Origin of the sequence: Microbacterium caowuchunii, assembly GCF_008727755.1 — a bacterium.
Classification (GTDB): Bacteria; Actinomycetota; Actinomycetes; order Actinomycetales; family Microbacteriaceae; genus Microbacterium; species Microbacterium caowuchunii.
In genome coordinates this window covers 1,471,975-1,528,221 of the sequence record NZ_CP044231.1, presented here as the reverse complement: position 1 = coordinate 1,528,221, position 56,247 = coordinate 1,471,975, and the positions used below count along the sequence as shown (strand labels likewise).

The window sequence follows — 56,247 nt, the reverse complement described above, 5'->3', positions numbered from 1 at the left end:
GGCCGAGGACATCGGCGTCGGCGGTCGTGCCGGCTACTACGACGGCATCGGCGCAGCCCGCGACGTGATCCAGAACCACCTGCTCCAGCTCCTGGCACTGACCGCGATGGAGGAGCCCATCAGCTTCGACGCGACGCAGCTGCGCGCGGAGAAGGAGAAGGTGCTGGCGGCGGTCACCCTGCCGGAGGACCTGGCCCTCGCCACGGCCCGTGGGCAGTACGGCGGCGGCTGGCAGGGCGGTGAGCAGGTGCGCGGCTTCCTCGAGGAGGACGGCATGGCTCCGGCGTCCACCACCGAGACGTACGCGGCGGTCAAACTCGAGATCAACACGCGCCGCTGGGCGGACGTGCCGTTCTACCTGCGCACCGGCAAGCGATTGGGACGCCGCGTCACCGAGATCGCGGTCGTCTTCAAGCGCTCCCCCGACCACCTGTTCGGTCGCACCCAGACCTCGGGCCTCGGGCAGAACGCCCTCGTCATCCGGGTCCAGCCCGACGAGGGGGTCACCATCCGGTTCGGTTCGAAGGTCCCCGGCATCGACACCCAGGTGCGCGACGTCACGATGGACTTCGGGTACGGCCACGCCTTCACCGAGGCGAGCCCCGAAGCGTACGAGCGCCTCATCCTGGACGTGCTGCTGGGCGACCCGCCGCTTTTCCCGCGGCACGAGGAGGTCGAGCTCAGCTGGAAGATCCTCGACCCGATCGAGAAGTTCTGGGAGGCGCAGGGCGGTCCGCTCGAGCAGTACTCCCCCGGTTCATGGGGACCGCGCTCCGCTGACGAGCTGCTGGCCCGTGATGGACGCACCTGGAGGCGCCCGTGATCGTCGATCTGCCCGACACCACTGTCAGCAAGATCTCCAAAGCACTCGTCAACGTCCGCGAGGAGGGTGGAGCGGTCGCCCTCGGGCGCGTGCTGACCCTCGTGATCGCGACGCGGCGAGGGATCGAGGAGGAGGCCATCGAGGCGGCCAATGACGCCTCGCGCGAGCACCCCATGCGGGTCATCGTGCTCATGGCCGGCCCGCTCGACGACCCGCCCAGGCTGGACGCGCAGATCCGCGTCGGCGGGGACGCGGGCGCCAGCGAGGTCGTGCTGCTGCAGGCCCACGGCGCCGCGGGCTCCAATGCGGAGAGCCTCGTGACCGGACTGCTCCTGCCGGACGCACCCGTGGTGGTCTGGTGGCCGGAGGACACCCCCGATGTGCCGTCCCGTTCCGCCCTCGGCCGGATCGCCCAGCGGCGGATCACGGATGCGGCGACGCAGGACGACCCGCACCAGTGGGTCCGGGACCTCGGGGGCCACTACGCCCCCGGTGACACCGATCTGGCCTGGACGCGTCTGACCCGCTGGCGGGAGCAGCTCGCGGCGGTGCTCGACCAGCCGCCGTACGAGCCGGTCACCGCTGCGGAGGTCTTCGGCGGCGAGGACTCCCCCTCGACCCCGCTCCTGGCGGCCTGGCTCGCACTGCAGCTCGGGATCGACGTCACCTGGCGTTACCTCGACGCGGACGAGTGGGAGCACGGGATCAAGTCCGTGCGTCTCACCCGCGCGGGCGGCGACATCCTGCTCGAGCGGCCCAGCCCGGCGACCGCCATCCTGACCCAGCCGGGTCAGCCGAGCCACGAGCTCGCCTTCCCGCGACGGTCGCTGCGGGAGTGCCTCGCGGAGGAACTCCGGCGGCTGGACCCCGATCTGCTGTACGGTCGGGTGGTTACCGACGGGTGCGCACTCGTCGAGTCCCCCTCGCCGAAGGACGCACCATGACCGACAGCACCGTCGAGAAGCAGGTCGTCGTCCGTCCGGACCCCGACCGCCTCTCCGCCGCCGTCGCGCGGCGGCTGCTCAGCCGGATCGCCAAGCGGGTCGCAGAGGGCAAGAACGCCCACGTCTCGCTCACCGGAGGATCCATGGGCGGCCGGGTGCTCAGCGCCGTGGCAGCGGATCCGCGCACAGCGGAGATCGACTGGTCGCTCGTGCACTTCTGGTGGAGCGACGAGCGGTTCGTGCCGCGCGGTTCCGCCGAGCGCAACGACACGGATGCGTACGCGGCCCTGCTCGACCACATCGACATCCCGGCCGGGAACATCCACACGATGGCCGGCAGCACGGATGGCCTGGACCTGGATGCGGCGGCAGCGGCATACGCGGATGAGCTCGCCCGCTTCGCCGATCCCGCCGTCGGGGCCTGGCCGTCGTTCGACGTCTGCTTCCTGGGCGTGGGACCGGATGCGCACATCGCGTCGCTGTTCCCCGACCGCCAGGAGATCACGGTGACCGACCGTGCGACCCTGCCGGTGCGCGAGTCGCCGAAGCCCCCGCCGGAGCGCATCACCATGACGCGCCCGGTCATCAACTCCTCCAAGCGGGTGTGGCTCGTCCTCGCCGGCGCGGACAAGGCGTCTGCGCTCGGCCTCGCCCTCGCGGGAGCCAGCTATCAGAGCGTGCCCGCGGCCGGCGCGAAGGGCCGCAAGCGCACGGTCTTCTTCGTCGACGAGGCCGCGGCGGGCAAAGTCCCGCCCGAGCTCATCGACAGCACCTACTGACGCCGCGCACGCCGCGGCCCGCCCGACACCGAGCGGCGCACACGAGTAAGGGGCGGATGCATCAGCATCCGCCCCTTACTCGTGTCATGTCGTCAGACGCCGCCGCGACGCTCCCGGAGCTTCTCGAGAGCCTCGTCCAGGAGCTGGACGGCCTCCTCGTCGGTGCGCCGCTCCTTGACGTACGCGAGGTGCGTCTTGTAGGGCTCGCTCTTGGCCAAAGCCGGAGGGTTCTCCTTGTCGCGTCCGGCCGGCAGGCCCGAGTGCGGGGAGTCGATCGTCTCCGGGATCTCCTCCTCGGCGATGCCTGCGGCGAAGTACCGCACAGTCTCGTTGCCCATCGCGTCCCAGTAGGACACGGCGACGCGGTCGGCGTGATAGCCGTGATCCTGCTCGCCCATGGGTCCCGCACCGACGCGGGTGCCACGAATCGCGTTGCCACCAGTAGCCATGAGGTCACACCAATCCGGAGAACTTGGTCACGAGGCCGAGGGCCACGATCGAGATGAACCAGATCAGCGCGAGAACCACGGTGAACCGGTTGAGATTGCGCTCCGCGAGGCCCGAGGAACCGAGGGAGGAGCTCATGCCGCCGCCGAACATGTCGGACAGGCCCCCGCCGCGACCTTTGTGCAGCAGGATGAGCAGGGTCAGCAGGAGGCTCGTGATGCCGAGGAGCACCTGGAGCACGAACTCGAGGATCTGCACTGTGGTCGTACCTTTCCCGGCGACCCGTCGGATCGCACAAGGATCAAGTATAGCCAGCCGGACGAAACGCTCCGGGAGGCCGAGCGGAACCCGGCCTCCCGGCGCGTCACACGCCGACGTGCTTCTGGAATCGGATGATGGCCGCGAACTCGTCCGCGACCAGGCTCGCCCCACCCACGAGCGCTCCGTCGACGTCGGGCTCGCGGAGGAAGGAGGCGATGTTGCCGGACTTGACCGACCCGCCGTAGAGCACGCGCGTGCGGGCCGCGGCATCCGCGCCCAGCTTGTCCGCGACGACCTCGCGGAGCTTCGCGCAGACCTCCTGCGCCTGCTCGGGCGTCGCCGCCTTGCCGGAGCCGATGGCCCAGACGGGCTCGTACGCCACGACGATCTCGGCGTCCGAGGAGACGCCCTCGAGTGCGACCCGCAGCTGGCCCACCGGGACGGCGCTCGCACCGAACTCCTCGAGGTCGGCGGCGGTCTCCCCGACGCAGATCACCGGACGCAGGCCGTGCTTCAGTGCGGCGGCGACCTTCGCCGCCACCACCTCGTCGGACTCCGCGTGGTACTCGCGACGCTCCGAGTGGCCGATGATCACATAGGCGCAGTCGAGCTTGGCAAGGAACGCGCCCGAGATCTCACCCGTGTAGGCGCCCGAGTCATGCATCGACAGGTCCTGGCCGCCGAGAGCGAACGGGATCTTGTCGGCGTCGATCAGCGTCTGCACCGTGCGCAGGTCGGTGAAGGGCGGGAAGAGAGCCACCTCCACCGTGTCCGACTCGTGCTTGGCGTCCTTGAGGGTCCAGTGCAGCTTCTGCACCAGGGCGACCGCCTGCAGGTGGTCGAGGTTCATCTTCCAGTTGCCTGCGATGAGGGGGGTTCTGGTCACACCGACCATCCGAGGACCTCCAGTCCGGGGAGCTTCTTGCCTTCGAGGAACTCCAGGCTCGCGCCGCCACCCGTGGAGATGTGGCCGAACTGGTCGTCCCGGAAGCCGAGTTGACGCACGGCAGCAGCCGAGTCGCCGCCACCGACCACCGAGAGGCCGTCGACCTCGGTGAGCGCCTGGGCGACGGTCTTGGTGCCGGCGGCGAACGCCGGCATCTCGAACACGCCCATCGGACCGTTCCAGAAGACCGTCTTGCTGCCGCGGATGATCTCGGCGAACATCTCGGCGGAGCGCGGACCGATGTCCAGGCCCATGCCGGATGCCCCGAACGCGGTGTCCTCGAGGGAATCCGCGTCGGCCACGACGTGATCGGCGTCCGCGGAGAAGGATGCGGCCATGACCGCGTCGACCGGCAGCACGAGCTTCACGCCGCGCTCCTCGGCCTCGCGCATGTACCCGGAGACCGTCTCGATCTGGTCCTTCTCGAGAAGGCTCGCGCCCACCCGGTAGCCCTTCGCGGCGAGGAACGTGTACAGCATCCCGCCGCCGACGAGGATGGTGTCCACACGCGGGAGCAGGTGCGCGATGACGCCCAGCTTGTCGCTGACCTTCGAGCCGCCGAGGATGACCGTGTAGGGGCGCTCGGGGTTCTCCGTCAGCCGGTCGAGGACGTCGAGTTCGGCCTCGATGAGCAGGCCTGCCGCCGACGGCAGGATCTCGGCGAGTTCGTAGACGCTGGCCTGCTTGCGGTGCACGACACCGAAGCCGTCCGAGACGAGTGCGTCGCCGAGACCGGCGAGCTGCTCGGCGAAGGTGCGGCGCTCGACCGCATCCTTCGACGTCTCGCCCGGATTGAACCGCAGGTTCTCGATGACCGTCACGTCGCCGTCCTCGAGGGAGGCGACCGCCTCGTGGGCGGACTCCCCCACCGTGTCACGGGCGAAGGCGACCGGCTTGCCGAGGAGCTCGGACAGCCGCTGCGCGACCGGTGCGAGCGAGTAGGCCGGGTTGGGCTCGCCGTCGGGGCGCCCGAGGTGGGAGCAGACGACGAGTCGGGCGCCCTGATTGATCAGGGCGTTGAGGGTCGGAAGCGTCGCCCGCACGCGACCATCGTCCGTGATGACCCCGTCCCGCAAGGGGACGTTGAGGTCAGCACGGACGATGACGCGCTTGCCGGCGAGCGACCCCAGCGAAGCGAGGGTGCGCAGAGGCATGATGATCGCTTAGAGGCGCTCGGCGACGTACTCGGTCAGGTCGACGAGACGGTTCGAGTAGCCCCACTCGTTGTCGTACCAGGCGGACAGCTTGACCTGGTTGCCGATCACACGGAGCAGGCCCGCGTCGAAGATCGACGAGTGCGGGTCGGTGACGATATCGCTGGAGACGATCTCGTCCTCGGTGTACTTCAGGATGCCCTTGAGGGGGCCTTCCTCGGCGGCAGCCTTGTAGGCGGCCTTGATCTCCTCGACGGTCACGTCGCGGCCCGCCTCGACGGTCAGGTCGGTGATCGAGCCGGTGGGGATCGGGACACGCAGCGCGAAGCCGTCGAGCTTGCCCTTCAGCTCCGGCAGCACCAGGCCGATGGCCTTGGCGGCGCCGGTGGAGGTCGGGACGATGTTGATCGCGGCGGCACGGGCGCGGCGCAGGTCCTTGTGCGGGCCGTCCTGCAGGTTCTGGTCGGCCGTGTAGGCGTGGACCGTCGTCATGAGGCCCTTGACGATGCCGAAGTTGTCGTTGAACACCTTCGCCAGCGGCGCGAGGCAGTTCGTGGTGCACGACGCGTTCGAGATGATGACGTCGGTCTCCGGGTTGTAGTCGCCCTCGTTGACACCCATCACGATCGTGACGTCGTCACCCGAGGCGGGAGCCGAGATCAGGACCTTCTTGGCGCCGGCGGCGATGTGCTTCTTGGCGTCCTCCGCCTTGGTGAAGTGGCCGGTCGACTCGATGACGATGTCGACGCCCAGTTCGCCCCAGGGGAGGTTGGCGGGGTCGCGCTCGGCGAGCACCTTGATGCTCCTGCCCCCGACGGTGATGGAGTCGGCGTCGTAGGTGACGTCCTCCGCCAGGCGGCCGGTGACCGAGTCGTACTTGAGCAGATGGGCGAGGGTCTTGTTGTCGGTGAGGTCGTTCACCGCCACGATTTCGAGGTCCGCACCCTGCGCGAGAGCCGCGCGAAGGTAGTTACGTCCGATGCGGCCGAAGCCGTTGATGCCGATCTTGACAGACACGGTGTCTCCCGTTTTCTCGTCGCGCCTTAGCGCATTTTCCGACCCGAGATGTACCCCCGGGAAGAGCCGGACATGTGAGTGAGCCGGCTCGGAGGAAGAGGATCCCGGAGCCCCCGCGGAACGAGGGCTCCGAGGCATCCTCACCTGGTCATGACACTACCAGCAGGCCTGCCGTCTTCTCCCGGGCCGTGGCGAACCGCGACTGGACGTTCTCCCAGTTCGCGATGTTCCAGAACGCCTTGACGTAGTCCGCGCGGACGTTCTTGTAGTCGAGGTAGTAGGCGTGCTCCCAGACGTCCAGGAGCAGCAGCGGCACGGTGGCCGCAGCGATCTGCGACTGCTGGTCGAACATCTGCTGGATGATCAGGTTCTGCCCGATCGAGTCCCAGAACAGACCCGCCCAGCCGGAGCCCTGCACGCCGAGTGCCGCGGCCGTGAACTGCGCCTGGAACTTGTCGAACGAACCGAACTGGTCGGTGATCGCGGCCTCGAGGTCACCGGTTGGCTTGTCGCCGCCGTTCGGGGACAGGTTCGTCCAGAAGATGGAGTGGTTGGTGTGGCCGCCCAGATTGAAGGACAGGTCCTTCTCGAGGCGGTTCAGGTTCGCGAAGTTACCGGAATCGCGGGCCTCGGCCAGCTGCTCCAGCGCGGCATTCGCGCCATTCACGTAGGTCTGGTGGTGCTTGCTGTGGTGCAGCTCCATGATCGTCGCGCTGATGCTCGGCTCGAGCGCAGCGTAATCGTAGGGGAGCTCGGGCAACGTGTACTTCGCCATGTTCTCTTCTTCCTGTCGGCGCCGCGCCGAAGTCCTCGGCACGGCGAGGGGACATCCTCATCCTAGTGAGGCCGAACCCCGCGGCCGGGGGCTTGATTCCCGGTGCTCGATTGTGCCGCCCGATGAAAGACCGCGAGACTGCAGGCTTTTCACGAGACCGCGCGTGGCACGGTCTGTTTCGTGGGGAGCCTGCAGTCTCGCGGGAAGGAGATGCGGAGGCGGGGAGGTCAGTCCTCGGCGCCGACCGGCACGGCGGACTCGGTGCCGGGGATGCCCTCGGCCTCGGCCTTCTTGTCGGCCATGGCGAGCAGGCGACGGATGCGGCCGGCGACCGCGTCCTTGGTCAGCGGCGGGTCGGCGTGGTGGCCCAGCTCGTCGAGGCTCGCGTCACGGTGCGCCAGACGGAGGTCTCCGGCGGCGCGCAGGTGGTCGGGCACGGTGTCGCCGAGGATCTCCAGCGCGCGCTCGACCCGCGCACAGGCTGCGACGGCCGCCTGCGCGGAGCGGCGCAGGTTGGCGTCGTCGAAGTTCACGAGCCGGTTGACGCCGGCGCGCACCTCGCGGCGCTGGCGCAGCTGCTCCCAGTCCTGGGCGGCCTTGCGCGCGCCCATCTCGTGCAGGGCCGAGCGGATGGCTTCGCCCTCGCGGACGACGACGCGCGGGACGCCGCGCACCTCACGGGCCTTGGCCGGGATGCCGAGCCGGTGTGCGGCGCCGACGAGCGCCATCGCGGCCTCGCCGGACGGGCAGGAGATCTCGAGCGCTGCGGAGCGACCGGGGTCGCTCAGGGTGCCGGCGGCGAGGAAGGCACCGCGCCAGATGGCGGCGAGATCGTGCCGGGCTCCGGTCGTGAGCTTGTTGGGCAGACCGCGCACCTGGCGGCGGCGCTGGTCGAGCAGGCCGGTCTGGCGCGCCAGGGTCTCTCCCCCGTCGATCACGCGGACGGCGTACGAGCCGCCGGCGCGACCGGAGGTCCCCTGCACGTGTGCGAGCTCGGGACGCACGCCGTAGAGCTCGACGAGTTCACGGGCGACGCGGCGCGCGAGCGCCTCGGAGTCGACCTCCGCCTCGACCGCCACGCGGCCCGCGATCGAGTGCAGCCCCCCGGCGAATCGGAGGATCGCCGTCAGTTCGGCCACCCTCGCAGTAGGACGCGGATCACGGCCGGCAATCAGCTCGGCCTTGACGTCGGCGGTCAGGGGCACGGCACTCCTCAGGGGGTTTCAGGGCGGGGGAACGACGTTCCAGCCTACTCTCGCCCGAGGTCCCGATGTGTGACGCCCACGGCGACGCCGGGCATCTGACCGAGTCTGGCGGCGATCTCGCGCGCCATCACGACCGAGCGGTGCTTGCCGCCCGTGCACCCCACAGCGACGATCGAGTGACGCTTGTTCTCCCGCTGATAACCCGCCAGGACCGGCTCCAGGGCAGCCGTGTACGCGTCCAGGAACTCCCGCGCGCCCGTCTGCCCGAGGACGAATTCGCGCACCTCATCGTCCTCACCGGTGAGTCCGCGCAACTCGTCCGTCCAGTACGGATTCGGCAGGAACCGCATGTCCGCCACGAGATCGGCGTCCGGCGGAAGGCCGTACTTGAACCCGAAGCTCATGACCGTCACGGTGTGCGGCGAGGCGTCCGCCGACGCGAAGAGCTCCGCGACCCGGCTGGTGAGCTGGTGGATGTTGTACGACGAGGTGTCGATGATCATGTCGGCGCTCTCGCGCACCGGTGCGAGCCGTGCGCGTTCACGCCGGATGCCGTCGACGATCGTTCCCGCGGCCTGCAGCGGATGCGGGCGCCGTACCGCCTCGAACCGGCGCACCAGCACGTCGTCGCTCGCGTCGAGGAACACGATCCGGAGGTGCCGGCCGTCGCGGAGCGAACGGGTCACCTCCGGCAGGCTCTCGAAGAGCTCCCGCCCGCGGACGTCCACGACCACCGCGACCCGCGGCACGGCGCCTCCGGCCATCTCCGACAGCTCGAGCAGGGGCCGCAGCATCTTCGGCGGCAGGTTGTCCACGACGTACCAGTCGAGGTCCTCCAGCGCGTTCGCCACCGTCGAGCGTCCGGCTCCCGACATCCCCGTGACGATGAGCACCTCACCGACGCTCGTCTGCCCTGGTTCCGGCATCTCCCACCCCCGTCGTCGTCCGGCCAGCCTATCGACTCGCCAGATGCTCGTGCACGGAGGCGGCCAGCTTCGGCCCGATGCCGGGCAGCTCCTCGATCTCCTCGGGTGTCGCCTGCCGCAGCGCGGTCACGGATCCGAAGTGCCTCAGCAGCGCCTTGATCCGGGCCTCGCCGAGTCCCGGCACCTCGGACAGCACGCTCGTGATGTCACGCTTGCGGCGCTTGCGCTGATGGGTGATGGCGAACCGGTGCGCCTCGTCACGCAGGCGCTGCAGGAGGTACAGCGCCTCCGAGGTACGCGGCAGGATGACCGGGTACTCCTCCCCCGGCAGCCACACCTCCTCGAGCCGCTTGGCGATGCCGCACAGCGCGATCTCGGTGTGCCCGGCGTCCTCGAGCGCACGGGCGGCCGCCGCGACCTGCGGCTGACCGCCGTCCACCACCAGCAGCTGCGGCGGATAGGCGAAGCGCGGGCGCCGTCGTGTCGTGACGACATCCCCGTCCTCGAGCGCCGCCGAGGGGTCGGATGCGGTGGCCACCGGGACCGCCTCCGGCTGTTCCTCGGGTCGGTCCAGGTAGGCCAGGCGGCGTAACAGCACCTGGTGGATCGAGTCGGTGTCGTCGGTCGTCTCCGCGATCCCGAAGGTGCGGTACTGGTCCTTGCGCGGGAGCCCGTCCTCGAAGACCACCATGGAGGCGACGACGTTGGTTCCGGACAGGTGCGAGACGTCGTAGCACTCGATCCGCAAGGGCGCCTCGGTGAGTCCGAGCGCCTCCTGCAGATCGGTGAGCGCCTGCGTCCGGGCCACGTAGTCGCTCGTGCGCCTCGTCTTGTGCAGGATCAGCGCCTGCTGGGCGTTCATGGTGGCCGTGCGCATCAGATCGGCCTTGCCGCCGCGCTGGGCGACCTGGATGGACACGTTCCTGCCCCGCTTCGCGCGCAGCCACTGTTCCAGCTCGTCGGCGTCGTCGGGCAGGGACGGCACCAGGACCTGCTTCGGGATGTCGGCGGGCGCGGCGTCGCCGTAGGTGCGCTGGATCACCTGGTCGACGAGTTCGGCGCCGGTGATGTCGATCTCCTTCTCGATGGTCGTCGCCCGCACCCCGCGCACCCGGCCGCCGCGCACGATGAAGTGCTGCACCGCGGCGGCGAGTTCGTCCTCCGCGATACCGAACAGGTCCGCGTCGGTGTCGTCGGGGAGCACCAGCGCGCTCTTGCCGAGGACCGCCTCGATCGCCTGCAGCTTGTCCCGGTAGCCCGCGGCGGACTCGTAGTCCATCGCGGCCGCGGCCTCCTTCATGCGCGCGGTGAGTGCCCGGGTGAAGCGCTGGTCGCTCCCGGACATGAAGGCGATGAAGTCGTCCACCATGGCCCGGTGCTCCTCGACCGTGACCTTCATCGAGCACGGCCCGCCGCAGCGTCCGATCTGCCCCGGGAAGCACGGGCGTCCGGTCGCCATCGCCTTCTTGTAGGACGAGTCGGAGCAGGTGCGGATCGGGAACACCTTGATCATCAGGTCGATGACGTCGTGGACGGCCCAGATCTTGGGATACGGACCGAAGTACTTCGCCCCCTTGATCCGTCGATTGCGGGTCACGATGACCCGCGGCGCCTCGTCGGCCAGGGTGATCGCCATGTACGGGTAGGACTTGTCGTCCTTGTAGCGCACGTTGAACGGAGGGGTGAACTCCTGGATCCACATGTACTCCAGCTGGAGCGCCTCGACGTCGCTGCCGACCACCGTCCACTCCACCGACGAGGCGGTCGTGACCATGCGGCGCGTGCGTTCGTGCAGCGTGTGCAGCGGCGCGAAGTAGTTCGACAGCCGGGCGCGGAGGTTCTTCGCCTTCCCGACGTACAGGATGCGGCCCTCCGCGTCGCGGAAGCGGTAGACGCCGGGGCTGGTGGGGATCTCGCCCTGCTTCGGCCGGTACGGCAGAACGGACGCCACGATCAGCCGGCCTTGCGCCGCTCGCCGAGGTCGAGCACCTCCGCGAGGAACGTCCCCGTGTGGCTCCCCTCGGTCGCCGCCACCTTCTCCGGCGTACCGGTCGCGATGATCGTGCCGCCGCCGGACCCGCCCTCGGGACCGAGGTCGATGACCCAGTCGGCCGACTTGATCACGTCGAGGTTGTGCTCGATGACGATCACGGTGTTGCCTTTGTCCACCAGGCCGTTGAGCACCTCGAGGAGGCGACTGACGTCCTCGAAGTGCAGGCCGGTGGTCGGCTCGTCGAGCACGTAGACGCTGCGGCCGTTGGACCGGCGCTGCAGTTCGGTCGCGAGCTTCACCCGCTGGGCCTCACCGCCGGAGAGCGTCGTGGCGGACTGGCCCAGACGCACGTAGCCGAGCCCCACGTCGACGAGGGTGCGCAGGTACCGGTGGATGGCCTGGATGGGCTCGAAGAACTCCGCAGCCTCGGAGATCGGCATCTCCAGGACCTCGGCGATGTTCTTGCCCTTGTAGTGCACGGCGAGGGTGTCCCGGTTGTACCGCTTGCCGTGGCACACCTCGCAGTCCACGTAGACGTCGGGGAGGAAGTTCATCTCGATCTTGATCGTGCCGTCGCCGGAGCACGCCTCGCAGCGCCCGCCCTTGACGTTGAAGCTGAACCGCCCGGCCTGGTAGCCGCGGGCCTTCGCCTCGGGCGTCTCCGCGAAGAGGTTGCGGATGCGGTCGAACACCCCGGTGTAGGTCGCCGGGTTCGAGCGCGGGGTGCGGCCGATGGGCGCCTGGTCGACGTGCACGACCTTGTCCAGGTCCTCGAGCCCGGTCACCCGCGTGTGCTTGCCGGGCACCCGGCGCGCACCGTTCAGACGGGAGGCGAGCACCTCGTAGAGGATGCCGTTGACGAGGGTGGACTTGCCCGAGCCGCTCACGCCGGTCACCGCCGTCAGCACACCCAGCGGGAAGCTCGCCGTGACGTTCTTGAGGTTGTTCTCGCGCGCTCCGACGACCGTGATCTGGCGCTTCTTGTCGATCCGGCGACGCTTGGCGGGCAGTTCGATCCGGCGCCGACCGGACAGGTAGGCGGCGGTCAGCGAATCGGTTTCCTGGAGCAACTGCGCGTACGGACCGGAATGCACCACGTGTCCGCCGTCGACGCCCGCGCGCGGTCCGATGTCGACGATCCAATCGGCCGCCTGGATCGTCTCCTCGTCGTGCTCCACCACGATCAGGGTGTTACCGAGCTTCTTCAGGGCGAGCAGCGTCTCGATCAGCCGACGGTTGTCCCTCTGGTGGAGCCCGATCGAGGGCTCGTCGAGCACGTAGAGCACGCCGGTGAGCCCCGAGCCGATCTGGGTGGCGAGCCGGATGCGCTGCGCTTCACCGCCGGAGAGCGAACCCGCGGAGCGGGAGAGGCTGAGGTAAGTCAGTCCGACCTGGATCAGGAAGTCGAGGCGGACACGGATCTCCCGCAGCACGGCTGCGGCGATCTTGGCCTCGCGCGGCGTGAGCTCGAGCTCTGCGAAGTACTGCTGCGCCTCGGCGAGGCTCAGCCGCGAGGCGTCGGCGATCGAGTGGCCGTGCACGAGCACCGCGAGCACCTCGGGCTTGAGGCGGTCACCGTTGCAGACCGGGCAGGGGACCTCCCGCAGGTACTCGCCCCAGCGCTGGCGGGCGCTGTCGGACTCGGCCTGCTGGTACTGGCGCTCGATGTAGGGCACCACGCCCTCGAAGCCCGAGGTGTACCGCATCTCGCGGCCGTAGCGGTTCTTCCACTTCACGGAGACCTTGAAGTTGTCCCCGTGCAGCACGGCGTCCTTCACGTCCTGCGGCAGCATCCGCCACGGCTTGTCCAGGGAGAAGCCCAGATCGTCGGAGAGACCCTCGAGGAGGCGCTCGTAGTACTGGAACAGTCCCTTGCCCTGCGTCGTCCACGGGATGATGACGCCCTCGCGGATCGAGAGGTCCTCGTCGCCGAGCATGAGGTCGACGTCCACCGACATCCGGGTGCCGAGTCCGGAGCACGTGGGACACGCGCCGAACGGGGCGTTGAACGAGAAGGTGCGCGGCTCGATCTCGGTCAGCTGCAGCGGGTGCCCGTTGGGGCAGGCCAGCTTCTCGCTGAAGTTCTGCCAGGCGTCGTCGCCTTCCTCGTCCACGAAGTTGACCTGCATGATGCCGCCGGCGAGCCCGAGCGCCGTCTCGACCGAGTCCGTGACGCGGGAGAGGATGTCGGGACCGGCGACCAGACGGTCGACGACCACCGCGATGTCGTGCTTGTAGCTCTTCTTGAGGGTCGGCGGCTCGGCGAGCTGCACCATCTCCCCGTCGACGACCGCGCGGGCGTAGCCCTTCGCGCTCAGCTCCTTGAAGAGGTCGACGAACTCGCCCTTCTTCTGCGATACGACCGGTGCGACGATCTGGTAGCGCGTGCGCTCGGGAAGCTCCATGAGCTGATCCGCGATCTGCTGCACGGTCTGGCGCTGGATCACCTCACCGCACTCGGGGCAGTGCGGGACGCCGATCCGCGCCCAGAGCAGACGCATGTAGTCGTGGATCTCCGTGATCGTGCCCACGGTCGAGCGGGGGTTCCGGTTCGTCGACTTCTGGTCGATCGACACCGCCGGACTCAGCCCCTCGATGAAGTCGACGTCGGGACGGTCCACCTGGCCCAGGAACTGACGTGCGTACGAGCTCAACGACTCCACATAGCGCCGCTGCCCCTCGGCGAAGATGGTGTCGAAGGCGAGGCTGGACTTGCCGGAGCCGGACAGGCCCGTGAACACCACCATCGAGTCGCGCGGGATGTCGAGATCCACATTCTTCAGATTGTGGACGCGGGCACCGCGGACACTCAGCGTTCCGGCGTTATGGGCGAGTTCCGACACGGGGAGAATGGGCACCAGACAAGTCTAGGCAGCACCGCTGACACCGGGCTGTGGCTTCGCTGGCGGCGGACGGGGGCGGATAGACTGGGCCCCGAATCCCATATTCAGGCACGCTCACACAGTGCCGCACATATCGCGCGAGGAGATCCCATGACCGCCATTCCCGACAAGCCCGCCCTCGAGGGCCTGGAAGCCAAGTGGGACGGAGCGTGGGCCGACCGCGGGACGTACCTCTTCGATCGCGATGCCGCCCGCGCCTCCGGCCGCGCCGGGGTGTTCTCCGTCGACACTCCCCCGCCGACCGCGTCCGGTTCGCTGCACATCGGTCACGTGTTCTCGTTCACGCACACCGACCTCAAGGCCCGGTTCGAGCGGATGCGGGGCAAGACCGTCTTCTACCCGATGGGGTGGGACGACAACGGCCTGCCGACCGAGCGCCGCGTGCAGAACTACTACGGCGTGCGGTGCGACCCCTCCCTCCCCTACGACCCGCAGTTCACTCCCCCGTTCGAGGGGGGCGACAACAAGTCCAGCCGTGCGGCCGACCAGCAGCCGATCAGCCGCCGCAACTTCATCGAGCTGTGCGAGCGCCTCACCGTCGAGGACGAGAAGCAATTCGAGGAGCTGTTCCGCAAGCTCGGCCTGAGCGTCGACTGGACCCAGACGTACCGCACGATCTCCGACGACACCATCCGGGTCAGCCAGCTGGCCTTCCTGCGGAACCTGGACCGCGGTGAGGCGTACCAGGCGATGGCCCCCACCCTGTGGGACATCGACTTCCGTTCCGCGATCGCGCAGGCCGAGCTCGAGGACCGCGACCAGCCCAGCGCCTACCACCGCCTCGCCTTCCACAAGACCGACGGCAGCGGCGACGTGCTGATCGAGACCACCCGACCGGAACTGCTCGCGGCCTGCGTGGCCCTCGTCGCGCACCCGGACGACGAGCGCTACCAGCCGCTGTTCGGCACCACCGTGTCCACGCCGTTGTTCGGTGTCGAGGTACCCGTGCTCGCGCACCCCCTCGCACAGCCGGACAAGGGCTCCGGCATCGCCATGATCTGCACCTTCGGTGACGTCACCGACATCATCTGGTGGCGCGAGCTCGATCTGCCCAACCGCACCATCATCGGACAGGACGGCCGTATCGTCGCCGATGCGCCCGACGTGATCGAGACGGATGCGGCGCGCGCCGCCTACGCGGAACTGGCGGGCAAGACCGTGTTCAGCGCCAAGAAGCGCGTCGTGGAACTCCTCCAGGAGTCCGGCGAACTGCTGGAGGTCTCCAAGCCCTTCACCCACGCGGTGAAGTTCTTCGAGAAGGGCGACCGCCCGCTGGAGATCGTCTCCACCCGGCAGTGGTACCTGCGCAACGGCGCCCGTGACGCCGCGCTCCGCGAGAAGCTGATCGCCCTCGGCCAGGAGATCGACTGGCACCCCGACTTCATGCGCGTGCGCTTCGAGAACTGGACCAACGGCCTCACCGGCGACTGGCTCGTCTCTCGCCAGCGCTTCTTCGGCGTGCCGATCCCCGTCTGGTACGCGCTCGATGAGAACGGCGAGCGGGACTACGACCGCGTGCTCGTCCCGGAGCCCGGACAGCTCCCGGTGGACCCCACTTCGGACGTGCCCCCCGGGTACTCCGAGGACCAGCGCGGGGTGCCCGGCGGCTTCGACGCCGAACGCGACATCTTCGACACCTGGGCGACCTCGTCCCTCACGCCGCAGCTGGCCGGTGGCTGGCAGCGCGACGACGAGCTGTGGGACCTCGTCGCCCCGTTCGACCTGCGCCCGCAGGGCCAGGACATCATCCGCACATGGCTCTTCTCCACGCTCCTGCGCAGCGCGCTCGAGGACGACCGGGCGCCGTGGACGGATGCCGCCATCTCCGGCTTCATCGTCGACCCCGACCGCAAGAAGATGTCGAAGTCCAAGGGCAACGTCGTCACGCCGGCCGCGATCCTGGACCAGCACGGCTCGGACGCGGTGCGCTACTGGGCGGCCTCCAGCCGCCTGGGGACGGACGCCGCGTTCGACCCGCAGAACCCGACCCAGATCAAGATCGGCCGCCGTCTCGCCATCAAGGTGCTGAACGCCGCGAAGTTCGTGCTGTCGTTCCCGGTCCCGGAGGGCGCCCGCATCACGCACGCACTCGATGCCTCGATGCTGACCACGCTCGACGGCGTGGTGCGCGACGCGACCCGCGCGTTCGAGCAGTACGACCACGCCCGGGCGCTGGAGATCACCGAGTCCTTCTTCTGGACGTTCTGCGACGACTACCTCGAACTCGTCAAGGAGCGGGCGTACGACCAGACCGACAGCGGGCAGGCCTCCGCCGCGCTCGCTCTGCGCATCGCGCTCGAGACGCTCCTGCGGCTGTTCGCCCCGGTCCTCGCCTTCGCCGCGGAAGAGGCCTGGTCGTGGTTCCACGAGGAGTCGGTCCACGTCTCGTCCTGGCCCGAGCCTCTCGGGATCGAGGGCGACCCCGCCGTCCTGAGTGCGGTCAGCGAGGCTCTCATCGGCATCCGCCGCGCCAAGACGGAGGCCAAGGCCTCGCAGAAGACGCCCGTGTCGTCCCTGGTGCTCGGCGCCCCCGCCGCGATGACCCCTGCGCTGGAGTCCGCGGAAGGCGACCTCAAGGCCGTCGGCCGGATCGCGGAGCTCACCTTCGCGGTCGCGGACGGCATCGCCGTGCAGAGCGTCGAGTTCGCCGAGCAGGAGGCCTGAGATGCGCCTGGGCACACGGTGGGCCGCCTTCACCACCCCGCCGGCGGCCGTCCCCGACGCACTGCGGTCGCAGATCGCCGCAGTGGAGAAACTCCTTCCGGAAGGTCAACTCACCCATCAGCCGACGCCGAGCTGGACCCTCACCTGGCTGGAGGGGCGGCCGGTCGCCGAGCTCGACACCGGCGTGATCGTCGCTCTCGACGCAGAGGGGAACGCCGTCGTCCGCCACGACCCGGACGACGAGTTCGCCTGACCGGCTGCCCTCGGCGAGGCCAGGGGGACGCCGCTACTGTGGCCGTATGGCGACGGATGCGGCGAACCCCCTGCTGAGCGCGAGCACCGGCGGGTCCGGGCTCCCGCCCTACGCGAAGATCCGGCCGGAGCACTATCTGCCCGCCTTCGATGCCGCCTTCGCCGCGCACCGCGCCGAGATCGAGGCGATCGCCACCGATCCCGACGCGCCCACCTTCGAGAACACCCTCGTCGCGCTCGAGCGCAGCGGTGAGCTGCTGGACAGGGTGTCTCGGACGTTCTACACGGTGTCCTCCGCGGATGCGACCGCGCCCATCCAGGAGATCGAGGAAACGCTCGCGCCCCTGATGTCGGCGCATCAGGACGCGGTGCAGCTCGACGCTCGGGTCTTCGCCCGCGTGGCCGCCGTCCACGAGGACCTGGACGACCTGGAGCTCACCCCCGAGCAGCGTTATCTCGTGCAGCGCCGCTTCCGGGAGATGACGCACGCCGGCGCGGGGCTCGCCGACGAGGAGAAGGCGCGGTTGACGGACCTGAACCGGCGACTGTCCACGCTGACGACCACGTTCGAGAAGAATCTGCTGGCCGACACCAACGACCTGGCCGTCGTGTTCGAGGATGCGGCGGACCTCGACGGGCTCACCCCCGGCGAGCTCTCCGCCACCGCGCAGGCCGCCCGGGACCGTGGCCTGGACGGACGCCACCTCGTCACCCTCACCCTCTTCACCGGGCACCCCTACCTCTCCTCCCTCACCGACCGGCGCAGCCGCGAACGGATCATGACGGCGTCCCGCTCGCGCGGGTCACGGGGCAACGAGAACGACAACCGTGCGGTGCTGCTTGAGATCGTCCGCCTCCGCGCCGAGCGTGCCCGGCTCCTGGGCTACGCCTCGCACGCCGCGTACGTGACCGCCGACGAGACAGCCGGGGACCCGGCGGCCGTGCGCGACCTGCTCCACCGCCTGGCGGCCCCGGCGGCGCACAACGCGAGGCGGGAGCAGGAGGCGCTGCAGGCGATCGTCGACGCCGAGCCGGTGCCGTTCCCCCTGGCGGCGCACGACTGGGCGTACTACACGGAACGCGTGCGCGCGGCGGAGTACGACCTGGACCGCGCGGCGCTCCGTCCCTGGTTCGAGGCGGAACGCGTGCTGCAGGACGGCGTCTTCCGCGCCGCGACCGAGCTGTACGGCATCACCTTCACGGAACGCGAGGATCTGCACGCCTACCATCCGGGTGCCCGGGTGTTCGACGTGTCCGAGCCCGATGGATCCCACCTCGGCCTGTACGTGCTCGACCTGTACACCCGGGACACGAAGCGGGGTGGTGCATGGATGAACTCGATCGTCTCGCAGTCCGCCCTCCGCGGCACGACTCCGATCGTCGTGAACAACCTGAACGTGTCGCAGCCCGGTGAGGGAATGCCCACCCTGCTCACCCTCGACGAGGTGACGACGCTGTTCCACGAGTTCGGACACGCGCTGCACGGGCTGTTCGCGACCGTCACCTATCCGCACTTCGCCGGCACCGCCGTCTTCCGGGACTTCGTGGAGTTCCCCAGCCAGGTCAACGAGATGTGGATCTATTGGCCCGAGATCCTGACCTCCTACGCTCGCCATGTCGAGACCGGCGAGCCGCTCCCGGAGGGCGTGGTGGAGAGATTGCACGCCTCGGAGGCCTTCAACCAGGGATTCTCGACGAGTGAGTACCTGGCCGCGGCCTGGCTCGACCAGGCCTGGCACTCACTGGAGCCGGACGGGATCGATGCCGTCGACGTCGGCGACTTCGAGGCGGCGGCCCTCGCCGAGATCGGCCTCGACAACCCCGCCGTGCCCACGCGGTACTCCTCGACCTATTTCGCGCACGTGTTCTCCGGCGGATACAGCGCCGGCTACTACTCGTACATCTGGAGCGAGGTCCTCGACGCGGACACCGTCGAGTGGTTCGCCGAGCACGGCGGACTCACCCGCGCCAACGGCGAGCGGTTCCGGCGGCGCCTGCTCGGCGTCGGCGGCGCCAAGGACCCCCTCGAGGCGTACCGCGACTTCCGCGGCAGGGACGCACGCATCGAACCGCTCCTGCGCCGGCGAGGGCTCGAGGACTAGGCCGTCACTCTCGGGCCCTCAGGCGCGCGGGCGCTCAGGCGCTCTTGCGCTTCTGGCGCAGCACGAGCGTGGGCGCCGCACCCTCTTCGACCGCGGCGCGGGTCACGACGACCTTGGCCACATCCTCGCTCGAAGGGATCTCGAACATGATCGGCCCCAGGACGTCCTCCAGGATCGCGCGGAGACCGCGGGCGCCGGTCTTGCGCGCCACCGCGAGGTCGGCGATGGCCTCGAGCGCATCGTGTTCGAAGTCGAGCTCCACGTCGTCGAGCTGGAACATACGCTGATACTGCTTGACCAGGGCGTTCTTCGGCTCCGTGAGGATCTCCATCAGCGCCGTGCGGTCCAGCGGCGAGACCGCGGCGATCACGGGCAGACGACCGATGAACTCGGGGATCAGGCCGAACTTGTGCAGATCCTCCGGAAGGACCTCGGAGAACAGGTCCGGCCCCTCGTCCTTGCGCTGGAGCGGTGCGCCGAACCCGACGCCGTGCTTGCCGACGCGCGAGGAGATGATCTCCTCCAGGCCGGCGAAGGCCCCCGCGACGATGAACAGCACGTTCGTGGTGTCGATCTGGATGAATTCCTGATGCGGGTGCTTGCGGCCGCCCTGCGGCGGCACCGACGCGACGGTCCCCTCGAGGATCTTCAGCAGCGCCTGCTGCACTCCCTCGCCGGAGACATCCCTCGTGATGGAGGGGTTCTCGGCCTTGCGCGCGATCTTGTCGACCTCATCGATGTAGATGATGCCGGTCTCGGCGCGCTTGGTGTCGAAGTCCGCCGCCTGGAGGAGCTTCAAGAGGATGTTCTCCACGTCCTCGCCCACGTAGCCGGCCTCGGTCAACGCGGTCGCATCGGCCACCGCGAAGGGCACATTGAGCCGCTTCGCGAGCGTCTGCGCGAGGTAGGTCTTGCCGCACCCGGTCGGGCCGAGCATCAGGATGTTGCTCTTGGCCAGCTCGATCTCGTCGGCGCGCTGCTCGGCCGAGATGATCGTGCCCTGCGAGCGGACGCGCTTGTAGTGGTTGTAGACCGCGACCGAGAGCGCGCGCTTGGCCTGCTCCTGGCCGACGACGTAGTCCTCCAGGAACGCGAAGATCTCACGCGGCTTCGGCAGATCGAACTCGGCGACGTCGCCGGAGGTCTGCTCGGCCATGCGCTCTTCGATGATCTCGTTGCACAGCTCGACGCATTCGTCGCAGATGTACACGCCGGGACCGGCGATGAGCTGCTGGACCTGCTTCTGGCTCTTGCCGCAGAACGAACATTTGAAGAGGTCGGCGCTCTCACCGATGCGTGCCATGTTGCCTCTCTTCCCCCGGGGTACGTCTGCTGTCCCCCGAGCCTAACCCGACCCTCGGACAACTGCGCCAATTGTGCGGCACGTCGTCTTATGCGCTGGAACGACGATGCCCCGGCCACAGGGGTCGGGGCATCGTCGTCAAGGGTGTCTCAGGACCCGAGGGCAGCGGGCGTGCGCTTGCGCGTCGTCAGCACCTGGTCGACCAGACCGTAGGCGACCGCATCCTCGGCGGACAGGATCTTGTCGCGGTCGATGTCCTTGTTGATCTTGGCGACATCCTGACCCGTGTGGCGGGCCATGGTCTCCTCGAGCCACACGCGCATCCGCTGGATCTCGGCCGCCTGGATCTCGATGTCCGACGCCTGCCCGTGACCGGACTCGCCGATCGACGGCTGGTGGATGAGGATCCGGGCGTTCGGCAGCGCGAGACGCTTACCGGGCGCACCGGCGGCCAGCAGGACCGACGCCGCCGAGGCGGCCTGGCCGAGCACGACCGTCTGGATCTGCGGCGACACGTACTGCATGGTGTCGTAGATCGCGGTCATGGCCGTGAACGACCCGCCCGGCGAATTGATGTACATGATGATGTCGCGGTCGGGGTCCTGCGACTCGAGCACGAGCAGCTGGGCCATGACGTCGTCCGCGGATGCGTCGTCGACCTGCACGCCGAGGAAGATCACGCGATCCTCGAACAGCTTGTTGTACGGGTCCTGGCGCTTGTAGCCGTAGGCCGTGCGCTCTTCGAACTGCGGAAGGACGTACCGGCTCGAGGGCATCTGCAGCCCCTGCGGGACTCCGAAGGTGGGGGTGTTCATGCGGTTCTCTCTTTCGCCTTCGAATGCCTAGTTCGCGGTTCCGCCGCCGCCGGTGACGTCTGCGGCGTGTTCGCGGATGTGGTCGACGAAGCCGTACTCGAGCGCCTCGTCGGCGGTGAACCAGCGGTCACGGTCGCCGTCCGCGTTGATCTGCTCGACCGACTTGCCGGTCTGCTCCGCGGTGATCTCGGCCAGGCGACGCTTCATCGAGAGGATGAGCTGCGCCTGCGTCTGGATGTCGCTCGCCGTTCCGCCGAAGCCGCCGTGCGGCTGGTGGAGCAGCACGCGGGCGTTGGGTGTGATGTACCGCTTGCCCTTCGTCCCGCTGGTGAGCAGCAGCTGCCCCATGGAGGCCGCCATGCCGATTCCGACGGTGACGATGTCGTTCGGCACGAACTGCATCGTGTCGTAGATCGCCATGCCGGCCGTGATCGACCCGCCCGGGGAGTTGATGTAGAGGTAGATGTCCTTCTTCGAGTCCTCGGCCGCGAGGAGCAGGATCTTCGCGCAGATCTCGTTCGCGTTCTCGTCGCGCACCTCGGATCCGAGCCAGATGATGCGGTCCTTCAGCAGCCTGTCGAAAACACTCGTCGCGACAAGGGGTTCGGCCATGTTCACTCCTGTTTCGGTGGTCTTGGTTTCGAATCTACCGGCGGGTCCCCGGGGCCTCGCCCGTGTTCGCCCTGGGCATACCCGGCGCAGCATGCACCTGCTCCGCCGGGAACGACGAAGGGGCGGATGCCGCAGCATCCGCCCCTTCGTGCGTGGTTGCTTACTCCGCGTCCGCGGCCTTCTTCGCGGCCTTGCGCGTCGTCGGCTTCTTGGCGGGGGCCTCGTCGGCCGGCGTCTCCTCGGCGGGAGCGGCGTCCTTCTTCGGGGCCGCCTTCTTGGCCGGAGCCTTCTTGGCGGGGGCCTTCTTGGCCGGAGCCTCCTCCGCCTCGGCGTCGGCCGCGGCGTCCGCGATCTCCTGGGCCTCGGCGACGACCTCCTCCTCGGCGGCGGGCTCGTCCTCGACCGCGACGAAGCCGGCGAGGTCGACGGGCTTGCCGTTGGTGTCGACGACGCTCACGCGACCGAGCGCGATCGCGAGGGCCTTGTTGCGGGCGACCTCACCGATCAGTGCGGGCAGCTGGTTGCCCTGCTGCAGCGCGTTCACGAAGTCCTGGGGCGCCATGCCGTACTGCGCGGCGGACTGGATGAGGTACTGGGTCAGCTCCTCCTGAGAGACCTGGACGTCGCCGTCCTCGGCGATCTTGTCGAGCAGCACCTGGGTACGGAACTGCTTCTCGCTGGCCTCGGTGACCTCGGCGCGGTGCACGTCGTCCTCGAGACGACCCTCACCCTCGAGGTGGCTGTTCACCTCGTCCTCGATGAGCTTCGGCGGCACCGGGATGTCGGACTTCTCCAGCAGCAGCTCGACGAGCTTGTCGCGCGCGGCGGCGCCCTGCGTGAAGGTGGACTGCTGGGCGACGCGGGCCGCGAGGCTGTCGCGCAGCTCTGCGATCGTGTCGAACTCGCTCGCCATCTGCGCGAAGTCGTCGTCGGCGTCGGGGAGCTCGCGCTCCTTGACGGCCTTGACGGTCACGGCCACCTCGGCCTCGGAGCCGGCGTGGTCGCCGCCCACGAGCTTCGAGCGGAACGTGGTCTCCTCGCCGGCGGTGAGGGACTCGATCGCCTCATCGGTGCCCTCGAGCAGCTCGCCCGAGCCGACCTCGTAGGAGACGCCCTCCGCACGGTCGATCTCGACGCCGTCGATCGTGGCGACGAGGTCCAGCTCGACGAAGTCACCCTTCGCGGCGGGACGGTCGACGGTCACCAGGGTGCCGAAGCGGGCGCGCAGGCTCTCGAGCTCGGCGTCGATGGCGGCGTCGTCGGTCTCGACGGCGTCGACCGTGATGGTCTCACCCTCGTAGGCGGGCATCTCGAACTCGGGACGCACGTCGACCTCGACGGTGACCTTCAGGTCGCCGGAGAAGTCGGACAGCTCGGGGAGCTCGACGACCTCGGCCTCGGGGCGGCCGAGGACGCGGATCTCGTTGTCCGCCACCGCTGCGCGGTAGAAGCCGTCCAGGCCTTCGTTGACCGCGTGCTCGATGACGGCGCCGCGACCGATGCGCTGGTCGATGATGGGAGCCGGAACCTTGCCCTTGCGGAAGCCGGGGATCTGCACGTCCTGAGCGATGTGCTCGTATGCGTGGGCGATGCTCGGCTTGAGCTCCTCGGGCGAGACCGTGATGTGGAGCTTGACCCGGGTGGGGCTCAGCTGCTCGACGGTGCTGGTGACCATGCCTGTTGTTCTCCTCTGGTTCCCGCGACAGCGCGCGGTGGCTGAAGGCCGGGGTCGATGGGGGTCCGATACGTCGGGGCGACAGGATTTGAACCTGCGACCTCCCGCTCCCAAAGCGGGCGCTCTACCAAGCTGAGCTACGCCCCGGGCGGGCGGGCACGCGAACGTGCACCGAAATCGGCCCCCGCAAGTCTAGCCGACGACGCATGTCTGTCCGGACGACCTTCCGATCTCGGCTACACTGACGGATGCCGCAGTTCATTCTGCTGCGGGGATGTAGCTCAATGGTAGAGCCTCAGTCTTCCAAACTGATGGTGCGGGTTCGATTCCCGTCATCCCCTCCACTGCAAGAGTCCTGATCAGGGCTCATCATCCGCGAGACGGCGGTCCGCTCCTCACCGGGGCGGAAACCCGCTTCTCCGATTCGTGCCATGGGCACGGGTCACGGCCACGAACGCGTGGAGAGCACGAGCAGGAATCCATCCGGGTCCGAGAACGTCACGCCGTGATCGTCCCAGTACGGATTGCGCGCGGCGACGCGCGTCCCGCCGGCGCGCTCGATCCGGGCGATCAGCTCTTCGCCCACCGTTCCATCCAGGTACAGCACGATGAGGTCTTCGTCGGTCGGCGCCGGCACGATCTCGGGATCCCGCACGAGTTCGAGGTGCCACGACCCGTTGTCCCAGCCCAGGAAGGCGAACTCCTCGAGCGTGCCGTGGTGACCCGGTTGACGGCCGTCCAGCTCCATGCTGAGACCCTCCACCCAGAACCGGATCGCGGCGTCCATGTCGGCGGTGGGGCGGGCGATCCGGAGGTGCGCGGCGTCGGGTGATGTCACCCCTCCACTGTGGGCAGGCGGAGATCCTGGCGTCTTTCGGAATACCCCCGGCGGGTCTATCGTTTCGGTGATCGAGCGATACCCACCGGGGGTATCCGCAGCGAGGAGGAACGATGGTCAGCAACGAGTACCGGGTGACGGGCATGAGCTGCGAGCACTGCGAGAAGTCGGTCCGCGAAGAGGTCGGCCAGATTTCGGGCGTTCAGGGAATCGACGTGAGCGCGGCGACCGGACGGCTGGTCGTCACCTCGACAGAGCCCCTCGATGACGCCGTCGTCCTGGCTGCGGTCGACGAGGCGGGCTACTCGGCAGTTCGCGCCTGATGAACGCCGCGGGACGACTCATCCTGTTCACGGCGGGCCTCGGCCTGGCGTTCGCGGGAGCCTTCGGCATCTCCGCCGCGGTCGTCCCGGACAGTCTCGCCGCCGGATGGAATGAAGGGGATGCGATGAGCGCACCGAGAACGGCTGACACCGACACGGCCGATGCATCCGCCGTGCAGGGGCTCGCGTCGTCTGCGGGCGGCTATTCCCTGTCCCCTGTGACGGCTCCGCTGACCATCGCCGAGCCCGGTGAACTCGCCTTCCGTGTGCTCTCCGCAGACGGTGACCCCGTCACAGAGTTCACCACCGCGCACGACCGTGATCTGCACCTGATCGTCGTGCGTACCGACGGGGCACTCTTCCGGCACGTCCACCCCGATCTCGATGAGACGACCGGCGTCTGGTCGCTGCCGTGGGAGTGGGATGAGGCGGGCACCTACCGCGTGTACGCGGACTTCACCCCCGGCGACAGCCCGGCCGGCGTGGTACTCACCCGCACTGTCGAGGTCGCCGGCCCGTTCGCGCCGGTGGTCGCCGAGCCGGTCTCCGAGACGCAGGTGGACGGATTCACCGTGGTCGTCACCGGAGACCTCGCCGCCGGAACGCCCGGCGAGCTCACCCTGACGGTCGAGCAGGACGGGACGCCCGTCACGTCGCTTCAGCCCTACCTCGGAGCGTTCGGACACCTCGTCGCCCTCCGCGAGGGGGACATGGCGTACCTGCACGCGCACCCGCAGGGCGGCGACGTGGAGCCGGGCGCCGTCTCCGGCCCCGAGGTGTCCTTCGTGGTGAACACCCCCACGGCCGGACGTTACCTGCTGTACTTCGATTTCCAGGTGGACGGACGCGTGCATTCGGCCCCGTTCGTGCTCGACGTCGCCCCCGGCGACGCCGCGGCCCCCACGCCCCACGACGACGCCCCGCACGGTCACTGACGACGGGCATCCGCACTGACGTGGAAAGAAGGACCCTGATGAGCACGACGGCCTCCCGCGCCGCCGCCGGTCCCAGCCTGGAGCTGGAGATCGGTGGGATGACGTGCGCCTCCTGCGCGATGCGCGTGGAGAAGAAGCTGAACCGCCTCGACGGCGTGAGCGCGACGGTGAACTACGCGACCGAGAAGGCCACCGTCACCGTTCCCGAGGGGTACGACCCCGCGCAGCTGATCGCCGAGGTGGAGAAGACCGGGTACACGGCGACGCTGCCCGCCCCCCGGAAGCCCGCCGATGAACCCGATGCCGACGACGACCCGGAGCTGCGGTCGCTGCGGAACCGCCTGATCACCTCGATCGTCCTGACCGTCCCGATCATCGCGATGTCCATGATCCCGGCACTGCAATTCACCTACTGGCAGTGGGCATCGCTGGCCCTGGCCGCGCCGGTCATCGTGTGGGGCGCCTATCCGTTCCACAAGGCGGCATGGATCAACTTGCGCCACGGGGCGGCGACGATGGACACGCTCATCTCGCTGGGGACCTCCGCCGCCTTCCTCTGGTCGCTGTATGCACTGTTCTTCGGAACCGCAGGCGAGCCCGGGATGACCCACGGGTTCGAGTTCACCCTGGCGCCCACCGACGGCGCGGCCAACATCTACCTGGAAGTCGGCGCCGGGGTGACGATGTTCATCCTCGCCGGCCGCTACTTCGAGAAGCGCTCGAAGCGTCAGGCCGGTGCCGCCCTTCGCGCTCTGCTCGACCTGGGTGCCAAGGATGTCGCGGTGCTGCGCGGTGGCATCGAGACGAAGATCCCGGTCGCCGACCTCCGCACCGGGGACGAGTTCGTGGTGCGCCCGGGCGAGAAGATCGCCACGGACGGCGTCGTGGTGTCCGGGACATCCGCGGTCGATGCGTCGATGCTCACCGGCGAGTCGGTCCCGGTCGAGGTCGCGGAGGGCGACCCCGTGGTGGGTGCCACCGTGAACGTCGGCGGTCGGCTCGTGGTCCGCGCCACGCGGGTCGGGTCGGACACCCAGCTCGCGCAGATGGCGAAGCTCGTGGAGAACGCGCAGACCGGGAAGGCCGAGGTGCAGCGTCTCGCCGACCGCATCTCGGGAGTGTTCGTCCCCATCGTCATCGTCGTCGCCGTCGTCGTCCTGGGCGCCTGGCTCGGAGCCGGGTTCCCGGCCACCGCCGCGTTCACCGCCGCCGTCGCCGTCCTGGTCATCGCCTGCCCCTGTGCACTGGGGTTGGCCACCCCCACGGCGCTCCTGGTCGGCACCGGCCGTGGAGCGCAACTGGGGATCCTGATCAAGGGGCCCGAGGTCCTCGAGTCCACCCGCCGCGTCGACACCGTCGTGCTCGACAAGACCGGCACCGTCACCGTCGGGAAGATGACGGTCGTGGACGTCCTGACGGAGGACGGCACGGATGCGGACGAGGTGCTGCACATCGCCGGGTCGATCGAGGATGCATCCGAGCACCCCATCGCGCAGGCCATCGCCAAGGCCGCCACCGAGCGGACCGGTTCCCTGACGAGCGTCGAGGGCTTCGCCAACGTCGAGGGGAAGGGCGTACAGGGCGTCGTCGACGGACGCGCCGTGGTCGTGGGCCGCGAGTCCCTGCTGGCGGACTGGTCGCAGCACCTGAGCCCGCGGCTCGCCGCCGCCATGGCATCGGCCGAGGAGTCCGGGATGACGGTCGTCACCGTGGGCTGGGACGGCGCGGCCCGCGGCGCCATCGTCGTGGCCGACACCGTGAAGCCGACCAGCGCCGAGGCGATCGCGCAGATCAAGGCCCTGGGGCTCACCCCGGTGCTCCTCACCGGCGACAACTCGGCTGTCGCGCACCTGATCGCTCAGGAGGTCGGCATCGACCGGGTGATCGCCGAGGTGCTCCCCCAGGACAAGGTCGATGTGATCGCGGGACTCCAGCAGGAAGGCAGGGTCGTGGCGATGGTGGGCGACGGCGTCAACGATGCTCCCGCCCTGGCGCAGGCCGATCTGGGCCTCGCGATGGGCACCGGCGCGGACGTCGCGATCGAAGCATCCGACATCACGCTGGTGCGCGGCGACCTGCGCAGCGCGGTCGACGCCATCCGCCTCTCCCGCCGCACCCTCGGCACCATCAAGTCCAACCTGTTCTGGGCGTTCGCCTACAACGTCGCCGCCATCCCGGTTGCGGCGCTCGGGCTGTTGAACCCGATGCTCGCCGGTGCGGCCATGGCCCTCTCCAGCGTGTTCGTCGTGGGCAACAGCCTGCGGCTACGCGGATTCCAGAGCACCGCTCGCCAGAACGACCGACCCTCGACACGCGGGAAAGGAAACCTCGCATGACCACCACCGACACCCACCACGCCCCGCACGGCTACATCAGTGACAAGGACCGGTACCTCAACCGCCTGAAGCGCATCGAGGGTCAGGCGCGCGGCATCTCCCGCATGGTCGACGAGGAGGTGTACTGCATCGACATCCTCACGCAGATCAGCGCCCTCACGAGCGCTCTGCAGACCGTCGCCGTAGGCCTCCTGGACGACCACCTCAAGCACTGCGTACTGGACGCCGCCCGCGCCGGCGGCGACGAGGCCGAGCAGAAGATCAAGGAAGCCAGCGACGCCATCGCGCGCCTCGTGCGCTCCTGACCCGGCGCACGTTCGAGCCCCGGCGTCCTGCCCGTCGCATCCGACGGCTCTCGCCGACCTCCACCGACCGATCCGTTGACACCCCGGCCCTTCCGCCGCTAGCTTCGTCGGAATATCAAGCTGCTTGATACTCTCGCCTGCTTCGAAGGAGAAGCCGATGGATCGCGTCCCCCCGCCACTCCCCCGCCCGCACCGCCGACCGCCCACACCCCACCGGGTCGTCGCGGCCTCGGCCGCCTTCATCCTGTCGACCGGCACCGTCCTCGTCGCCGTGCCGGCTCACGCCGATCCGGCGTCGGGTGCGGAGCCCACGACCGGGATCCCGGCCAGTGCGCCGCCGGCGGCGCACGCCGACGAACCCACCCTTCCCGCTGCGGAGGGCTGGCCGTTCTCCGACGCGTTCTCCCGCACGTCCGGCACGAGCCGGTACGACGCCGGCGCCCTGCTGTGGTCCGACTGGCTGTACGACGACACCGGCGCCGGGAACTACACCTACGCCGATGCGGCCGCCGGGGCCAACGGCGCCGACGTCTTCCGGGCTGCGGTGGCCACCGATGGGGAGCACACCTACTGGCGGGTCGACTGGAACACCCTCATCGACCCCGACGTGCCGATCGCCGCGTGGACCTTCGACACCGACGGTGACGACGCCACCGGCACCGCGACCTGGCCGGCATCCGCGGGCGTGCAGTCCTCCGGGATCGATGCCGCCCTCGTGGTGTCCTCACGGGGCGCATGGTGGACCGATACGGAAACCGGCGCCGTCACCGACCTCGACACGCTCGGCGGCCGCCTCACCGTCGACGACGCCGCCCGCTCGTTCATCGTGTCCATCCCGCGCAGCACCCTTCCGGTGGAGGGCGTGTGGACGACCCGCCTTGCCGCCGGCATCGCCGACGAGAGCGGCACGGCGTTCGCGGCGAGCCCGGAAGAGTCCGAGGGCACCCGGGTGTACAACGCGGCATTCCGCGACATCGCCGACGAACCGATCCTGTCCGGTCCGGACGCGTCCACCCAGTGGAACAACCGCCGGCAGAGCGAGCTGCTCACCGGCGGCGACGTGTCCGCGTTCTCCATCGCGGTCGACTGGGCACGCCTCGCGGCGAAGGAGTCCACGCCGGAACCGCAGCCGCGCGGCTACTCCACGCGCTGGTACGTCTCCTCCGCCGATCTCGGTCAGGGCATGGACCCGGCTGCACGCCGCAGCCCCGGACCGGCCCTGCAGCCGGCCACCTTCTTCGGGCGGGTACAGCCCTACACGGTCTTCGTCCCCGAGTCGTACACGGGAGAGTCGGCCGTACCGCTGACGATCCTGCTGCACGGCGGGGACGGCAACCACAACGCCTTCATCGGCGAGCACCGCGACGCCGTCTTCGTGCCGATGTGCGCGGAGCGCGGGTCGATCTGCGTGATGCCCCTCGGTCGCGGCCTGTCGAGCTGGTACATCAACGAGGCGGAGCTCGACGTCTGGGAGGTCTGGAGCCGGAGCGCAGCCGCCTTCCTCATCGACGCCGACCGTACCGTCATCGGCGGATTCTCGATGGGCGGGGTCGGCGCCACGCACATCGTCACGAACCATCCCGATGTGTTGGCCGGGGCGGTCATCGTCTCGGGCGCGGGATACTTCAACACCGCGGGGCAACGGGACCGGGAGGGAGCGCCGCTGCGCGCCGAGAACCTCGGCAGCGTCCGCACCTTCATCGACTCCGGCAGCCGCGACGTCGCCCTGGCGAACACGCGCATCTGGGATGCGACCATGCAGGAGGCGGCCGTTCCGTACCGCGCGCACTACTACGAGGACGCCGACCACGGGATGCTGGGGAGCCGGATCGGCTGGGCGGACGCGGCCGAGTACGTGGCGTCCGCCCCTGCCCGCGAGCACGCTCCGGCGAGTGTCGTCTTCCGGTGGGAGCCCGGCGACGAGCGGGCGGACCTCGGCCTGCCGGTCGACCGCGCCTACTGGCTGTCCGAGCTCTCCCCGCGTGACCGCGAGGCACGGTGGAGCCGCGTGAGCGCGACGGCCGGAGCCCTCGACACCATCGACTGGCGCGCCGTCCTCACCGACGAACAGCGCATTCTGGGCGACGGCCCCGCCCAGGTGCGGGACCAGCAGCGCGTCACCGTCGGCGAGCGGGCACCCCGCGACGAGATCGAGGTCGCAGTGGAGAACGTCGCCACAGCGACGGTGGACCTCGACGCCGCCGGGGCCGACGTCCTCGCGTCCAGCACGATGCGCGTGACGAGCGACGGCGACCTGCGTCTGGCCCTCACCCGCGCGGGCGCGCGGGCGGAACTCCCCCTCCCCGCCGGGGACTCGGAGATCGCCAGTCCCTCCGCGCCGGATGCCGTCGAGGCCAGGACGGCCGACGGTGTCACGCGACTGACCTGGTCCGCTTCCGCATCCGCACTCCCGGTCACGGGCTACACGGTCCGGGACGCGAACGGCCTGATCGTCTGCGAGACGACCGGAACCTCCTGCGAGACGGGCACCACCGTCGCATCGGCCGCGGCGAGAGCGGCGGCCGACGGCCAGCGCTTCGCCGTCACCGCCACGAGCATCCTGGGCACATCGGCGCCCGCCTGGTCGGCCGAGGCGGGCGGCGCGCCGGTACCCGCACCGACCCCGGGCGCCCCGGGAGCCGATCCCGCGGCCGGTGAGGGCGCGGGCACCGGCGCAGCACCCCGAGCGGGATCGCTCGCCGCGACCGGCGTCGAGCCGCTGATCGGGCTCGCCGCCGCGGCGGCACTGCTGCTCGCCGGACTCGGCACCCTCGCCATCCGCCGAGCGATCCGCACGCGGTCCTGACGAGAGGGACCGGTCACCGCACACGCGGCGGCCGGTCCCGCCGGAAGCAGGTGGCCGTCAGGCGGACGCGGCGGGTCAGGCGGACTCGGCCGGGACCGGGCGCGCGGCGGCGTGCGTCGCGCCGTGCGCGAGGTACGCCTCGGCGTTCCGGATCAGACCGGCGCGCTCCTCGTCGCTCAGTGCCCGGCGCACCTTCGCCGGAACGCCGGCGACGAGCGAGCCGTCCGGGATCTCGGCGCCCTCGAGCACGACCGCGCCACCTGCCACGAGGCACCCGGCCCCGATGCGTGCACCGTTCAGGACGACCGCGCCCATGCCGATGAGGGAGCCGTCGCCGATCGTGCACCCGTGCACGACCGCGTTGTGCCCGATGGACACGTCCTCGCCGATGGTCACGGGTGAGCCGCGGTCGACGTGCACGCTCACGCTGTCCTGGACGTTGCTCCGGGCCCCGAGGGTGATGGTATCGCCGTCAGCCCGCAGGACCGCGTTGTACCAGACGCTCGACCGCTCCCCCATCGTCACCGAGCCGATGACGCGGGCACCGTCCGCGATGAAGGCACTGGGGGCGATGCTCGGCGTCGCATCGCCGAGGGCCAGGATCGAGGCGTTGCCGGAGACGGTCATGGTTCAGACCCTAGCGCCCCATGGCCTCGCGCAACGCGGCCGTGTAGGCCGGCGCCAGGGTGTCCGCGAAGGTCACCGTGAGGTGGTCCTGGTCGCGGTACACGTTCGCGTTCCCGACGACCGGGAAGCAGGAGTCCTCGTCGCAGAAGACGTCGGTGAAATCGAGCAGTGTCACGAGCTCCTGCCCCTCCGCCGCCTCCCGCAAGGGGTCCTCCGCCACCAGCACCTCGGCACGGGCACCATCGCAGGCGGCGACGTCGCGGGTGCGCAGGCACTTGTTGGGGTCGGTCTCCCACACCGGGTTGTCCACGACGGTCACGATCGGGACACCGGCCTCCGTCATGGTCGACCACGCCTCGCGGTATCCGGCCACGGCGGCGTCGTACGACGACGCGAAACCGGCGGACGCGTACGGCGTCGTCGCGATCGCGGCGGTGAAGACGACGTCCGGCGGGTCGGCCACGAGGTCGGCGGTGACCGCCTCACGCCACTGGGTGCAGGCGTCCCCGAAGGCGCCCGACGTCGCGAGCGGGGTCGCGCTCCACGGGCACGCCCCCTTGACGTACGTGACCAGGCGCCACCCGTTCTCCTGCGCGATGCGCTGGAACGTCGGCAGCAGCTGGAAGGCATGACTGTCCCCGATGAGGGCCACCGTGGGCGCATCCGCCGCGTCCGATCCGAATTCGCAGACCACGGGCTCGGCACCGTTGAGCTGCACGAAGCACTGCTCGTCGGCCGGCTTGTCCACCCCCGCGAAGCCGGGGCTCGGCAGGATCGCCGTGCTCACCCGCTCGCCGCCGCAGGAGGGATCGAGCACGGATGCGGCGCCGAAGCACTCCGGCGGCGACTCACGGAGCTCGGCCAGCTGTTCCACGCCCTCGCGGTAGGCCGGCGCGTTGAGTGCCCACGCTCCCCCGGCTGTCCCCGCGACGAGCACCATCGCCACGAGCGATGCCCACAGGGAGACCTTCGCGGGTCGAGCGGTGAGCACCTTCCAGCCGCGGAACGGATCCTCGACGAAGCGCTTGGTCAGCCACGCCAGCACGAAGCAGAGCAGGAGGAGCGCCACGCGGTGGTAGATCGTGAGACCCCAGAACGGCACCGACGGCGCGATCACGATGAGCGGCCAGTGCCAGAGGTACAGCGAGTAGGAGATGTCGCCGGTGAACCGCATGGGCGGCACCGCCAGGAGCCGGGTGGGGTACCACCAGCGCTCGCTGTTGGAGGCGGCGATGACGGCCGCGGCGCCGAGGGCCGGGAGCAGCGCACTGTAGCCGGGGAACGGCGTCGAGGCGTCGAAGCGGAACGCCGTGTAGACCAGCGCCAGGATCCCCGCCCAGCCGAGCAGGAAGCTGCCCACCGCGTTGCGGATGCGCAGCGCCGGGACGAGCGCGAGCATCGCCCCGAGCCCGAACTCCCACATCCGGCCGAACGTGACGAAGTACGCCGGCGCCGGGTCGGTGAGGGTGAAGACGATGCAGAACACCAGGGACGCCGCGCTCACCACGGCCAGCGTGATCAGGATGACCCGGCGGGTCCGCCCGCCGAACCACCGCACGCCCGCCCACGCCGCGAACAGCATGATCAGGGGCCACAGCACGTAGAACTGCTCCTCCAACGACAGAGACCAGTAGTGCTGCACCATCGAGGGGTCGCCGGCGTGGTTCAGGTAGTCGGCGGAGGTGAAGGCGAGGTACCAGTTCTCCACGTAGAAGGTCGAGGCGAGGATCTCTGAGATCTCGCGCTGCAGCCCGGACACCGGCATCAGGTACGGCGAGGCAGCCACGAGCGCGCACACGAGCAGGACGAGGAGCGAGGCGGGGAGAAGGCGGCGCGCCCGGCGCGCCCAGAACTGCCCGAGCCGCACCGTGCCCGTCGCGGTCAGCTCGCGCATGAGGTGACCGGTGATGAGGAACCCGGAGATCACGAAGAACACGTCGACGCCGACGTACCCGCCGGGCAGGCGTCCGGGCCAGAAGTGGTAGAGGACCACCAGCAGAACCGCGATCGCACGAAGCCCCTGGACGTGCGGGAGGAAGCGCGAGGGTTCCGCGTGCTCCGGGGAACGTCCCACGGGCTCGCGGCGCACCGCGTGCGCCGGATCGTCCAACCGCTGAGGGACCGAATCGTGTTCTGCCGCTGCCACCCCACGACGCTATCTGCTCCGGCCGCCGATCCCCTGATCGACGCGTCCGCGCGGCGCCGCGGCGGTGCTTAGCGCAGCCTCACTTTGCTTGCGGAATTCTGGGGTGTCACTAGCGTTGTCATCAGCAGAGGCGAACTGCAGAAAACGGAGGCATCACCATGTCGAAGAACCTCACCATCCCCGCCACCGCCGCGGACCCCACCGTCGCCGCCGGCGCCGCACAGTTCCTGACCCCGGTGACCCTGGGGCTGCAGGCATTGGCCGTGAACGGGAAGCAGGCGCACTGGAACGTCCGCGGCGCGAACTTCATCGCGATCCACGAACTCCTGGACACGGTCGTCGAGCACGCCCAGTCCTACGCCGACCTCGCCGCAGAGCGCATCGTCGCCCTCGGCCTGCCCGTCGACGCCCGCCTCAGCACGGTCGCCGAGAAGAGCAAGCCCTCGAGCGTGCCCGCCGGCTTCACGCCCTGGGACGAGATGATCCGTCACGTCGTCGCCGAGATCGACGGTGTGATCGTCGACGTCCAGGCCGCCATCGACGGCCTCGACGAGATCGACCTCACCAGCCAGGACATCGTGATCGGCATCCGCGCCGGTCTCGAGAAGGACCGCTGGTTCCTCTCCGCGCACCTCGCCGAGTGACCCTCCCCTGCTGAACGAAGAGGCCCCCGCCACGGCGGGGGCCTCTTCGTCATCTCCGGCATCTCCCGGAGGACACCATGCGAGCCGGCATCAGGCGAGATGGGTGACGCGGCCGCCGAGGAGCGTCGCGCGCACCTCCATGCCACGCAGGGTGCTCTCGTCCGCGGTGCGCGGATCGGTGGCGCAGAGGACCAGGTCCGCGGGCGCACCCACCGCGATCGTCTGCGGACGCCGGGATCCCCCCCGCGTGGACGCCGCGAGGGCCAGCGGAAACGGCAGCGCCTCCTCAGGCCGCCAGGCGTCGGCCGCTCCGCGCGTGCGGAACACCGCCGCGGCCATCGCCGACCACGGGTCGAGGGGCGCGACGGGCGCGTCGGAACCGAGCAGCACGTCCGCACCGGCATCGGCCAGGGAGCGCAGCGGATAGGGGGTCGCGGTCTGCGCGGCCCAGACGCTGTCGGTCAGCTCACGATCGTCCAGCGCATGCTCCGGTTGCACGCTCGCCGCAACGCCCAGTCGAGCGAACCGCGGGATGTCCGTACGCGAGACCAGCTGCGCGTGCTCGATCGTCCCCCACGCGCCGGTCGCGGCGAACGCGTCCAGCGCGTGCCGGTTGGCCTCGTCGCCGATGGCGTGCACCGCGCAGGCGAAGCCCGCGCCGGTCGCCCGCGACATGAGCGCGCGAAGCGCGGCCGGCGGCACGGTCAGCACCCCGCGGTCGGCGGGATCGTGCGGGTAGGGATGCGAGCACGCTGCCGTCCTGGTGCCGAGGGAGCCGTCCGTGATGACCTTCATCGGCCCCACTTCGACGAGGCCGGTCCGGCCCGGCAGGGCGTCGCCGGTGCGCAGCCCTTCGCCGATCGCACGTTCCAGGTGCTCCGGGTAGACGCCGAACTCGACCCGCAGCGCGTCGAAGCCGCTCGCGAGGCGGCGCATCCAGGACTCGGCGTTCCACTGCATGTCGAGATCCACGATGCCGACGACCCCGCGCGCGGCGGCCGCCGTCCCCATCGCCGCCACGGCGTCGTCCGCGTCCTCAGGCGCCACGGCGTTCAACCGCCGGGCGACCTCGAACGCGTCCTCCTCACGCAGCACCCCGTCGGTCGTGGCGAGACCCTCCCGGGCGAGCGCGGCGGAGTTCAGCCAGACGCTGTGCAGGTCCGCGTTGACCAGGTAGGTGGGGATGCCGCCCGTCGCCGCGTCCAGCACGGCCAGGCTCGGCGTGTCCGGCCAGAACGCGAAGCGCATCCCCATCCCCACCCGACGGCCGTCGCGCAGGGGCGGAGCACCCGCCATCCGTGCCGCGGCCTCCGCTGCCGACGATACGTCGTGCAGCGGTATCCGCTCCGAGGCCAGGGCCCAGGGTGTGACGTGGACGTGATGGTCCCACAGCCCCGGCACGAGGAACGCGCCGTGCGCGTCGAGGATGTCGCCGGCCAGGCGCAATGCCCCGGTCGGGGCGATGTCGGCGATGCGTCCGTCGCTGATCAGGACGTCGTAGAGCCCGTCGTCGGGGAGGAGCTCCGCCCCGGGCCCGGCGACCCGCACGCGCGCGACCGCGTCGACGGTGGCGCCGATCACAGCCCGCTCCGCGCCGCCCGGGCGCGCGCCATCTCGTCGGCCAGAGCGGGATTCGCGTGGGGGCCCTCGGCGCGGAGCATCTCGACGATGTGGTCCACGGTCTCGCCGGGACGGTTCTGGCTGAGCTTCCGCTTACCGACGACCCGCGTGGGGGTGAGCCGGAAGCCGGTGGTGCCGCGCTCGAGCCGCTCCACGAAGTCCGCGTCGTTCGGAGCCGCCCACATCCCCCGGGGATGCGGCATCGGCCGCTCGAAGCGGTCGACGAGCCGATCGAGGACCCGGAGGTTCTCCGCCGTGTCGAGCAGTTCGGGGACGCCGCTCAGGTGCGCGGAGACGAAGTTCCATGTGGGCACCGCGGGGCCGTCGCCGTACCACCCGGGCGAGATGTACCCGTGCGGGCCCTGTACGACGACGAGGAGTTCGCCCCGGCCGAGACCGTGGATCATGTCATCCGGCTTGCCGACGTGTCCCACGATGGTCAGGTCCTCCCGGGCGTCGTCCAGCAGCACCGCGTAGTGCGACGCCACCAGGCCGCTCTCGGTGTGGCTGACCAGGGTCACCCAGGGATTGCGCTCGATGAGCCGACGGATCTCGCCGACGTCCGTCATGACGAAGCTCGGGTTCTGTCTCATGGCCCGATCATGCCTGACAGGAAGGGCACCAGTAGAGCTTCCGCGCGCCCATCTCCTCGAGGACGATCGCCGTTCCGCAGACCCGGCACGGCAAGCCGGCACGGTGATAGACCCAGTGCCTGTCGTCGCGGCTGGCCATGGCCGCCCGCCACCGGTCCGGCGAGAGGTCGTCCATCGTCATCATCTGCCCGGTCTCGACACCGATCGTCAGCAGCCGTGACCAGTCACGCCAGAGTCCCCGCACCGTCTCCTCGGGCACGTCGCGACCGGGTGTGTGCGGGTTCAGCCGGGCGCGGAACAGGAGCTCCGCCCGGTACACGTTGCCGATGCCGCTGACCACGTTCTGGTCCATCAGCAGCAGGCCGATCGCCGTGGGCTTGCGCCGGACCACGGCGGTGAACCGCTCCTCACCCGCCACGGCGTCGTCCACGAGGGGGTCCGGGCCGAGCTTGTCGATCGTGGCCTGCACCTCGTCCGGGGTCTGCAGTTGGCAGGCAGTCGGGCCGCGCAGATCGGCGCAGGTCAGCTCGGTGAGCAGGCGCAGCCGCACCTGGCCGACGACGGGCGGTGGCCATTCCGCGCCCTCCTCGGCGAGCCCCGTCGTCTGCTCCGACATGCGCACATGCACGCGGGCACGGCGCGGGGCCCCGATGGAGGTCAGGGAGTTCTCCCCCGCATCGTCCAGCACGGGCTCGTCCAGCGCGGTGCCGCGCTGATTCGTCTGCCCCATCCTCCCGTTCGCCGAGGCGATCGTCGGGTCGACCAGGATCTCCCCGGAGAAGTCCCACGCGCCGTAGAGCCCCAGGTGCACCCGCAACCAGAGGTCCTCCTCGAACTCGAGGAACATCTGCTTGCCCACCGCGCGCGCCGCGAGCGCCTCCCGGCCGTCGAGCAGCGAGGCCCCCTCCGCGAAGCGCCCCTGCGGGCTGGACGCGGACACCCGGCGCCCGACGAAGTTGCGATCGAACTGGCGGGCGATGCGATGGACCGAATGCCCCTCCGGCATCAGCCCGCTTCCGGATCGAAGCTGGTGTCGTCCGCGGCGAGGACGTCCGCCGGGCGGTCCTGCCCGGCCCGCGGGTCCGGCAGCAGCGACCCGTCCTGCTCGAACGCGGCGATCTGCGCGATCCGGCGGATGTGGCGCTCGTCGTTCGAGAAGGGCGTCGCGATGAACCGGTCGATGAAGGTCACGGCCTCCTCGAACGTGTGCTGGCGCGCGCCGATCGCGATCACGTTCGCGTCGTTGTGCTCCCGCGCCAGCTCGGCAGTCGGGATGTTCCAGACCAGCGCAGCGCGGATACCCGCGACCTTGTTCGCCGCGATCTGCTCGCCGTTCCCGGATCCACCGAACACGATGCCGCGGGTCTCGATGCCGGCCGCCTGGTCACGCGCGACCGCCTGGGCCGCCCGGATGCAGAACGAGGGGTAGTCGTCGAGGGCGTCGTAGTCGAGGGGACCGTGGTCCACCACGTCGTGCCCCTGCTCCGCGAGGTGGTGCTGCAGCTGCGTGGAGAACTCGAGACCGGCGTGATCGGTGGCGATGTGGATGCGCATGGCCACAATCCTAGAGATCGTTCAGGGGGCGATCCCCGCCGCCGCCGTTTTGAACCCGGCACGCACGTTCTCGCAGCACGCGGGGCGGCAGACGTCGAACCACGGACCGAGGGGCGTGCGGTGCGGACGGTCCGCGGCGGGTGCGCCGTGCAGACGTTCCTCGACCAGGTCCACGAGGCCGGACACGTACGCGGGGTCCACGCCAGGGGTCGGTGTGCGCACGGCACGGATCCCGGCTTCCGCCGCAGCATCCATCGCCTCCGTGTCGAGATCCCAGAGAACCTCCATGTGGTCGCTGACGAACCCGAGCGGAACGATGACCACGGCGTCGCAGCCGCGACCGGGCAGCTCCCCGATCACGTCGCAGACGTCGGGCTCGAGCCAGGGCTGGGTCGGCGGGCCGGAACGGGACTGGTAGACGAGCTCCCACGGCACCGCGCCCGCCGCGGGGACGTCGCCCGCGATGTCGGCCATGACGACCTCCGCGACCGCCTCGTGCTGCGCCGCGTAGGCACCGCCGGGTCCGAAGTCCACGTCCCGGGGTCCCGAACGCTGTGCATCGGCCACCGGGATGCTGTGGGTGGAGAAGAGCACGCGCACGCGCTCCGGGGCGATCCCCTCCTCGAGGAATCCGGCGATCGCGTCGCGCACCCCCGCGACGAAGGGGGCCACGAAACCGGGGTGGTCGAAGAACTGCCGGACCTTGTCGATCGTGACCGTGCCGGCCAGGCCGGTCTCGGTCAGCACGCGGGCGAAGTCCTCGCGATACTGCCGGCAGCTCGAGAACGAGCTGTAGGCGCTCGTCGCGACCGCCAGCAGCGTGCGGGATCCGGCATCCGCGGCCTCCCGCACCGCCTCCTCCAGATAGGGCGACCAGTTGCGGTTGCCCCAGTACACCGGCAGCGCGATCCCGCGCCTGCCCAGCTCGGACTCGAGCGCCGTCTTGAGCGCGGCGTTCTGCGCATTGATGGGGCTCACTCCGCCGAAAGCACGGTAGTGGTGGGCCACCTCCTCCAGCCGCTCGTCCGGGATCCCGCGTCCCCGGGTCACGTTCCGCAGGAACGGGATCACGTCCTCCTGCCCCTCGGGGCCGCCGAAACCCGCGAGCAGGATCCCGTCGTAGGGGGTCGGCACCTCCACGTAGGGAGCCCCGCTCGCCGCCTGCGCGGAGGCGAAGGGCACGCCGTCGGGCGCGAGGGAGGCCGATTGGGGGGAATCGATGGGGGTCACCCGATCATCCTTCCACTGCAGGTTCGTCCCGGGGGCGGTCTCCCCGACAGCGCGTCCACGTGGTAACGAGCGCCGCATCACGAGATCCGATACCGCGATCGGACCGGCGAACCGTAGGCTGGTCGGGTCGTCGGCGCCGCCAGCCGCGGTGATCGGCATCCCACCCCATACCCCACGGGAGTAACGCAGTGCCTGGAGAAAACCTCACCCGCATCGAAGCGCAGGAGCGCCGCGCGGTCGTCGAGACGCAGTCGTACGAGGTCGTGCTCGACCTGACCTCGGGTCCGGAGATCTTCCGCTCGACCACCACCGTCCGGTTCACCGCGACGCCCGGGGCCGCGACGTTCATCGACCTCATCGCCCGGGACGTGCACTCGATCACGCTGAACGGACGCGACATCGACGTCGCCGCGTTCGCCGATTCGCGCATCGCCCTGGACGAACTGGCGTCCGAGAACGTCCTCGTCGTGGACGCGGACTGCCTGTACACCAACACCGGCGAAGGACTGCACCGGTTCGTCGACCCGGTCGACGACGAGGTCTACCTGTACTCGCAGTTCGAGGTGCCCGATTCCCGGCGCATGTTCGCCGTGTTCGAGCAGCCCGACCTCAAGGCGACCTTCCAGTTCACCGTCACCGCGCCGGAGCCGTGGAAGGTCGTGTCCAACTCCCCCACGCCGGAGCCGAAGAAGCACGGCGACGGACGGGCGACGTGGAGCTTCGCGCCGACCCCGCGCATCTCCTCGTACATCACCGCGCTCGTGGCCGGGCCGTACGAGGCCACGTTCTCCGAGCTCACGAGCGCCTCCGGCCGGGTCGTCCCGCTGGGCGTCTACGCCCGCAAGAGCCTGTGGCAGTTCCTCGACGCGGACTACGTGTTCGAGAAGACGCGCCAGGGGTTCGCCTACTTCGAGGACAAGTTCAAGGTCCCGTACCCGTTCGAGAAGTACGACCAGCTGTTCGTGCCGGAGTTCAACGCCGGGGCGATGGAGAACGCGGGTGCGGTGACGTTCACCGAGACCTACGTGTTCCGCAGCAAGGTGACCGACGCCGTCAAGGAGCGTCGCGTCGTCACGATCCTGCACGAGCTGGCCCACATGTGGTTCGGCGACCTGGTCACGATGAAGTGGTGGAACGACCTCTGGCTGAACGAGTCGTTCGCGGAATGGGCGTCGACGATCGCGACCGCCGAGGCCACCGAATGGACCGAGGCGTGGACGACCTTCAACGCCATGGAGAAGACCTGGGCCTACCGGCAGGACCAGCTCCCCTCGACGCACCCCGTGGTCGCGCAGATCAACGACCTCGAGGACGTCCAGGTGAACTTCGACGGGATCACCTACGCCAAGGGCGGGTCGGTCCTCAAGCAGCTCGCCGCGTGGGTCGGCATCGAGCAGTTCTTCGCCGGTGTCTCCGCGTATTTCCAGAAGCACGCGTGGGGCAACACGGAGCTCGGCGACCTCCTCGTCGAGCTCGAGGCGACCAGCGGCCGCGAGCTCTCGGTGTGGTCGAAGAAGTGGCTCGAGACGGCGGGCGTCAACACGCTCACCCCCGCTGTCGACGAGGCCTCGGACGGCACGATCTCGAAGTTCTCGATCATCCAGACCGCACCGGCGGATTACCCCACGATCCGCCCGCACCGCCTCGGCGTCGGGTTCTACGACCTGCAGGGCGACCAGCTGGTGCGCGTGCACCGCATCGAGCTGGATGTGGACGGTGACCGCACCGACGTGGCGGAGCTCGTGGGCGTGCGTCGACCCGACCTCATCCTGCTCAACGACGAGGATCTCGCCTACGCGAAGATCCGGCTGGACGACCGCTCCCTCGCCACCGCCATCGCGCACCTGTCGAAGATCTCCGACCCCCTGGCCCGTTCCCTGGTGTGGGGTGCGGCGTGGGACCAGACACGGGACGCGGAATCCGCGGCGTCGGACTACATCGACCTGGTCCTCGGGAACATCGGCGCCGAGACGGAGTCGACCACCGTCCGGACCACGCTCGGACAACTCCAGCTGACGGCGAACTCCTACGTCGCTCCGGGTAAGCGGGCACAGAGCCGCGTGCGCGTCGCCGACGGACTGTGGGCCCTCGCCCAGGAGGCGACGCCGGGCAGCGACAGCCAGCTGCAGTTCGTCACCGCATTCGCGAGCGCCGCGTCGACGCCGGAGCAGGTGGAGACGGTACGCGCCCTCCGCGCCGGCGAGATCGCCCTGGACGGCCTGGAGATCGACGCGGACCTGTCCTGGGCGCTCATGGTCTCGCTCGCCGCGGGTGGCGTGGTCAACGCGGCCGACATCGACGAGGCGCTCGCCGCGGACAACACCGCCAAGGGCGGCGAGTTCGCCGCTCAGGCGAAGGCTGCGCTGCCCGATGCCGCGGCGAAACAGGCCGCCTGGAGCAGCCTCGTGGACCGGACGGATCTGCCCAACACGGTGGTGCGCTCGGCTGCGGGCGGTTTCACCCACCCCGCGACCGTCGACCTGCTCGAGCCCTTCGTCCCGGCGTACTTCGACATGCTGCTGCCGATCTGGGAGAACCGCACCTACCAGATCGCCAGCTACCTGATCGTGGGCCTCTACCCGGCTCCGTTGGCGAACGTCGCCCTGCGCGACGCCACCCGCACGTGGCTCGCGGAGAACGCCGACGCACCGGCGGCACTGCGGCGCCTGGTCGCGGAGAACCTCGCCGGCGTCGAACGCGCACTGTCGGTGCAGGAGCGCGACTCGCAGGACTGAGTGCGATACCCGGATGCCCCGCCCCCGACCGGGGCGGGGCATCCGTGGCTCCCAGCCTCATCCCTGAGCGGGTGGATAGCATCGAGACGATGACTGGTTTCGAAGGCACGGACTCCGCGACACTGGCCGACCCCGAGTTCTGGGAGTCGGTCGGCTCGTTCTTCCTGGGCGCCGGCAGAACGCTCCTGGTGGTCCTGGCGATCATCGCGGGGGCGCTGCTGGCCGTGTGGATCCTCAAGCGGGTGATCCACCGCATCGTCGAGCGGATCGTGTCCGGCGCGAAGTCGAAGGCCCAGGTGACCGACACCATGGCCCTGGACCGTTCTCCGCTCGCGGCGGTGCGGCTCGTCCAGCGCACCCGGACGCTCGGCTCCATCCTGCAGAACATCGCGAGCGTGACGATCGTGATCGTGGCGCTCATCCTCATCGTCAATGCCGTCGACTCGACCATCCTCGGCTCCTTCGCGCTGCTGACCGCGGCGATCGGTGCGGGCCTCGGTTTCGGTGCGCAGAACATCGTCAAGGACGTGCTCAACGGCATCTTCATCGTCGCGGAGGACCAGGTCGGCATCGGCGACGTCGTCGATCTCGGCCTCGCCACCGGCGTGGTCGAGTACGTGTCGGTGCGGGTCACCCACGTCCGTGACGTCAACGGGACGCTCTGGTACGTCCGCAACGGCGAGATCACGCGGATCGGGAACATGTCCCAGGGCTGGTCCCGCGTCATCATCGACCTCGCCGTGCCCGCGGACGTCGACATCCAGGCGGTGGAGAAGGCCATGCTGGACGCGGCGCGCGCGCTCGCGAAGGACCCCAAGTGGCGCAGCCGGATCCTCGAGCAGCCCGAACTCTGGGGTCTGGAGTCGGTCTCCGGTGACGCGCTCGTCATCCGTCTCGTGCAGCGGACCCGCTCCAACGCGAAGGACGACGTCGCCCGGGAACTCCGGATGCGGCTCAAGCGCGCGATGGACGCCATGGGCGTGCGTCTGCCGCAGCTGAACTCGATCGTGCTCAGCGGCATCGAGGGTGCGCAGCGCGTGCGCGGCGCCAACCCGCCCGTCACCAACCCGACGACCCTGCCGGTCGAACGGCCCGTCTGGAAGCCCAAGCGCACCGCCCGCAAGGTCGCGAAAGCCCGGCAGGCCGCTGCCGAGGACGACACCGTGGTGAAGTCGCCGGCGCGGCCCCGCAAGGACACGGCGACGGCTCTGCGGGACGCGAAGGCGGCACGCGAGGCCTCGCACCCCACGCCGGATCACGACGCCCCGGACTCCCCGCGGGACGGCACGGAGGCGACGCACCCGGCCCCGCCCGCACCAGAACGCCACACGACGAAGGACGCGGAGGACGGATCATGAGCGACCAGGACGGCTCCGTGAGCTTCTACGACCAGGTGGGCGGCCACCCGTTCTTCGAGCGCCTGGTGGGCGTCTTCTACGAAGGCATCGCCGAGGATCCCGTGCTCCGGCCGATGTACCCGGAAGAGGACCTCGGCCCCGCCCGCGAGCGGATGCTGATGTTCCTCGAACAGTACTGGGGAGGGCCGACGACCTACAGCGAGCGCCGGGGGCACCCGAGACTGCGGATGCGCCACGCCCCGTTCGCGGTCAATCCGGATGCACGCGACAGGTGGCTCGCGCACATGCGGCGGGCCGTGGATACGGCCGAGATGCCGCCACTGCTGGAAGCGACGCTCTGGGACTACCTGGAGCGGGCCGCCTATGCCATGGTGAACACGTTCGAGCCCTCCGGGATCGGCCCCGTCGCCGACGGACGGACCGCGCCCGGCATGACCATGACGGCACGAACGGACGTTCCGACGAAGGAGTAGCCGTGGCCGCACCCACCCCCGTATCGACCGACGTGCTGGTGATCGGGTGGGGGTTGTCGGGGCTCGTCGCCGCCGCCGAGGCAGCGGGCGCCGGGCGCAGGGTCGTCCTGCTCGATCAGGAGTCCCGGGTGAACCTGGGCGGCCAGGCCTGGTGGTCCTTCGGGGGTCTCTTCCTCGTGGACTCGCCGGAGCAGCGCCGGATGGGGATCCGGGACTCCGCGGCGCTCGCAGAGCAGGACTGGTTCGCGACAGCGGGGTTCGACCGGGCCGAGGACGCGTGGCCCCGGCGCTGGGCCGAGGCCTACCTGCACTTCGCGCACGGCGAGAAGCGCGCCTGGCTGCGCGCCAAGGGCGTCCGGTTCTTCCCCGTCGTGGGATGGGCGGAGCGGGGCGGCTACACCGCGACCGGTCCCGGGAACTCCGTCCCGCGCTTCCACATCGTCTGGGGAACCGGCCCCGGTGTGGTGGCACCGTTCCAGGCCGCCGTCGAGGAGGCCGAGAGACTCGGCCGCATCACGATCCTCCCGCGGCACCGGGTGGGCGCCCTGACCATGCAGAACGGCGTGGCGGTCGGCGCGGAGGGGGATGTGCTCGCTGCCGATGACGCGGTGCGCGGCGCTGCCGGAACCCAGGAGGTCGTCGGGGATTTCCGCATCCGCGCCGGCGCGACGATCGTGACCTCCGGCGGCATCGGCGGCAACCACGACCTCGTCCGCGCCCGGTGGCCGGAACGGCTCGGCGCCCCGCCGGAGCGGATGCTCACCGGCGTGCCCGCCTACGTCGACGGCGCGATGCTCGGTACCGCGGAGCGGGCCGGCGCGCGACTGGTCAACGGCGACCGGATGTGGCACTACGTCGAAGGCATCCGCAATCACTCACCCGTATGGGCCGACCACGGCATCCGCATCCTCCCCGGCCCCTCTTCGCTCTGGCTGGACGCGACCGGCCGCCGGCTCCCGGTGCCGCTCTTCCCGGGCTTCGACACGTTGGGAACGCTCGCGCACCTGCGCGCGACCGGGCACGACCACTCCTGGTTCGTGCTCTCCAGCCGGATCGTGGAGAAGGAGTTCACGTTGTCCGGAAGCGAGCAGAACCCCGATCTGACCGGCAAGGACCTGCCGCTGCTGGTCCGGTCGCGGCTGGGCAAGGGCGCCGCCGGACCCGTGCAGGCGTTCCTGGACCGGGGAGCCGACTTCGTCGTCCGCAACGATCTCGACGCCCTCATCGACGGGATGCGGGTACTGCCCGGCGGTGACCTCCTCGACGGCACGCAGGTGCGCGCGGAGGTGGAGGCCCGTGATCGTGAGGTGGCGAACGATTTCACCAAGGACGCGCAGATCGCGATGCTGCGCTCCTCCCGGGCGTACCGGGGCGACCGGCTGGTCCGCACCGCCGCGCCGCACCGCATCCTCGATCCGGCGGCGGGGCCCCTCATCGCCGTGAAGCTGCACGTCCTGACCCGGAAGTCCCTCGGCGGCATCGAGACCGATCTGCAGGGGCGGGCGCTCGGCGCCGACGGCGGACCGGTGGCGGGGCTCTACGCGGCCGGTGAGGCGAGCGGCTTCGGCGGGGGCGGCATGCACGGGTACCGGGCCCTCGAAGGGACGTTCCTGGGCGGTTGCCTGTTCTCCGGCCGGATCGCGGGACGCGCGGCGGCGGCGGCCCTCTGAGCGGCCCTCAGCGACCGGTGGCCCGCACCTGCGTGAGTCCGCTGCGCACCGGACCCCGGACGAGGATGTGGCCGCGACCGAGACTCAGCCTCGTCCACCCCGGTGCCGAGTAGAGTGGCGCGTCCTCCTCACCGTGGACGAACCCCATCGAGACGGCGGCGAAGGCGACCCCGCGCGGGAGATCCGCGATGTCCGGGTCCGGCTCGCCCCAGATCTTGGCGCGCACGGCGCGGACGACGTCCTCCCCCGGATCCACGGGCAGGTCGTGCGCGACGGCCGCCATGCCCCACTGTGCCCGGGCCGCCAGAACCGCTGCCCCGACGGAACCCGCGGGCGTCCATCCCGAACGAGGAGGCGACACGCCCGCCCAGGCCGCGCGCACGGCGGTCTCCGGGAGCGCCACCTCGGTACGGGAGTCCGTCCCGGTCAGTCCGGTCGCGGAGACGGTCAGGTCGCACTCGAGCTCGGGGTCGACGGGCAGCACGCGCAGGGCGAGCACCGTCGGCATGGCCTCGAGCAGACCACGGGGCGCGAGCACGCCGGCGGTCATCACGAGGACACCGGACGCGCCCTGGAGTCGCACACTGCCCTCGGGGTCCACCGCGGCGAGCCGTCCGGCGAAGGTGAGCGCGTCGGCTGCGGCTTCGGCATCGGGGAACAAGAGTCGAGGGGACATCCGACCTAAACTATCAAGGGCCGGTGAATGAGGGAGACAGCGTGAACGCAGCGGGACTCGACGGGACGCGGACCCCGGATTCGGAGGACGACCCCGTCGCCTCCCTCCTCTCCGTCCTGGCGCTGACCTCCACCGACGCGCGGACCACCGAGGACATCTTCACCGGCGTCTCCCACCCGATGCCGTACGGCCGGATCTACGGCGGCCAGGTGCTCGCACAGTCGGTGATCGCGGCGTCGCGGACCGTCGGCGAGGACCGCCCCATCCACTCCATGCACGGATACTTCCTGCGCCCGGGGAACGCGGCGCAGGGACTCACGTTCTCGGTCGACCGGTTGCGGGACGGACGCTCGTTCAGCGCCCGTCGCACCCAGGCGTTCCAGGACGGCGTGCCGATCTTCTCGATGATCGCGTCGTTCCAGACCCAGGACGACGGCGTGGAGCATGCGGTGCCCGCTCCCGGCGTTCCCGGGCCGGACGACCTCCCGGACCCGCTCGCCGAAGGCACGTCTTCGAGGCGCCGGCTGCGGGATTCGCCGATCGAGTTGCGGCACGTGCCGGGATCGCTCTACACGGACGTGCCCGCCGAGCGACAGCCCCACCAGGCCGTGTGGCTGCGCACCCGGCGCGAGATGCCGGAGGACCCACTGGCGCACCGCGCGGCCCTGGCCTACCTCTCGGACATGACGATCCAGGAGTCCATCCTGCGTGCGCACGGACTCACCTGGTACTCCCCCGGGCTGAACGTGGCGAGCCTCGATCACGCGATGTGGTGGCACCGTCCGGCGCGCGCGGACGAGTGGCTGCTCTACGTGCAGGAGTCGCCGACGGCGCGCGGCGGCCGAGGACTCGCCAACGGCCGGATCTACACGAGGGACGGCCTGCTGGTGGCCAGCGTCGCCCAGGAGGTCATGGTCCGGGTGCCGTCGGAGGGCTGACGCCGGACCGGCGCGGATGCGGCAGTCCGGTCAGCTGCGACGGGCGTAGGCGATCGGTTCCCCGAGGTACGGAGCCCAGGCCTCGCGCATGCGGTCGGAGAGCCGCACCGGGCGCCCGCTCGCCGCGTCCACCAGGACGACCACGGCCGAAGAGCGTGCGTACAGGGTCTGGGGCTCGGCTCCCGCCGGGCTGTAGACCTCGTAGCAGACCTCGATGCTGGACCCGCCGAGTTTGCCGAACCACAGCTGCACATCCAGCGGCTCCCGGTGGTACGGAACCGGCTGCTGGTACTCGATCTCCTGGCGCGCGATGAGCGTCAGGATGCCCGCGGCGGCTCCGGCCGGCACGACCGCGGTCGGGTACACCTCGGGCTTGCCCGGCTCCGGCTCCCAGAACGCGCGCACCCGCGCCTCCTCGAGCAGCTTGAGCATCGAGGTGTTGTTGACGTGGTTGAACGCGTCCAGGTCGCCCCAGCGCAGCGGGATCGGGACATGCAGCCGCAGCGCCGCCCTCGAAGCCTCAGTCACGGGTGAGCTTGCGGTGCGTCGAACGGTGCGGCGTGGCCGCATCCGGTCCGAGACGCTCGATCTTGTTCTGCTCGTACGCCTCGAAGTTGCCCTCGAACCAGTACCACTTGTCCGGGTTCTCGTCGGTTCCCTCGTACGCCAGGATGTGGGTGGCGATGCGGTCGAGGAACCACCGGTCGTGCGTGATGACCACGGCACAGCCGGGGAACTCCAGCAGAGCGTTCTCGAGCGACTGCAGCGTCTCGACGTCCAGGTCGTTGGTCGGCTCGTCGAGCAGCAGCAGGTTGCCGCCCTCCTTGAGCGTCAGCGCGAGGTTGAGACGGTTGCGCTCACCACCGGAGAGCACGCCGGCCTTCTTCTGCTGGTCGGGGCCCTTGAAACCGAACTTCGACACGTACGCGCGCGAGGGGATCTCGGTCTTGCCGACCGTGATGATGTCCAGGCCGTCCGAGACGACCTCCCACAGCGTCTTGTTGGGGTCGATGTTGGAGCGGCTCTGATCGACGTAGCTGATCTTGACCGTCTCACCGATCTTCAGCTGACCGCCGTCGAGGGGCTCGAGACCGACGATCGTCTTGAAGAGCGTCGTCTTGCCCACGCCGTTCGGACCGATCACGCCGACGATGCCGTTCGGCGGGAGGCTGAAGCTCAGGCCGTCGATCAGGGAGCGCCCGTCGAAGCCCTTCTTCAGGTTCTTCGCCTCGATGACGACGCTACCCAGACGCGGACCCGCGGGGATCTGGATCTCCTCGAAGTCGAGCTTCCGGGTGCGCTCGGCCTCGTTCGCCATCTCCTCGTAGCGGGCAAGACGCGCCTTTGACTTGGCCTGACGGCCCTTCGCGTTGGAGCGGACCCAGTCCAGCTCCTCGGCGAGGCGCTTGGCGAGCTTCGCGTCCTTCTTGCCCTGGATGGCGAGGCGCTCGCCCTTCTTCTCGAGGTAGGTCGAGTAGTTGCCCTCGTACCCGATCAGGCGGCCTCGGTCGACCTCGGCGATCCATTCCGCGACGTTGTCGAGGAAGTACCGGTCGTGGGTGATCGCGATCACCGCGCCCTTGTAGGACTTCAGGTGCTGCTCGAGCCAGAGCACGCTCTCGGCATCGAGGTGGTTCGTGGGCTCGTCGAGCAGGAGCAGGTCCGGCTTCTGGAGCAGCAGTTTGGCGAGCGCGACACGGCGCTTCTCCCCACCCGAGAGGGGGGCGATCGCGGCGTCGCCCGGGGGCGTGCGGAGGGCGTCCATCGCCTGCTCGAGCTGGGAGTCGAGGTCCCAGCCGTCGGCGGCGTCGATCTCCTCCTGCAGCGTGCCCATCTCGGCCAGCAGGGCGTCGAAGTCGGCGTCGGGGTCGGCCATCAGCGCGGAGATCTCGTTGAAGCGGTCGAGCTTCGCCTTGATCGCGACGCCGTCCTGGATGTTCTCCAGCACGGTCTTGCTCTCATCGAGCTCGGGCTCCTGCATGAGGATGCCGACGCTGTAGCCGGAGGCGAGGTTCGCCTCGCCGTTGGACGGGTGGTCGAGCCCCGCCATGATCTTGAGGATCGTCGACTTACCGGCCCCGTTCGGGCCCACCATGCCGATCTTCGCGCCGGGGAGGAACGCCATCGTGACGTCGTCGAGAATGAGCTTCTCGCCGACCGCCTTGCGGGCACGGACCATCTGGTAGATGTACTCAGCCATATCCGGTCCAGTCTAGCCGGGACTCGGGCCGTGCACGGGCGCCGCCGACCTCACCAGTCGATCGGGCGCGTCACCCCGATCAGGCACTGATCGTTCGGCAGCCCCGGGAGCACCACCGTGACGGGGGTGCCGATCGCCGGCCCGACCTGCCCGATCAGGCACTCCTCGCCCCACCGGACGGAGAACTCGATGCTCTCCGCCGGGTCGCCGACCGTGGTCAGGTCGGGGGTGAGCTGCATGGCGGCCCTGTCGAAACCGGCAGCGGCCAGGGCGTCGACGTAGGCGCGGCCCGCGACCTGCTCGGGCCCGTTCCACACCCCTGTGACGACCTCGGTGAAGAACGGGAGGTTGTCCTCCGCCGTCCCCTCCGGGATCAGCGTCGGCGCCGCCGGGGTGGGCGTCGCGGACGCGCTCGGCGCGGCGGTGCTGGGCGGGACGACCGGCTCCGGTGCCGAGCAGCCCGCCAGCACCGCGCCGACGACGAGCAGGGACGCGAGGAGGACGGCGCATCGTCCGGTGCGGGTCGAAGTCACCCGGTCAGTCTAGGCATCAGAACGGCGTCTCCCCGCTGGCGACGAGCTCGCGCGGGGCACCCGGCGCGCCCCACGTCTGCACCTCCTCGGCGCCGGCCGGGGGCTCTGCACCGGCGGCGTTCGGCGTGTCCCCGGCCCCTGCCGCGGAGGGCGACTCCGCGCGCTGGAAGACGCTGACCCCCCACAGCAGGTCGTGTCCGAGCGCCTCCGCGTCGATCTCCGCGCTGACCCCCTTCTTCGCGTCCGTCTCCCACTCCCGCAGCCGCAGCCGCCCGGTGACCACCACGCGGTCCGCCTTGTGCAATGACCGGTACACGTTCTCGCCCAGCGCCCGGAATGCACTGACGGTGAACCAGTTGGTGTGACCATCGACCCAGGTCGATCTCTCGCGGTCGAATCGGCGTTGGGTGACCGCCATCCGGAAGCTGGTGACCGCGCCCCCGGAGGGGAGGTCCCGCCGCTCGGGGACGCTGGCCACGTTGCCGACCACGGTGATGCTCTCGTTCATGTCGCGATGCCTTTCTCCGGGGACCGTCCCCGGGTGTGCTGCGGCGCCCGAGTGCCCGTCGGGCGCCGCAGCTGGTTCCACTGTGGGCGCGTGGGGAGGGCGGGATGCGACGAATGGCGATGCGGTGCACGAAGCGGGGGCGGAAGGACGCTGGGGAGGAGGTGCGCGGCGCGCACCCCGCCGTGTCGGAGGTCGGCCGTACCGTCGGGGGACACGTCCGAGGGGAGCACGCATGACCGACCAGATCCTGACCGCCGCGCCGGTCCGCCGGCCCGGCATCGACGCAGTGGTGCCGCTCGGCCTCTCGCGGTGGCGGATCCTCACGCCCGGCGGCGCGGTCGCGGGTCTCGTCGAGGAGCAGTCCACGGACCAGGGGCTGCGCTACCGGGCGCTCCGCTACCGCTGGAGCGCCCGGTGTTTCCAGGACGTCGGCGGGTTCTGGAGCTTCGCCGACGCCGTCGCGACGCTGCGCAACGGCTGAGTCAGACGACCGCGTCCATCCGCTCCAGCATGACGGGCGCGGAGCCGGCCCTGACCTCCGGCCACACCGAGGCGAGGATGTCGATCGCCTGCTCCAGCCGGTCGGGGGCGGCGGTGAAGGGGATCCGCAACTGACGCTCGTACCCGCCGTCGACCGAGAACCGGGGCCCCGCGGACAGGAGCAGCCCACGGCTGCGGGCTGCCATGACGAGAGCCCCGCTCAGGGGCGCGTCCAGGTCCACCCACAGGGCGACGCCGCCGTCCACCCGGGGAACGGCCCACTCCGGAAGCGCCTCTCCGAGGGCGCGTACCGCGCTGTCCCGTCCGGCACGGAGCAGGTGCGCGCGCTGGGCGATGATCTCGGGGAAGCGGGGCAGCAGCATGCGCGCCACGAGCTGCTCCCATTCCGGGGTGCCGAGCTCGATCGCGAATCGCGCCGCGACGACCCTCCGGATCAGATCGGGGGTGGCACGGATCCAGCCGACCCGCAGCCCGCCCCACACCGTCTTGCCGAAGGATCCCACCCGCACCACCGAGACGCCGCTGCCGGCCGGCGCGAACGGACGGGGCGCGACGGCACGGTCGATGTCGAGGTCGGCCGTGGTCTCGTCGACGACGACGAGCGTCCCCGCCCGCTCTGCGGCGCGTTCGATGACCTCCCGTTCCTCCTCCGACATCGATCGCCCGGTCGGGTTCTGGAAGTCGGGCATGAGGTACGCGAGGGTCGGGACGGCGCGGTCGAACGCCTGTTCCGCGCGGTCGAGGTCCCACCCGTGCGCCGTCGTCACGGGTACGCTGACGAGCCGTGCGCCCGCGGCGCGGAAGCAGTCCGCCGCGTGGGGGTAGGTGGGCGTCTCCATGAGCACCCGGTCCCCTCGGCTCACGAGGGTGGACGCGAGCAGGTGCAGCGCGCTCTGCGCACCGTTGGTGACGAGGATCTCCCCCGGATCCGTCGGCAGGCCCGCCCGGGTGTACCGGTCGGCGATCCCGCGGCGGAGATCCTCGTTGCCGACGACGTCGAAGCCCGGTCGGCCGAGGATCCCGGTGGCCGCCTGAGCCGCCTCCGCCAGCACACCGGCGAGCCCGGGCCACGCTGCGGGGCTGGCCTGCTGCAGGTCGATCGCCCCCGGGTCCGACACCGCGGTCCGTGCGCTCGAGGGCCGCCCCAACGGCTCGGTCACGCTGCCGGATCCCCGCACGCTGCGGATGTGGCCGCTCTCGCGCAGGCTCCGGTACGCGGCGGCGATCGTGGTGCGGCTCACCCCGAGGGCGGCGGCCAGCTCCCGCTCCGCCGGCAGGGCGGTGCGCGGGGCGATCCGGGTGTCCAGCACGAGCAGGCGGATACCGTCCGCCAGCGCCTCGTAGGCAGGTTCGCTGGTGCGCCATCCGCCGAGGAGGACCGTGAGGGCGCGGGCGGAGATCCGGGAGTCCATGGGGCCAGCGTAAACGAATTGGCCTCTTGGTCGGAGTCCAATTCTGCGCTGGAATGAACCCATGACCCGCCGCGTGATCCACCTGCTCCTCGGACTGGCGCTCTACGGCGCCGGCTGCGCGTTCACGGTCGGAGCGGGACTCGGCGTCGACCCGTGGACGGTGCTCGCCGAGGGGATCTCGCTGCATAGCGGGATCGGCGTGGGGTGGGTCGTGAACATCCTGGGCCTCGGCGTCATGCTGCTGTGGTTGCCGCTGCGCCAGCGACCCGGGATCGGGACCGTCGCGAACATCCTGCTCGTCGGCACGAGCATGCAGCTGGTGCTGATGGTCCTGCCGCCGGTGACCGGGCTCCTCCCCCGGTTCCTCCTGCTCGGTGCGGGGATCCTCGCCGTGGCGGTCGCGAGCGGCCTGTACCTCGGCGCCGGCTTCGGCGCGGGACCGCGCGACGGCCTCATGACCGGCATCCGTGCACGCTTCGGCTGGCCCATCTGGCTCGCACGCGGCAGCGTGGAGATCACCGTGCTGGCGATCGGGTGGGCGCTGGGCGGGACGGTGGGGATCGGCACCCTCGCCTTCGCGCTGTCGATCGGGCCACTCGTGCACCTCATGATGCCGATCCTGGCCATCCGTCCGCGCCCGGTCGGGGACCGCGCCCCGGAGGGCCGGCCGCACCTTCGTCACCGATCAGATCATCGTGGATCACGTCCACACGATCGGCTGCATGACCACCGGTAGCGTGGGCGCGCTGCGGGGCGGGGCCATCGCCACGCGCGTGCATCTCCTGGAGTGAACCCGGATCACGGCAGACGGGCCCCACGCGGCCTGCGGGGAGAATGGATTCATGTCCGTCCACCGTGCCGCCCTCGCCGCCTTCGCCCTCGACGCCTTCCTGGTCACCGTCTTCGCCGCCATCGGCCGCGCCACCCATGAGGGCGACCCGTTCGGACCGAGCGGATCCGGGCTCGCGCACACCGCGTGGCCGTTCCTCATCTCCCTCGTCGCAGCATGGCTGATCGTCGTGGCGTGGCGACGCCCGGCCGCCCTCGTGCGCACGGGCGTGCCGGTGTGGGCGATCACGGTCACGGGAGGGATGCTTCTGCGCGCCGTGTCCGGGCAGGGCACCGCGGTCGCCTTCATCATCGTGGCGACCGTGACCCTCCTGGCCTTTCTCGTCGGGTGGCGCACCATCGCGGCCGGGATCGGGGCGGTGCGAAGCCGGCGAGCCCCGGCTCGATCGCGTTGAGCCCGACCGCATCCGCCCGACGCGAGGCGAGGAGGCGCTCGTCCGCACCCGCGATCTCCTGGCCGACGATGGGCACGGGTGGCCGGCGTCAGTGCTGACGGAACTCCGGCCAGTCCGCCCCCGGCGTGAGGTGCGAGTGCAGGGCACCCTTCGCGCTGTCCATCGTGGGATAGCGCCCGAGGGACTCCGCGGCGTCCGCGATCGTCACCACGTACTCCCCCGCCTCCTTGCGGATCGTGCCCACGACGCCGGACTGGCCGTACGCGACCCACAGACCTTCGGATGTGCTCATCATCGAACTCCTCTCCTCGCACCGACGGTAGCCTGCCCGCCGGGGAACCGCACCAGGGTGTCCGCGATAACCTAGAGCGCGCTACCCCCCGTAGCTCAGTGGATAGAGCAGGAGCCTTCTAATCTCTTGGTCGGGTGTTCGAATCACCCCGGGGGGGCAGGCCGCCTCCGGCTCACCGTCGGGGGCCCGGAGGAGGATGACGATATGAGTGGAACCGACGGCGATCGCCTGGTCTGGATCGATTGCGAGATGACCGGGCTCGACCTCGACGTCGACCAACTCGTGGAGATCGCGGTCGTGGTGACCGACTTCGAACTGAACCCGCTCGACGACGGGTTCCAGCTCGTCATCAAGCCCGACGCCTCCGCGCTGGAGAACATGGGCGAGTTCGTCACCGAGATGCACCGCACCTCGGGGCTCCTCGAGGAGATCCCGGCCGGTGTCAGCGTCGCCGAGGCGGAGTTCCAGGCCCTCGAGTACATCCAGCGTTTCGTGCCCATCGAGGGCAAGGCGCCGCTCGCCGGTAACACGATCGGCACCGACCGTGCATTCCTGGCGCGCTACATGCCGCGGCTGGACCGGTGGCTGCACTACCGCAACGTCGATGTCTCGAGCATCAAGGAGCTCTCCCGGCGCTGGTACCCCCGGGTCTACTTCAACGCGCCGGCGAAGGACGGCGGACACCGGGCCCTCGCGGACATCCGCGAGTCCATCCGCGAGCTCGCCTACTACCGCGAAGCGGTCTTCGTCGAGGCCCCCGGACCCTCGAGCGACGACGCCCGCGCGGTCGCCGCATCCGTCGTGTCCAAATTCGCTCCAGAGATGTGACAGAATTGTCTGGTTGCCCGCTCCAGCGGGAGACTTGGTGGGTATAGCTCAGTTGGTAGAGCACCTGGTTGTGGTCCAGGGGGTCGCGGGTTCAAGTCCCGTTACTCACCCCAAGGAAGGGCGCGTGCACCCGTGCAGCGCGACCCGATGATGTTGAACATGGATCATGAGGCTTTCGAGCAGCTCGTCGTCGACGAGCTGGACCGACTGCCCGATGACATGGTCGATGGGTTGGAGAACGTCGTGTTCGTGGTCGAGGATCGTCACGAGCAGGATGACCTGCTCGGACTCTACGACGGCTGGGCGCTGACCGAACGCGAGCGCTACGGAATGGGCGAGCTCCCCGACCGGATCATCGTCTACCGCGAGGCGCACCTGCGTGCCTGCGCCGATGAGGCGGAGCTGCGCGACGAGGTGCACACGACCCTCGTCCACGAGATCGCCCACTTCTACGGCATCGACGATGACCGGCTGCACGAACTGGGATGGGCATGACCGCGCCGCTCGCCACGCCCGACATCGCCGAGGACACGGATCTCGGCGCCCGGACGCTGGACCCGGACTGGCAGACGGTCGTCTGGAACGACCCGGTGAATCTGATGAGCTACGTGGTCCACGTCTTCCGGACCTACTTCGGGTACTCCGAGGCCGAGGCCACCCGGCTCATGCTCGGCGTCCACCACGACGGCCACGCCGTCGTCTCGGAGGGGATGCGGGAGCAGATGGAACTGCACGCACAGGCCATGCACGACTACGGCCTGTGGGCTACGGTGCGGAAGGCGCCGCGCGCATGAGTGCCGCCTCCGAGGACGTCCTGCTCGAACTGTCCCGGCTGGAAGCCGTTCACCTGCGCGGACTCGTCAACCAGTTCGTGGACCTCTTGACCGGTTCGCCGGATGCCGCCACGGACCCCGCGATCTCGCGACTGGTCCCCAGCGCCTATCCCGACGACGAGTCGGCCGCCGCGCAGTTCCGCTCCGCCACTCAACCCGAGCTCCTCCGTCGTCGTACCCACGAAGCGGCCGCCGTCCTCGCAGACCTGGCCATCGCCGGTGACGTCACGGATCCGCAGTCGCTGTCCGAGAGCGCCGCGCGCACCGAGTTCACCCTCACCCTGGACCGAGGCAGGGCCGCATCCTGGATGCGGACGCTGGCGGCGGTGCGCCTGGTACTCGCCTCGCGGCTCGGGATCACGAGCGAGGAAGACCACGATCCGGACGACCCGCGGTTCGGCGTCTACGAGTGGCTGGGCTACCGCCTGGACCAGCTCACCCGCGCGGCATCCGCCGCCGCGTGAGGCGCTAGCGGAGCGATACCACCGCAGAC

Annotated in this window: 54 protein-coding genes and 4 tRNA genes (2 of these 58 cut by a window edge); 27 read left to right on the top strand and 31 right to left on the bottom strand. The window is 70.0% G+C overall.

Annotation, left to right across the window (positions count from 1 at the left end):
* The 3 genes in view from zwf to pgl are tightly spaced (each overlapping or abutting the next) and all read left to right on the top strand, a layout consistent with a single transcriptional unit that may run on beyond the window.
* Window positions 1-823, top strand: partial view of a glucose-6-phosphate dehydrogenase gene (zwf, locus tag F6J84_RS07270; RefSeq protein ID WP_150892425.1) — the 3' portion only. 728 nt of this gene lie to the left of the window's left edge; 823 of the gene's 1,551 nt are visible here — the last part of the coding sequence; the start codon falls outside the window, past its left edge; the stop codon is at window positions 821-823.
* On the top strand, window positions 820-1,767 hold the full coding sequence (locus F6J84_RS07265) for a glucose-6-phosphate dehydrogenase assembly protein OpcA (RefSeq protein WP_150972593.1): 948 nt from the start codon (window positions 820-822) through the stop codon (window positions 1,765-1,767). Before zwf ends, F6J84_RS07265 begins: the two co-directional genes overlap by 4 nt.
* A complete protein-coding gene (gene pgl / locus F6J84_RS07260) occupies window positions 1,764-2,546 on the top strand; it encodes a 6-phosphogluconolactonase (protein ID WP_150972591.1) in 783 nt (260 codons plus the stop codon). Before F6J84_RS07265 ends, pgl begins: the two co-directional genes overlap by 4 nt.
* A 92-nt stretch (window positions 2,547-2,638) precedes the next feature.
* On the opposite strand, the gene F6J84_RS07255 is transcribed toward pgl, so the two are convergent.
* The 10 genes from F6J84_RS07255 to uvrA form a co-directional block, all read right to left on the bottom strand.
* Entirely contained in the window at window positions 2,639-2,995 is a 357-nt protein-coding gene (locus F6J84_RS07255) for an RNA polymerase-binding protein RbpA (protein WP_150972589.1), read from the bottom strand.
* A gap of 4 nt (window positions 2,996-2,999) precedes the next feature.
* Window positions 3,000-3,251, bottom strand: coding sequence for a preprotein translocase subunit SecG (secG, locus tag F6J84_RS07250; RefSeq protein ID WP_150972587.1), 252 nt, complete (start codon window positions 3,249-3,251; stop codon window positions 3,000-3,002).
* A 106-nt stretch (window positions 3,252-3,357) separates the two neighbouring features.
* Window positions 3,358-4,149 carry a triose-phosphate isomerase gene (gene tpiA, locus F6J84_RS07245; protein WP_150972585.1) on the bottom strand — a complete coding sequence of 264 codons (792 nt, stop codon included), beginning with the start codon at window positions 4,147-4,149 and terminating at the stop codon, window positions 3,358-3,360.
* Window positions 4,137-5,354, bottom strand: coding sequence for a phosphoglycerate kinase (locus F6J84_RS07240; protein ID WP_150972583.1), 1,218 nt, complete (start codon window positions 5,352-5,354; stop codon window positions 4,137-4,139). The genes tpiA and F6J84_RS07240 overlap by 13 nt, the downstream gene beginning before the upstream one ends.
* A 9-nt stretch (window positions 5,355-5,363) precedes the next feature.
* Window positions 5,364-6,371, bottom strand: coding sequence for a type I glyceraldehyde-3-phosphate dehydrogenase (gene gap / locus F6J84_RS07235; RefSeq protein WP_150972581.1), 1,008 nt, complete (start codon window positions 6,369-6,371; stop codon window positions 5,364-5,366).
* A gap of 148 nt (window positions 6,372-6,519) precedes the next feature.
* On the bottom strand, window positions 6,520-7,146 hold the full coding sequence (locus F6J84_RS07230) for a superoxide dismutase (RefSeq protein ID WP_150892417.1): 627 nt from the start codon (window positions 7,144-7,146) through the stop codon (window positions 6,520-6,522).
* A 227-nt stretch (window positions 7,147-7,373) separates the two neighbouring features.
* Window positions 7,374-8,351 (bottom strand): DNA-binding protein WhiA, encoded by a 978-nt coding sequence (gene whiA, locus F6J84_RS07225; protein WP_150892416.1) that lies wholly within the window; start codon window positions 8,349-8,351, stop codon window positions 7,374-7,376.
* Window positions 8,352-8,395: 44 nt separating this feature from the next.
* On the bottom strand, window positions 8,396-9,277 hold the full coding sequence (gene rapZ / locus F6J84_RS07220) for an RNase adapter RapZ (RefSeq protein WP_150972579.1): 882 nt from the start codon (window positions 9,275-9,277) through the stop codon (window positions 8,396-8,398).
* Window positions 9,278-9,305: 28 nt separating this feature from the next.
* A complete protein-coding gene (gene uvrC, locus F6J84_RS07215) occupies window positions 9,306-11,228 on the bottom strand; it encodes an excinuclease ABC subunit UvrC (protein ID WP_150972577.1) in 1,923 nt (640 codons plus the stop codon).
* Between the two features lie 2 nt (window positions 11,229-11,230).
* Window positions 11,231-14,128 carry an excinuclease ABC subunit UvrA gene (gene uvrA, locus F6J84_RS07210; RefSeq protein ID WP_150972575.1) on the bottom strand — a complete coding sequence of 966 codons (2,898 nt, stop codon included), beginning with the start codon at window positions 14,126-14,128 and terminating at the stop codon, window positions 11,231-11,233.
* Between the two features lie 135 nt (window positions 14,129-14,263).
* On the opposite strand from uvrA, the gene valS reads away from it, so the two are divergent.
* From valS to F6J84_RS07195, 3 genes are read left to right on the top strand one after another with little or no spacing between them, the layout of a single operon-like run.
* Window positions 14,264-16,837 carry a valine--tRNA ligase gene (gene valS / locus F6J84_RS07205; RefSeq protein ID WP_150972573.1) on the top strand — a complete coding sequence of 858 codons (2,574 nt, stop codon included), beginning with the start codon at window positions 14,264-14,266 and terminating at the stop codon, window positions 16,835-16,837.
* 1 nt (window position 16,838) lies between these two features.
* Window positions 16,839-17,090 carry a hypothetical protein gene (locus F6J84_RS07200; protein WP_150972571.1) on the top strand — a complete coding sequence of 84 codons (252 nt, stop codon included), beginning with the start codon at window positions 16,839-16,841 and terminating at the stop codon, window positions 17,088-17,090.
* Window positions 17,091-17,136: 46 nt separating this feature from the next.
* On the top strand, window positions 17,137-19,191 hold the full coding sequence (locus tag F6J84_RS07195; RefSeq protein WP_150972569.1) for a M3 family metallopeptidase: 2,055 nt from the start codon (window positions 17,137-17,139) through the stop codon (window positions 19,189-19,191).
* A gap of 34 nt (window positions 19,192-19,225) precedes the next feature.
* Here the strand turns inward: F6J84_RS07195 and clpX are convergent, their stop codons facing one another.
* The 5 genes from clpX to F6J84_RS07170 all read right to left on the bottom strand — a co-directional run bounded on the left by clpX (window position 19,226) and on the right by F6J84_RS07170 (window position 23,743).
* Window positions 19,226-20,494 carry an ATP-dependent Clp protease ATP-binding subunit ClpX gene (gene clpX / locus F6J84_RS07190; RefSeq protein WP_150972567.1) on the bottom strand — a complete coding sequence of 423 codons (1,269 nt, stop codon included), beginning with the start codon at window positions 20,492-20,494 and terminating at the stop codon, window positions 19,226-19,228.
* 149 nt (window positions 20,495-20,643) lie between these two features.
* A complete protein-coding gene (locus tag F6J84_RS07185; protein ID WP_150892408.1) occupies window positions 20,644-21,309 on the bottom strand; it encodes an ATP-dependent Clp protease proteolytic subunit in 666 nt (221 codons plus the stop codon).
* A gap of 27 nt (window positions 21,310-21,336) precedes the next feature.
* Window positions 21,337-21,921: an ATP-dependent Clp protease proteolytic subunit gene (locus tag F6J84_RS07180; protein WP_150892407.1), complete on the bottom strand. Its 585-nt coding sequence runs from the start codon at window positions 21,919-21,921 to the stop codon at window positions 21,337-21,339.
* A gap of 160 nt (window positions 21,922-22,081) precedes the next feature.
* A complete protein-coding gene (gene tig / locus F6J84_RS07175) occupies window positions 22,082-23,596 on the bottom strand; it encodes a trigger factor (RefSeq protein ID WP_150972565.1) in 1,515 nt (504 codons plus the stop codon).
* Window positions 23,597-23,669: 73 nt separating this feature from the next.
* Window positions 23,670-23,743: transfer RNA gene (locus F6J84_RS07170), tRNA-Pro, on the bottom strand.
* Between the two features lie 123 nt (window positions 23,744-23,866).
* Between F6J84_RS07170 and F6J84_RS07165 the strand changes: the two genes are divergently transcribed.
* Window positions 23,867-23,940: transfer RNA gene (locus F6J84_RS07165), tRNA-Gly, on the top strand.
* Between the two features lie 98 nt (window positions 23,941-24,038).
* Here F6J84_RS07165 and F6J84_RS15480 read toward each other — a convergent pair.
* Window positions 24,039-24,434 (bottom strand): VOC family protein, encoded by a 396-nt coding sequence (locus tag F6J84_RS15480; protein WP_202980479.1) that lies wholly within the window; start codon window positions 24,432-24,434, stop codon window positions 24,039-24,041.
* 113 nt (window positions 24,435-24,547) lie between these two features.
* Between F6J84_RS15480 and F6J84_RS07155 the strand changes: the two genes are divergently transcribed.
* The 5 genes from F6J84_RS07155 to F6J84_RS07135 all read left to right on the top strand — a co-directional run bounded on the left by F6J84_RS07155 (window position 24,548) and on the right by F6J84_RS07135 (window position 31,139).
* Complete coding sequence (locus F6J84_RS07155; protein ID WP_150972562.1) at window positions 24,548-24,757, top strand: heavy-metal-associated domain-containing protein; 210 nt, start codon at window positions 24,548-24,550, stop codon at window positions 24,755-24,757.
* Window positions 24,757-25,692 carry a heavy-metal-associated domain-containing protein gene (locus F6J84_RS07150; protein WP_150972560.1) on the top strand — a complete coding sequence of 312 codons (936 nt, stop codon included), beginning with the start codon at window positions 24,757-24,759 and terminating at the stop codon, window positions 25,690-25,692. The genes F6J84_RS07155 and F6J84_RS07150 overlap by 1 nt, the downstream gene beginning before the upstream one ends.
* A 38-nt stretch (window positions 25,693-25,730) precedes the next feature.
* Entirely contained in the window at window positions 25,731-28,028 is a 2,298-nt protein-coding gene (locus tag F6J84_RS07145; RefSeq protein WP_150972558.1) for a heavy metal translocating P-type ATPase, read from the top strand.
* On the top strand, window positions 28,025-28,333 hold the full coding sequence (locus F6J84_RS07140; protein WP_150972556.1) for a metal-sensitive transcriptional regulator: 309 nt from the start codon (window positions 28,025-28,027) through the stop codon (window positions 28,331-28,333). The genes F6J84_RS07145 and F6J84_RS07140 overlap by 4 nt, the downstream gene beginning before the upstream one ends.
* Window positions 28,334-28,490: 157 nt before the next feature.
* Complete coding sequence (locus F6J84_RS07135; RefSeq protein WP_150972554.1) at window positions 28,491-31,139, top strand: alpha/beta hydrolase; 2,649 nt, start codon at window positions 28,491-28,493, stop codon at window positions 31,137-31,139.
* A 75-nt stretch (window positions 31,140-31,214) separates the two neighbouring features.
* On the opposite strand, the gene F6J84_RS07130 is transcribed toward F6J84_RS07135, so the two are convergent.
* Entirely contained in the window at window positions 31,215-31,766 is a 552-nt protein-coding gene (locus F6J84_RS07130) for a gamma carbonic anhydrase family protein (protein ID WP_150972552.1), read from the bottom strand.
* Window positions 31,767-31,776: 10 nt separating this feature from the next.
* The gene (locus F6J84_RS07125) at window positions 31,777-33,912 is read right to left on the bottom strand and encodes an acyltransferase family protein (protein ID WP_150972550.1); all 2,136 of its coding nucleotides are present in this window, start codon (window positions 33,910-33,912) and stop codon (window positions 31,777-31,779) included.
* A gap of 158 nt (window positions 33,913-34,070) precedes the next feature.
* On the opposite strand from F6J84_RS07125, the gene F6J84_RS07120 reads away from it, so the two are divergent.
* Entirely contained in the window at window positions 34,071-34,556 is a 486-nt protein-coding gene (locus F6J84_RS07120; RefSeq protein ID WP_150892397.1) for a Dps family protein, read from the top strand.
* Between the two features lie 90 nt (window positions 34,557-34,646).
* Here F6J84_RS07120 and F6J84_RS07115 read toward each other — a convergent pair whose 3' ends face one another.
* The 5 genes from F6J84_RS07115 to F6J84_RS07095 are packed head-to-tail and all read right to left on the bottom strand — an operon-like array spanning window position 34,647 to window position 39,553.
* A complete protein-coding gene (locus F6J84_RS07115) occupies window positions 34,647-36,137 on the bottom strand; it encodes an amidohydrolase (protein WP_150972548.1) in 1,491 nt (496 codons plus the stop codon).
* Complete coding sequence (locus F6J84_RS07110) at window positions 36,134-36,769, bottom strand: FMN-binding negative transcriptional regulator (RefSeq protein ID WP_150972546.1); 636 nt, start codon at window positions 36,767-36,769, stop codon at window positions 36,134-36,136. The genes F6J84_RS07115 and F6J84_RS07110 overlap by 4 nt, the downstream gene beginning before the upstream one ends.
* A gap of 7 nt (window positions 36,770-36,776) precedes the next feature.
* The gene (locus tag F6J84_RS07105; protein WP_150972544.1) at window positions 36,777-37,775 is read right to left on the bottom strand and encodes an Fpg/Nei family DNA glycosylase; all 999 of its coding nucleotides are present in this window, start codon (window positions 37,773-37,775) and stop codon (window positions 36,777-36,779) included.
* On the bottom strand, window positions 37,775-38,323 hold the full coding sequence (locus tag F6J84_RS07100; RefSeq protein ID WP_150972542.1) for a ribose-5-phosphate isomerase: 549 nt from the start codon (window positions 38,321-38,323) through the stop codon (window positions 37,775-37,777). Before F6J84_RS07100 ends, F6J84_RS07105 begins: the two co-directional genes overlap by 1 nt.
* Before the next feature lie 21 nt (window positions 38,324-38,344).
* A complete protein-coding gene (locus tag F6J84_RS07095) occupies window positions 38,345-39,553 on the bottom strand; it encodes a ferrochelatase (protein WP_420846185.1) in 1,209 nt (402 codons plus the stop codon).
* Between the two features lie 188 nt (window positions 39,554-39,741).
* Between F6J84_RS07095 and pepN the strand changes: the two genes are divergently transcribed.
* The 4 genes from pepN to F6J84_RS07075 all read left to right on the top strand — a co-directional run bounded on the left by pepN (window position 39,742) and on the right by F6J84_RS07075 (window position 45,789).
* Entirely contained in the window at window positions 39,742-42,288 is a 2,547-nt protein-coding gene (pepN, locus tag F6J84_RS07090; RefSeq protein WP_150972540.1) for an aminopeptidase N, read from the top strand.
* 89 nt (window positions 42,289-42,377) lie between these two features.
* Window positions 42,378-43,646 (top strand): mechanosensitive ion channel family protein, encoded by a 1,269-nt coding sequence (locus F6J84_RS07085; protein ID WP_150972538.1) that lies wholly within the window; start codon window positions 42,378-42,380, stop codon window positions 43,644-43,646.
* Window positions 43,643-44,119, top strand: coding sequence for a globin (locus F6J84_RS07080; RefSeq protein ID WP_150972536.1), 477 nt, complete (start codon window positions 43,643-43,645; stop codon window positions 44,117-44,119). Before F6J84_RS07085 ends, F6J84_RS07080 begins: the two co-directional genes overlap by 4 nt.
* Before the next feature lie 2 nt (window positions 44,120-44,121).
* Window positions 44,122-45,789, top strand: coding sequence for an FAD-binding dehydrogenase (locus F6J84_RS07075; protein WP_150972534.1), 1,668 nt, complete (start codon window positions 44,122-44,124; stop codon window positions 45,787-45,789).
* A gap of 7 nt (window positions 45,790-45,796) precedes the next feature.
* Here the strand turns inward: F6J84_RS07075 and F6J84_RS07070 are convergent, their stop codons facing one another.
* On the bottom strand, window positions 45,797-46,465 hold the full coding sequence (locus F6J84_RS07070) for a DUF8185 domain-containing protein (RefSeq protein WP_150972532.1): 669 nt from the start codon (window positions 46,463-46,465) through the stop codon (window positions 45,797-45,799).
* Window positions 46,466-46,506: 41 nt separating this feature from the next.
* Here F6J84_RS07070 and F6J84_RS07065 point away from each other — a divergent pair, with 41 nt between their 5' ends.
* Complete coding sequence (locus F6J84_RS07065) at window positions 46,507-47,403, top strand: acyl-CoA thioesterase (protein WP_238702638.1); 897 nt, start codon at window positions 46,507-46,509, stop codon at window positions 47,401-47,403.
* 30 nt (window positions 47,404-47,433) lie between these two features.
* Here F6J84_RS07065 and F6J84_RS07060 read toward each other — a convergent pair whose 3' ends face one another.
* From F6J84_RS07060 to F6J84_RS07045, 4 genes are read right to left on the bottom strand one after another with little or no spacing between them, the layout of a single operon-like run.
* Window positions 47,434-47,931 (bottom strand): acyl-CoA thioesterase, encoded by a 498-nt coding sequence (locus tag F6J84_RS07060; RefSeq protein WP_238702637.1) that lies wholly within the window; start codon window positions 47,929-47,931, stop codon window positions 47,434-47,436.
* A complete protein-coding gene (gene ettA / locus F6J84_RS07055; RefSeq protein ID WP_150972528.1) occupies window positions 47,924-49,603 on the bottom strand; it encodes an energy-dependent translational throttle protein EttA in 1,680 nt (559 codons plus the stop codon). The genes F6J84_RS07060 and ettA overlap by 8 nt, the downstream gene beginning before the upstream one ends.
* A 50-nt stretch (window positions 49,604-49,653) precedes the next feature.
* A complete protein-coding gene (locus F6J84_RS15475; protein ID WP_191905777.1) occupies window positions 49,654-50,136 on the bottom strand; it encodes a DUF6993 domain-containing protein in 483 nt (160 codons plus the stop codon).
* Window positions 50,137-50,152: 16 nt separating this feature from the next.
* Window positions 50,153-50,644, bottom strand: coding sequence for a single-stranded DNA-binding protein (locus F6J84_RS07045; protein WP_150972525.1), 492 nt, complete (start codon window positions 50,642-50,644; stop codon window positions 50,153-50,155).
* Window positions 50,645-50,876: 232 nt separating this feature from the next.
* Here F6J84_RS07045 and F6J84_RS07040 point away from each other — a divergent pair, with 232 nt between their 5' ends.
* Window positions 50,877-51,125 (top strand): hypothetical protein, encoded by a 249-nt coding sequence (locus F6J84_RS07040; RefSeq protein WP_150972523.1) that lies wholly within the window; start codon window positions 50,877-50,879, stop codon window positions 51,123-51,125.
* 1 nt (window position 51,126) lies between these two features.
* On the opposite strand, the gene yczR is transcribed toward F6J84_RS07040, so the two are convergent.
* Window positions 51,127-52,557 (bottom strand): MocR-like transcription factor YczR, encoded by a 1,431-nt coding sequence (gene yczR, locus F6J84_RS07035; RefSeq protein WP_150892383.1) that lies wholly within the window; start codon window positions 52,555-52,557, stop codon window positions 51,127-51,129.
* A gap of 61 nt (window positions 52,558-52,618) precedes the next feature.
* Here yczR and yczE point away from each other — a divergent pair, with 61 nt between their 5' ends.
* Together yczE and F6J84_RS07025 are read left to right on the top strand one after the other, a co-directional pair.
* Window positions 52,619-53,293, top strand: coding sequence for a membrane protein YczE (yczE, locus tag F6J84_RS07030; protein ID WP_238702636.1), 675 nt, complete (start codon window positions 52,619-52,621; stop codon window positions 53,291-53,293).
* Between the two features lie 106 nt (window positions 53,294-53,399).
* Window positions 53,400-53,801 (top strand): DUF3054 domain-containing protein, encoded by a 402-nt coding sequence (locus F6J84_RS07025; protein WP_150972521.1) that lies wholly within the window; start codon window positions 53,400-53,402, stop codon window positions 53,799-53,801.
* An 88-nt stretch (window positions 53,802-53,889) separates the two neighbouring features.
* Here F6J84_RS07025 and F6J84_RS07020 read toward each other — a convergent pair whose 3' ends face one another.
* Window positions 53,890-54,093 (bottom strand): methyltransferase, encoded by a 204-nt coding sequence (locus tag F6J84_RS07020; RefSeq protein WP_238702634.1) that lies wholly within the window; start codon window positions 54,091-54,093, stop codon window positions 53,890-53,892.
* An 84-nt stretch (window positions 54,094-54,177) separates the two neighbouring features.
* Here F6J84_RS07020 and F6J84_RS07015 point away from each other — a divergent pair.
* The 6 genes from F6J84_RS07015 to F6J84_RS06990 all read left to right on the top strand — a co-directional run bounded on the left by F6J84_RS07015 (window position 54,178) and on the right by F6J84_RS06990 (window position 56,218).
* Window positions 54,178-54,250 (top strand) — tRNA-Arg (locus F6J84_RS07015).
* Window positions 54,251-54,297: 47 nt separating this feature from the next.
* Complete coding sequence (gene orn, locus F6J84_RS07010; protein ID WP_150972517.1) at window positions 54,298-54,921, top strand: oligoribonuclease; 624 nt, start codon at window positions 54,298-54,300, stop codon at window positions 54,919-54,921.
* A gap of 37 nt (window positions 54,922-54,958) precedes the next feature.
* Window positions 54,959-55,034, top strand: a tRNA-His gene (locus tag F6J84_RS07005).
* Window positions 55,035-55,080: 46 nt separating this feature from the next.
* Entirely contained in the window at window positions 55,081-55,416 is a 336-nt protein-coding gene (locus F6J84_RS07000; RefSeq protein WP_191905776.1) for a metallopeptidase family protein, read from the top strand.
* Entirely contained in the window at window positions 55,413-55,715 is a 303-nt protein-coding gene (gene clpS, locus F6J84_RS06995; RefSeq protein WP_420846183.1) for an ATP-dependent Clp protease adapter ClpS, read from the top strand. Before F6J84_RS07000 ends, clpS begins: the two co-directional genes overlap by 4 nt.
* Window positions 55,712-56,218: a DUF2017 family protein gene (locus tag F6J84_RS06990; RefSeq protein ID WP_150972511.1), complete on the top strand. Its 507-nt coding sequence runs from the start codon at window positions 55,712-55,714 to the stop codon at window positions 56,216-56,218. Before clpS ends, F6J84_RS06990 begins: the two co-directional genes overlap by 4 nt.
* A gap of 4 nt (window positions 56,219-56,222) precedes the next feature.
* Here the strand turns inward: F6J84_RS06990 and F6J84_RS06985 are convergent, their stop codons facing one another.
* On the bottom strand, window positions 56,223-56,247 hold the 3' portion of the coding sequence (locus tag F6J84_RS06985) for a nucleoside/nucleotide kinase family protein (RefSeq protein WP_238702632.1). It continues 515 nt past the right edge of the window; only the last 25 of its 540 coding nucleotides appear in the window; the start codon falls outside the window, past its right edge; its stop codon occupies window positions 56,223-56,225.

Coding starts and splice junctions, on each gene's coding strand:
- pgl (WP_150972591.1), top strand. CDS start 1,764: ATGACCGACAGCACCGTCGAGAAGCAGGTCGTCGTCCGTCCGGACCCC.
- F6J84_RS07255 (WP_150972589.1), bottom strand. CDS start 2,995: ATGGCTACTGGTGGCAACGCGATTCGTGGCACCCGCGTCGGTGCGGGA.
- tpiA (WP_150972585.1), bottom strand. CDS start 4,149: ATGGTCGGTGTGACCAGAACCCCCCTCATCGCAGGCAACTGGAAGATG.
- F6J84_RS07240 (WP_150972583.1), bottom strand. CDS start 5,354: ATGCCTCTGCGCACCCTCGCTTCGCTGGGGTCGCTCGCCGGCAAGCGC.
- F6J84_RS07230 (WP_150892417.1), bottom strand. CDS start 7,146: ATGGCGAAGTACACGTTGCCCGAGCTCCCCTACGATTACGCTGCGCTC.
- rapZ (WP_150972579.1), bottom strand. CDS start 9,277: ATGCCGGAACCAGGGCAGACGAGCGTCGGTGAGGTGCTCATCGTCACG.
- valS (WP_150972573.1), top strand. CDS start 14,264: ATGACCGCCATTCCCGACAAGCCCGCCCTCGAGGGCCTGGAAGCCAAG.
- F6J84_RS07200 (WP_150972571.1), top strand. CDS start 16,839: ATGCGCCTGGGCACACGGTGGGCCGCCTTCACCACCCCGCCGGCGGCC.
- F6J84_RS07195 (WP_150972569.1), top strand. CDS start 17,137: ATGGCGACGGATGCGGCGAACCCCCTGCTGAGCGCGAGCACCGGCGGG.
- clpX (WP_150972567.1), bottom strand. CDS start 20,494: ATGGCACGCATCGGTGAGAGCGCCGACCTCTTCAAATGTTCGTTCTGC.
- F6J84_RS07185 (WP_150892408.1), bottom strand. CDS start 21,309: ATGAACACCCCCACCTTCGGAGTCCCGCAGGGGCTGCAGATGCCCTCG.
- F6J84_RS07180 (WP_150892407.1), bottom strand. CDS start 21,921: ATGGCCGAACCCCTTGTCGCGACGAGTGTTTTCGACAGGCTGCTGAAG.
- tig (WP_150972565.1), bottom strand. CDS start 23,596: ATGGTCACCAGCACCGTCGAGCAGCTGAGCCCCACCCGGGTCAAGCTC.
- F6J84_RS07155 (WP_150972562.1), top strand. CDS start 24,548: ATGGTCAGCAACGAGTACCGGGTGACGGGCATGAGCTGCGAGCACTGC.
- F6J84_RS07150 (WP_150972560.1), top strand. CDS start 24,757: ATGAACGCCGCGGGACGACTCATCCTGTTCACGGCGGGCCTCGGCCTG.
- F6J84_RS07145 (WP_150972558.1), top strand. CDS start 25,731: ATGAGCACGACGGCCTCCCGCGCCGCCGCCGGTCCCAGCCTGGAGCTG.
- F6J84_RS07140 (WP_150972556.1), top strand. CDS start 28,025: ATGACCACCACCGACACCCACCACGCCCCGCACGGCTACATCAGTGAC.
- F6J84_RS07135 (WP_150972554.1), top strand. CDS start 28,491: ATGGATCGCGTCCCCCCGCCACTCCCCCGCCCGCACCGCCGACCGCCC.
- F6J84_RS07130 (WP_150972552.1), bottom strand. CDS start 31,766: ATGACCGTCTCCGGCAACGCCTCGATCCTGGCCCTCGGCGATGCGACG.
- F6J84_RS07120 (WP_150892397.1), top strand. CDS start 34,071: ATGTCGAAGAACCTCACCATCCCCGCCACCGCCGCGGACCCCACCGTC.
- F6J84_RS07110 (WP_150972546.1), bottom strand. CDS start 36,769: ATGAGACAGAACCCGAGCTTCGTCATGACGGACGTCGGCGAGATCCGT.
- F6J84_RS07105 (WP_150972544.1), bottom strand. CDS start 37,775: ATGCCGGAGGGGCATTCGGTCCATCGCATCGCCCGCCAGTTCGATCGC.
- F6J84_RS07100 (WP_150972542.1), bottom strand. CDS start 38,323: ATGCGCATCCACATCGCCACCGATCACGCCGGTCTCGAGTTCTCCACG.
- F6J84_RS07085 (WP_150972538.1), top strand. CDS start 42,378: ATGACTGGTTTCGAAGGCACGGACTCCGCGACACTGGCCGACCCCGAG.
- F6J84_RS07080 (WP_150972536.1), top strand. CDS start 43,643: ATGAGCGACCAGGACGGCTCCGTGAGCTTCTACGACCAGGTGGGCGGC.
- F6J84_RS07070 (WP_150972532.1), bottom strand. CDS start 46,465: ATGTCCCCTCGACTCTTGTTCCCCGATGCCGAAGCCGCAGCCGACGCG.
- ettA (WP_150972528.1), bottom strand. CDS start 49,603: ATGGCTGAGTACATCTACCAGATGGTCCGTGCCCGCAAGGCGGTCGGC.
- F6J84_RS07045 (WP_150972525.1), bottom strand. CDS start 50,644: ATGAACGAGAGCATCACCGTGGTCGGCAACGTGGCCAGCGTCCCCGAG.
- F6J84_RS07040 (WP_150972523.1), top strand. CDS start 50,877: ATGACCGACCAGATCCTGACCGCCGCGCCGGTCCGCCGGCCCGGCATC.
- yczR (WP_150892383.1), bottom strand. CDS start 52,557: ATGGACTCCCGGATCTCCGCCCGCGCCCTCACGGTCCTCCTCGGCGGA.
- yczE (WP_238702636.1), top strand. CDS start 52,619: ATGACCCGCCGCGTGATCCACCTGCTCCTCGGACTGGCGCTCTACGGC.
- F6J84_RS07025 (WP_150972521.1), top strand. CDS start 53,400: ATGTCCGTCCACCGTGCCGCCCTCGCCGCCTTCGCCCTCGACGCCTTC.
- F6J84_RS07020 (WP_238702634.1), bottom strand. CDS start 54,093: ATGAGCACATCCGAAGGTCTGTGGGTCGCGTACGGCCAGTCCGGCGTC.
- orn (WP_150972517.1), top strand. CDS start 54,298: ATGAGTGGAACCGACGGCGATCGCCTGGTCTGGATCGATTGCGAGATG.
- F6J84_RS07000 (WP_191905776.1), top strand. CDS start 55,081: ATGGATCATGAGGCTTTCGAGCAGCTCGTCGTCGACGAGCTGGACCGA.
- clpS (WP_420846183.1), top strand. CDS start 55,413: ATGACCGCGCCGCTCGCCACGCCCGACATCGCCGAGGACACGGATCTC.
- F6J84_RS06990 (WP_150972511.1), top strand. CDS start 55,712: ATGAGTGCCGCCTCCGAGGACGTCCTGCTCGAACTGTCCCGGCTGGAA.